The 56,503-nt window shown below is 68.0% G+C and carries 52 protein-coding genes and 1 tRNA gene (2 of these 53 only partly in view); 29 read left to right on the top strand and 24 right to left on the bottom strand.

Annotation, left to right across the window (positions count from 1 at the left end; all coding sequences use genetic code 11):
- Positions 1–617, bottom strand: the 5' portion of a protein-coding gene (locus ACZ6Z4_RS04050) for an alpha/beta hydrolase (protein WP_465557904.1). It extends 79 nt beyond the left edge of the window; the window shows 617 of its 696 coding nt (coding positions 1–617); it begins with the start codon at positions 615–617; its stop codon lies beyond the left edge, outside the window.
- Positions 618–728: 111 nt separating this feature from the next.
- Between ACZ6Z4_RS04050 and ACZ6Z4_RS04045 the strand changes: the two genes are divergently transcribed.
- Entirely contained in the window at positions 729–1,010 is a 282-nt protein-coding gene (locus tag ACZ6Z4_RS04045) for a helix-turn-helix domain-containing protein (protein WP_363666825.1), read from the top strand.
- A gap of 118 nt (positions 1,011–1,128) precedes the next feature.
- Entirely contained in the window at positions 1,129–1,512 is a 384-nt protein-coding gene (locus tag ACZ6Z4_RS04040) for a hypothetical protein (RefSeq protein WP_465557902.1), read from the top strand.
- A 29-nt stretch (positions 1,513–1,541) separates the two neighbouring features.
- Here ACZ6Z4_RS04040 and ACZ6Z4_RS04035 read toward each other — a convergent pair whose 3' ends face one another.
- Positions 1,542–2,384 (bottom strand): phosphotransferase enzyme family protein, encoded by an 843-nt coding sequence (locus tag ACZ6Z4_RS04035; protein ID WP_465557900.1) that lies wholly within the window; start codon positions 2,382–2,384, stop codon positions 1,542–1,544.
- 75 nt (positions 2,385–2,459) lie between these two features.
- On the opposite strand from ACZ6Z4_RS04035, the gene lexA reads away from it, so the two are divergent.
- The 3 genes from lexA to ACZ6Z4_RS04020 are packed head-to-tail and all read left to right on the top strand — an operon-like array spanning position 2,460 to position 5,202.
- Positions 2,460–3,119 carry a transcriptional repressor LexA gene (gene lexA / locus ACZ6Z4_RS04030; protein ID WP_465557898.1) on the top strand — a complete coding sequence of 220 codons (660 nt, stop codon included), beginning with the start codon at positions 2,460–2,462 and terminating at the stop codon, positions 3,117–3,119.
- Positions 3,120–3,121: 2 nt separating this feature from the next.
- Positions 3,122–4,198, top strand: a complete 1,077-nt coding sequence (locus ACZ6Z4_RS04025; protein ID WP_465557896.1) for a DNA glycosylase AlkZ-like family protein — start codon at positions 3,122–3,124, stop codon at positions 4,196–4,198.
- Positions 4,195–5,202: a proline racemase family protein gene (locus tag ACZ6Z4_RS04020; RefSeq protein ID WP_465557894.1), complete on the top strand. Its 1,008-nt coding sequence runs from the start codon at positions 4,195–4,197 to the stop codon at positions 5,200–5,202. The genes ACZ6Z4_RS04025 and ACZ6Z4_RS04020 overlap by 4 nt, the downstream gene beginning before the upstream one ends.
- Here ACZ6Z4_RS04020 and ACZ6Z4_RS04015 read toward each other — a convergent pair.
- The 3 genes from ACZ6Z4_RS04015 to ACZ6Z4_RS04005 all read right to left on the bottom strand — a co-directional run bounded on the left by ACZ6Z4_RS04015 (position 5,189) and on the right by ACZ6Z4_RS04005 (position 8,022).
- Complete coding sequence (locus ACZ6Z4_RS04015; protein WP_465557892.1) at positions 5,189–6,565, bottom strand: FAD-dependent oxidoreductase; 1,377 nt, start codon at positions 6,563–6,565, stop codon at positions 5,189–5,191. The two genes, ACZ6Z4_RS04020 and ACZ6Z4_RS04015, sit on opposite strands and share 14 nt — an antisense overlap.
- A gap of 87 nt (positions 6,566–6,652) precedes the next feature.
- Entirely contained in the window at positions 6,653–7,312 is a 660-nt protein-coding gene (locus ACZ6Z4_RS04010) for a trimeric intracellular cation channel family protein (RefSeq protein ID WP_465557891.1), read from the bottom strand.
- A 2-nt stretch (positions 7,313–7,314) separates the two neighbouring features.
- On the bottom strand, positions 7,315–8,022 hold the full coding sequence (locus ACZ6Z4_RS04005; RefSeq protein WP_465557890.1) for an alpha/beta fold hydrolase: 708 nt from the start codon (positions 8,020–8,022) through the stop codon (positions 7,315–7,317).
- Positions 8,023–8,148: 126 nt separating this feature from the next.
- Between ACZ6Z4_RS04005 and ACZ6Z4_RS04000 the strand changes: the two genes are divergently transcribed.
- On the top strand, positions 8,149–8,799 hold the full coding sequence (locus ACZ6Z4_RS04000; protein ID WP_465557888.1) for a GntR family transcriptional regulator: 651 nt from the start codon (positions 8,149–8,151) through the stop codon (positions 8,797–8,799).
- A gap of 22 nt (positions 8,800–8,821) precedes the next feature.
- Here ACZ6Z4_RS04000 and ACZ6Z4_RS03995 read toward each other — a convergent pair whose 3' ends face one another.
- The 3 genes from ACZ6Z4_RS03995 to ACZ6Z4_RS03985 form a co-directional block, all read right to left on the bottom strand.
- Positions 8,822–9,832: a chymotrypsin family serine protease gene (locus ACZ6Z4_RS03995; protein WP_465557886.1), complete on the bottom strand. Its 1,011-nt coding sequence runs from the start codon at positions 9,830–9,832 to the stop codon at positions 8,822–8,824.
- A gap of 167 nt (positions 9,833–9,999) precedes the next feature.
- Positions 10,000–11,427, bottom strand: coding sequence for an alpha/beta hydrolase (locus tag ACZ6Z4_RS03990; RefSeq protein WP_465557884.1), 1,428 nt, complete (start codon positions 11,425–11,427; stop codon positions 10,000–10,002).
- A gap of 16 nt (positions 11,428–11,443) precedes the next feature.
- A complete protein-coding gene (locus ACZ6Z4_RS03985; protein ID WP_465557882.1) occupies positions 11,444–12,127 on the bottom strand; it encodes a GOLPH3/VPS74 family protein in 684 nt (227 codons plus the stop codon).
- A gap of 73 nt (positions 12,128–12,200) precedes the next feature.
- Here ACZ6Z4_RS03985 and ACZ6Z4_RS03980 point away from each other — a divergent pair, with 73 nt between their 5' ends.
- A complete protein-coding gene (locus tag ACZ6Z4_RS03980; protein WP_465557880.1) occupies positions 12,201–12,827 on the top strand; it encodes a TetR/AcrR family transcriptional regulator in 627 nt (208 codons plus the stop codon).
- A gap of 223 nt (positions 12,828–13,050) precedes the next feature.
- Here ACZ6Z4_RS03980 and ACZ6Z4_RS03975 read toward each other — a convergent pair whose 3' ends face one another.
- Entirely contained in the window at positions 13,051–13,695 is a 645-nt protein-coding gene (locus ACZ6Z4_RS03975) for a hypothetical protein (protein WP_465557878.1), read from the bottom strand.
- Positions 13,696–13,803: 108 nt separating this feature from the next.
- Here ACZ6Z4_RS03975 and ACZ6Z4_RS03970 point away from each other — a divergent pair, with 108 nt between their 5' ends.
- The 3 genes from ACZ6Z4_RS03970 to ACZ6Z4_RS03960 are packed head-to-tail and all read left to right on the top strand — an operon-like array spanning position 13,804 to position 17,738.
- Complete coding sequence (locus ACZ6Z4_RS03970) at positions 13,804–15,894, top strand: MMPL family transporter (RefSeq protein WP_465557876.1); 2,091 nt, start codon at positions 13,804–13,806, stop codon at positions 15,892–15,894.
- 27 nt (positions 15,895–15,921) lie between these two features.
- The gene (locus tag ACZ6Z4_RS03965) at positions 15,922–17,097 is read left to right on the top strand and encodes a sensor histidine kinase (RefSeq protein WP_465557874.1); all 1,176 of its coding nucleotides are present in this window, start codon (positions 15,922–15,924) and stop codon (positions 17,095–17,097) included.
- Complete coding sequence (locus tag ACZ6Z4_RS03960) at positions 17,094–17,738, top strand: response regulator (protein WP_465557872.1); 645 nt, start codon at positions 17,094–17,096, stop codon at positions 17,736–17,738. Before ACZ6Z4_RS03965 ends, ACZ6Z4_RS03960 begins: the two co-directional genes overlap by 4 nt.
- Before the next feature lie 7 nt (positions 17,739–17,745).
- Here ACZ6Z4_RS03960 and ACZ6Z4_RS03955 read toward each other — a convergent pair whose 3' ends face one another.
- On the bottom strand, positions 17,746–17,943 hold the full coding sequence (locus ACZ6Z4_RS03955; protein ID WP_465557870.1) for a hypothetical protein: 198 nt from the start codon (positions 17,941–17,943) through the stop codon (positions 17,746–17,748).
- Between the two features lie 168 nt (positions 17,944–18,111).
- Here ACZ6Z4_RS03955 and ACZ6Z4_RS03950 point away from each other — a divergent pair, with 168 nt between their 5' ends.
- The 3 genes from ACZ6Z4_RS03950 to ACZ6Z4_RS03940 all read left to right on the top strand — a co-directional run bounded on the left by ACZ6Z4_RS03950 (position 18,112) and on the right by ACZ6Z4_RS03940 (position 21,854).
- Positions 18,112–18,507, top strand: coding sequence for a hypothetical protein (locus tag ACZ6Z4_RS03950; RefSeq protein ID WP_465557868.1), 396 nt, complete (start codon positions 18,112–18,114; stop codon positions 18,505–18,507).
- Positions 18,508–18,551: 44 nt separating this feature from the next.
- A complete protein-coding gene (locus ACZ6Z4_RS03945; protein ID WP_465557866.1) occupies positions 18,552–20,960 on the top strand; it encodes a DUF4132 domain-containing protein in 2,409 nt (802 codons plus the stop codon).
- Between the two features lie 87 nt (positions 20,961–21,047).
- Positions 21,048–21,854, top strand: a complete 807-nt coding sequence (locus tag ACZ6Z4_RS03940) for a GNAT family N-acetyltransferase (RefSeq protein WP_465557864.1) — start codon at positions 21,048–21,050, stop codon at positions 21,852–21,854.
- 7 nt (positions 21,855–21,861) lie between these two features.
- Here the strand turns inward: ACZ6Z4_RS03940 and ACZ6Z4_RS03935 are convergent, their stop codons facing one another.
- The gene (locus ACZ6Z4_RS03935; RefSeq protein ID WP_465557862.1) at positions 21,862–22,389 is read right to left on the bottom strand and encodes a DUF6404 family protein; all 528 of its coding nucleotides are present in this window, start codon (positions 22,387–22,389) and stop codon (positions 21,862–21,864) included.
- Positions 22,390–22,486: 97 nt separating this feature from the next.
- Between ACZ6Z4_RS03935 and ACZ6Z4_RS03930 the strand changes: the two genes are divergently transcribed.
- Positions 22,487–23,116 carry a hypothetical protein gene (locus ACZ6Z4_RS03930; protein WP_465557860.1) on the top strand — a complete coding sequence of 210 codons (630 nt, stop codon included), beginning with the start codon at positions 22,487–22,489 and terminating at the stop codon, positions 23,114–23,116.
- A complete protein-coding gene (locus ACZ6Z4_RS03925; RefSeq protein ID WP_465557858.1) occupies positions 23,113–24,273 on the top strand; it encodes a PrsW family intramembrane metalloprotease in 1,161 nt (386 codons plus the stop codon). Before ACZ6Z4_RS03930 ends, ACZ6Z4_RS03925 begins: the two co-directional genes overlap by 4 nt.
- A 28-nt stretch (positions 24,274–24,301) precedes the next feature.
- On the opposite strand, the gene ACZ6Z4_RS03920 is transcribed toward ACZ6Z4_RS03925, so the two are convergent.
- Complete coding sequence (locus ACZ6Z4_RS03920; RefSeq protein WP_465557856.1) at positions 24,302–26,083, bottom strand: redoxin domain-containing protein; 1,782 nt, start codon at positions 26,081–26,083, stop codon at positions 24,302–24,304.
- Between the two features lie 214 nt (positions 26,084–26,297).
- Between ACZ6Z4_RS03920 and ACZ6Z4_RS03915 the strand changes: the two genes are divergently transcribed.
- From ACZ6Z4_RS03915 to ACZ6Z4_RS03890, 6 genes are all read left to right on the top strand, one after another.
- Entirely contained in the window at positions 26,298–27,218 is a 921-nt protein-coding gene (locus tag ACZ6Z4_RS03915; RefSeq protein WP_465557854.1) for an alpha/beta fold hydrolase, read from the top strand.
- Between the two features lie 741 nt (positions 27,219–27,959).
- Entirely contained in the window at positions 27,960–30,116 is a 2,157-nt protein-coding gene (locus tag ACZ6Z4_RS03910) for a GmrSD restriction endonuclease domain-containing protein (RefSeq protein WP_465557852.1), read from the top strand.
- Positions 30,117–30,456: 340 nt separating this feature from the next.
- Positions 30,457–32,460 carry a type I restriction-modification system subunit M gene (locus ACZ6Z4_RS03905; RefSeq protein WP_465557850.1) on the top strand — a complete coding sequence of 668 codons (2,004 nt, stop codon included), beginning with the start codon at positions 30,457–30,459 and terminating at the stop codon, positions 32,458–32,460.
- Entirely contained in the window at positions 32,457–33,674 is a 1,218-nt protein-coding gene (locus tag ACZ6Z4_RS03900) for a restriction endonuclease subunit S (protein ID WP_465557848.1), read from the top strand. The genes ACZ6Z4_RS03905 and ACZ6Z4_RS03900 overlap by 4 nt, the downstream gene beginning before the upstream one ends.
- On the top strand, positions 33,671–37,111 hold the full coding sequence (locus ACZ6Z4_RS03895) for an RNA-binding domain-containing protein (protein ID WP_465557846.1): 3,441 nt from the start codon (positions 33,671–33,673) through the stop codon (positions 37,109–37,111). The genes ACZ6Z4_RS03900 and ACZ6Z4_RS03895 overlap by 4 nt, the downstream gene beginning before the upstream one ends.
- Positions 37,112–37,572: 461 nt before the next feature.
- On the top strand, positions 37,573–37,893 hold the full coding sequence (locus ACZ6Z4_RS03890) for a hypothetical protein (RefSeq protein WP_465557844.1): 321 nt from the start codon (positions 37,573–37,575) through the stop codon (positions 37,891–37,893).
- Between the two features lie 96 nt (positions 37,894–37,989).
- Here the strand turns inward: ACZ6Z4_RS03890 and ACZ6Z4_RS03885 are convergent.
- From ACZ6Z4_RS03885 to ACZ6Z4_RS03870, 4 genes are all read right to left on the bottom strand, one after another.
- Positions 37,990–38,062: transfer RNA gene (locus tag ACZ6Z4_RS03885), tRNA-Thr, on the bottom strand.
- Positions 38,063–38,089: 27 nt separating this feature from the next.
- Positions 38,090–39,235 (bottom strand): MFS transporter, encoded by a 1,146-nt coding sequence (locus ACZ6Z4_RS03880; protein WP_465557842.1) that lies wholly within the window; start codon positions 39,233–39,235, stop codon positions 38,090–38,092.
- Positions 39,235–42,186, bottom strand: coding sequence for an AfsR/SARP family transcriptional regulator (locus ACZ6Z4_RS03875; protein WP_465557840.1), 2,952 nt, complete (start codon positions 42,184–42,186; stop codon positions 39,235–39,237). The genes ACZ6Z4_RS03880 and ACZ6Z4_RS03875 overlap by 1 nt, the downstream gene beginning before the upstream one ends.
- A gap of 42 nt (positions 42,187–42,228) precedes the next feature.
- On the bottom strand, positions 42,229–43,545 hold the full coding sequence (locus tag ACZ6Z4_RS03870; protein ID WP_465557838.1) for a hypothetical protein: 1,317 nt from the start codon (positions 43,543–43,545) through the stop codon (positions 42,229–42,231).
- A gap of 129 nt (positions 43,546–43,674) precedes the next feature.
- Here ACZ6Z4_RS03870 and ACZ6Z4_RS03865 point away from each other — a divergent pair, with 129 nt between their 5' ends.
- The 3 genes from ACZ6Z4_RS03865 (at position 43,675) to ACZ6Z4_RS03855 (ending at position 46,868) form a co-directional block, all read left to right on the top strand.
- A complete protein-coding gene (locus tag ACZ6Z4_RS03865; protein ID WP_465557836.1) occupies positions 43,675–44,466 on the top strand; it encodes an alpha/beta fold hydrolase in 792 nt (263 codons plus the stop codon).
- 67 nt (positions 44,467–44,533) lie between these two features.
- On the top strand, positions 44,534–45,247 hold the full coding sequence (locus ACZ6Z4_RS03860; RefSeq protein ID WP_465557834.1) for a class I SAM-dependent methyltransferase: 714 nt from the start codon (positions 44,534–44,536) through the stop codon (positions 45,245–45,247).
- 196 nt (positions 45,248–45,443) lie between these two features.
- A complete protein-coding gene (locus ACZ6Z4_RS03855) occupies positions 45,444–46,868 on the top strand; it encodes a glycosyl hydrolase family 18 protein (protein ID WP_465557832.1) in 1,425 nt (474 codons plus the stop codon).
- A 62-nt stretch (positions 46,869–46,930) separates the two neighbouring features.
- Here the strand turns inward: ACZ6Z4_RS03855 and ACZ6Z4_RS03850 are convergent, their stop codons facing one another.
- A complete protein-coding gene (locus ACZ6Z4_RS03850; RefSeq protein ID WP_465557830.1) occupies positions 46,931–47,575 on the bottom strand; it encodes a TetR/AcrR family transcriptional regulator in 645 nt (214 codons plus the stop codon).
- A 90-nt stretch (positions 47,576–47,665) separates the two neighbouring features.
- Between ACZ6Z4_RS03850 and ACZ6Z4_RS03845 the strand changes: the two genes are divergently transcribed.
- Positions 47,666–48,433 (top strand): oxidoreductase, encoded by a 768-nt coding sequence (locus tag ACZ6Z4_RS03845; protein ID WP_465557828.1) that lies wholly within the window; start codon positions 47,666–47,668, stop codon positions 48,431–48,433.
- A gap of 8 nt (positions 48,434–48,441) precedes the next feature.
- Here the strand turns inward: ACZ6Z4_RS03845 and ACZ6Z4_RS03840 are convergent, their stop codons facing one another.
- The 4 genes from ACZ6Z4_RS03840 to ACZ6Z4_RS03825 all read right to left on the bottom strand — a co-directional run bounded on the left by ACZ6Z4_RS03840 (position 48,442) and on the right by ACZ6Z4_RS03825 (position 51,643).
- On the bottom strand, positions 48,442–48,927 hold the full coding sequence (locus ACZ6Z4_RS03840; RefSeq protein WP_465557826.1) for a GNAT family N-acetyltransferase: 486 nt from the start codon (positions 48,925–48,927) through the stop codon (positions 48,442–48,444).
- A gap of 61 nt (positions 48,928–48,988) precedes the next feature.
- Positions 48,989–49,933, bottom strand: a complete 945-nt coding sequence (locus ACZ6Z4_RS03835; protein WP_465557824.1) for an AfsR/SARP family transcriptional regulator — start codon at positions 49,931–49,933, stop codon at positions 48,989–48,991.
- Between the two features lie 3 nt (positions 49,934–49,936).
- Positions 49,937–50,641, bottom strand: a complete 705-nt coding sequence (locus ACZ6Z4_RS03830; protein ID WP_465557822.1) for a TetR/AcrR family transcriptional regulator — start codon at positions 50,639–50,641, stop codon at positions 49,937–49,939.
- A gap of 69 nt (positions 50,642–50,710) precedes the next feature.
- Complete coding sequence (locus ACZ6Z4_RS03825) at positions 50,711–51,643, bottom strand: patatin-like phospholipase family protein (RefSeq protein WP_465557820.1); 933 nt, start codon at positions 51,641–51,643, stop codon at positions 50,711–50,713.
- Between ACZ6Z4_RS03825 and ACZ6Z4_RS03820 the strand changes: the two genes are divergently transcribed.
- The 4 genes from ACZ6Z4_RS03820 to ACZ6Z4_RS03805 all read left to right on the top strand — a co-directional run bounded on the left by ACZ6Z4_RS03820 (position 51,626) and on the right by ACZ6Z4_RS03805 (position 53,869).
- Entirely contained in the window at positions 51,626–52,102 is a 477-nt protein-coding gene (locus ACZ6Z4_RS03820) for a hypothetical protein (protein ID WP_465557818.1), read from the top strand. The two genes, ACZ6Z4_RS03825 and ACZ6Z4_RS03820, sit on opposite strands and share 18 nt — an antisense overlap.
- A gap of 37 nt (positions 52,103–52,139) precedes the next feature.
- Positions 52,140–52,868, top strand: a complete 729-nt coding sequence (locus ACZ6Z4_RS03815; protein WP_465557816.1) for an AfsR/SARP family transcriptional regulator — start codon at positions 52,140–52,142, stop codon at positions 52,866–52,868.
- Between the two features lie 62 nt (positions 52,869–52,930).
- Positions 52,931–53,365, top strand: a complete 435-nt coding sequence (locus ACZ6Z4_RS03810) for a TIGR03618 family F420-dependent PPOX class oxidoreductase (protein ID WP_465557814.1) — start codon at positions 52,931–52,933, stop codon at positions 53,363–53,365.
- 75 nt (positions 53,366–53,440) lie between these two features.
- Positions 53,441–53,869 carry an SRPBCC family protein gene (locus ACZ6Z4_RS03805; RefSeq protein ID WP_465557812.1) on the top strand — a complete coding sequence of 143 codons (429 nt, stop codon included), beginning with the start codon at positions 53,441–53,443 and terminating at the stop codon, positions 53,867–53,869.
- On the opposite strand, the gene ACZ6Z4_RS03800 is transcribed toward ACZ6Z4_RS03805, so the two are convergent.
- The 3 genes from ACZ6Z4_RS03800 to ACZ6Z4_RS03790 form a co-directional block, all read right to left on the bottom strand.
- Positions 53,870–54,898: a CapA family protein gene (locus tag ACZ6Z4_RS03800; protein WP_465557810.1), complete on the bottom strand. Its 1,029-nt coding sequence runs from the start codon at positions 54,896–54,898 to the stop codon at positions 53,870–53,872.
- Positions 54,895–55,956, bottom strand: a complete 1,062-nt coding sequence (locus ACZ6Z4_RS03795) for an acyltransferase family protein (protein WP_465557808.1) — start codon at positions 55,954–55,956, stop codon at positions 54,895–54,897. Before ACZ6Z4_RS03795 ends, ACZ6Z4_RS03800 begins: the two co-directional genes overlap by 4 nt.
- 126 nt (positions 55,957–56,082) lie before the next feature.
- Positions 56,083–56,503: the end of a hypothetical protein gene (locus tag ACZ6Z4_RS03790; RefSeq protein ID WP_465557806.1), read on the bottom strand. Its footprint extends 887 nt past the window's final position; the window shows 421 of its 1,308 coding nt (coding positions 888–1,308); its start codon lies off the right edge, out of view; the stop codon is at positions 56,083–56,085.

The following is a 56,503-nucleotide window of genomic DNA, read 5'->3' as shown; positions in this document are numbered from 1 at the left end:
GCCGAGTAGAACGGCGACACCCCGCCCGGCACCCTGCGGACCTCGGTGGCCCGGGCCACCGACCGCTGGACCAGGTCCTCGGACAGGCTCCGGTCGGTGTCACCCAGCACCAGCGTCGACGGGATGTCCCGCCAGGCCGCCCGGGTCAGCAGCTCGGTGAACGCCCTCAGGCTGTGCGGCCGCAGCCGGGCCACCGCCCGGACCACCTCGTCCGGCGCCAGGTCGCCGTACATCACCTGGGCCGCGTCCTCCGGCGGCATCACCAGCCGGCCGTCTCCCAGCGGTACGGCGCAGCGGGCCTCGCCCTCGCCGAGCAGCGGCGACGCCGCGTAGACCAGGTGCACCACGTTCGGCGCCCCGGCCAGTCCCTCGGTCACCGGCAGCCCGCCGTACCCGTGGGCCACCACGACGACCGGGCGGTCCACGGCGTCGACAGCGGCCCGCACCGCGCGGGCGTCGGCGTACAGGCCCTGCTCGGCGTCACCCGTGCTCGGCAGGGCGACCACCATGGTGTCCACCCCGAGCATCCGCAGCTCGGGGCGTACCTCTTCCCAGCACCAGGCACCGTGCCAGGCTCCGTGCACCAGCAGAACGGCTGGCTCGTGGGGCATCGTCATCTGTTCCACTCCGTCGCTCGATCTGGCACCAGCCTGCGCCTGCCGCGTAGACGCCCGATAGACGACCAGACGTCTATCGGCTGTCTATTCGCGACCAGGAGTCTTGGAAACGTGGAGACCGCTTACGACAACGAACTGCGCGAAGAACAGCGCCAACTGCTGCGCCTGATGGCCCAAGGCTTCCCGGACACCACGATCGCCCGACGGCTGTCGCTGGGTCCGCGAACTCTCGCCCGCCGCATCTCGGACCTGTACTCCGTCCTGGGAGTCGAAACCCGCTTCCAGGCCGGGGCCGCCGCCGAGCGGCTGGGCCTGCTCACCCCGACCCGACGAATGCCACCCCCACGGCACCTGACCCTGACGCCCGGCACGGCCCGGCAGAAGGTCAGCTGACTCCAGCTCTACGCCGTACGACGTACCGCCGGTGCCTCCTCCAGGGCGATGCCCCCACCCGGCGGCCTCCGCGCTCGGCGCCACCGACCGCGGCGACCTGCGCACACTGATCGCGCAGATGAGCGACGCCTGGCACTCCTCGGAGGTCGAGGACGTGTTCCGGTACCTGCGGCGCTACAACGCGACGCACCGGAGCAAGGTCCGCTTCGCCGGCGTCGAGCACTTCTCGACACGACACCTCGCCGTACATCCGCAACGCTCGCGCTGTGCTGGCGCTGCTCACCGGGCTGCGGCACAGCGGTCGCTCGTACGCCGTGGTGCTGCACCACGCGCGGCAGATCGTGTCGTTCTACGAGGCGTTCAGCCTCGAGGACAACTCGCGTACCGGGACGCGCGCGCCGCCGAGAACCTGCGGTGGTGGCACCGGTTCAGCGGCACGCTCGCCGAGTGGCACGACGTACTGATCCACACCCAGCAGGTCAGCCCGATCCACCCGTTGTGAAACAGCGTTTCAGGTCCTGATCGAGTGTTTCAGAAGCCCGCGGTGCGGTCGTGCCAGGCGACGAGGGCGTCGTACACGCCGGCCTCGGCCGCGGTCAGCGGGCGGACCGACTCGTAGCCGTCGCGAAGCGTTCGCCGTACGGCGTCGGTGGTCGGGCCCCAGTTGGTGAAGCGGGTTGCGAGGTAGACCGAGGCATGCGCCAGGTCCTCGACGCGGTGGCCCCAGGTCATCTCGTCGAAGTCGAGCACGCCGACGACCTTCGAGCCCTGGGTCAGCACGTTGGCGGCCCGGAAGTCGTTGTGCACGAGCTGCTTCGCGTCACCGGGCGGCAGCAGCTCGGCCGGGACGTTCTTGCGGGTGTCGCTGGTCGGGAGGCGGTCGTCGTCGTACCCGGTGAGGGCGACGTGCAGCTGGGCGAGCGCCGCACCGGACGCCCGTACGGCGTCCTCGTCGTCGACGTCGAGCCAGTCGCCGTCGACCTCGGGCAGCACCGCGACCGACAGCTTCCGCAGCGGCCCGTCGGTCGCGACCCGTTCACGACCGTCCAGCGCCGGGATCGGCGCCGCCACCGGAACCCCGCGCTCGTCGAGAACGCGCAGCAACCGCGCCGTCGCGTCCAGCCGCTCGAACAAGGGCTCGGCCAGCGACCACTTCACCACCAGGGGCCCGCGGTCGCCGTCCACCCAGACGATCGCGTTGTGGCTGCTGATCACCAGCCGGCTGGTCACCGCGCTCTCGATCCCCCAGACCTCGCGCAGCACGCGGGCGACCCACGCCGCCGCGTCGTCGAGCCCCTCGAACCCGAACCGCTCGCGCAGCGCCTGCTCCGGTTCGTCCCGCTCCCACAACATCGACAATCCCATCGGCAACATGCACCGCACCCTACGAGCCCGGGCGGGTCGAGCCGCTCGCCGGTTTTGGGGGTGGGGCACTCTAGGGTTGCGCAGGTGAGTACATACGACGCCGACCCGTTCGACCATCTGGCCCCCGACCTGCTGCCGCAGCGCCAGCAGCAGATCCTCGTGGTGATCCGGGACTGGGTGAACCGGCACGGCTACTCACCGAGCAGCCGGCAGATCGGCGACGCCGTCGGCCTGCGCTCGACCTCCTCGGTCGGCAAGCACCTGGCCGCCCTCGAGGACAAGGGCTTCCTCCAGCGCGGCGCCTCCGTGACCCGCCCGATCGACGTCCGGCTGTTCCTGCAGAACGACGCGACCGCGGCGACCTCCGACAACTCGGTGTCGGTCCCGGTCGTCGGCGACATCGCCGCCGGTACGCCGATCTCCGCGATCGAGCACGTCGACGAGCAGCTCAGCCTCCCCCGCGACCTGACCGGCCGCGGCACGGTCTTCGCGCTGCGCGTCCGCGGTGAGTCGATGGTCGACGCGGCGATCTGCGACGGCGACATGGTCGTCGTCCGCCAGCAGTCCGAGGCGCACTCCGGCCAGATCGTCGCCGCGATGATCGACGAGGAGGCGACGGTCAAGGTCTACCGGCGCCGCAACGGCCATGTGTACCTGGAGCCCCGAAACCCGGCGTACGAGGTCATCGACGGCGACAACGCCACCATCCTCGGAGTGGTCGTGTCGGTGCTGCGTACGGTCTAGTCATGGGACTTCGTCGGCTGACTCGCGAGCAGGCCCGCCGGATCGCCGTCCGGGCGCAACTGCTGGACGCCCCGCGCCCGACCGACCTGGTGCAGACGGTCGAGCAGTTGACGCTGCTCCAGATCGACCCGACCGCTGCCGTCGCGCCGAGCGCGGACCTGGTCGCCTGGAGCCGCCTCGGACCGTCGTACCGGCCGGAGCAGCTGAAGCAGGCGGTCGAGCAGGACCGGACGTTGTTCGAGTTCAACGCGCTGATCCGGCCGATGGCGGATGTCGGGCTCTACCTGGCCGACCCCGACCTGCACCCGACGCTGCAGGACTGGATGACGGCGAACGCGTCCTTCCAGAATGACATTCTCGCGGTACTCCGGGACCGCGGCCCGGTGATCTCCCGCGAGATCCCGGACACCTGCCCGGTCCCGTGGAAGTCGACCGGCTGGACCAACAACCGCAACACCACCCGGATGCTCGAGCTGCTGGTCGCGACCGGCCAGGTCGCGATCGCCGGCCGTACCGGGCGCGAACGCATCTGGGACCTCGCCGAGAACGTCTACCCGTCCGACCTCGACGTCCCGAGCCCCGCCGAGGCGACCCGCCGCAAGGACGAGCGGCGCCTCCGCTCGCTCGGCATCGCCCGCGCGAAGGGCACCGCCGTACCGGTGGAACCGGCGATCGTCGGCGAGACCGGCGAGCCGGTGGAGATCGAGGACACCCCGGGCATCTGGCAGCTCGACTCCGCGGCGACGGACGAGATCGACGGTCGCACCGCGCTGCTGTCGCCGTTCGACCGCCTGATCCACAACCGCACCCGCGCCGTCGAGCTGTGGGACTTCGAGTACACGCTCGAGATGTACAAGCCCGCGGCCCAGCGCCGCTGGGGATACTTCGCGCTCCCGATCCTGCACGGTGCCGACCTGGTCGGTAAGGCCGACCTGAAGGCGGACCACAAGGCCGGCGTACTCCGGGTCCTCGCGCTGCACCCGGACACCCGGTTCACCCGCCCGATCACGAAGGCGATCACCGCCGAACTGCACGACCTCGCGGCCTGGCTGGCCCTCCCGGAAATCGAGCACCCATGAAGATCAGCACGGTCGACTACCACACCGCCGGCGAGCCCTTCCGGATCGCGCTCAGCGGCGTCCCCGACATCCCCGGCGCCACCGTCCTGGACCGGCGCGCGTTCGCGCAGCAGTCCCCCGAGGTCGATGCCGTGCGCAAGTTCCTGGTCAACGAGCCGCGCGGTCACGCCGACATGTACGGCGGGTTCCTGGTCCCGCCGAACGACGACGGCGCGCACTTCGGCGTGCTGTTCTGGCACAAGGACGGCTACTCGACCGCGTGCGGGCACGGCACCATCGCGCTCGGGACCTGGGCCGTTCAAACCGGGCGGGTCGAGGCTGCTGCCGACGGCGAGACCGACGTCGTCATCGACGTCCCGTCCGGCCGGGTGACCGCCCGCGTCAGCACCGTCGCCGGCCAGGTCACGAACGTTGCCTTTCGCAACGTTCCGTCGTACGTGCTGGCCCGGAAGATCCCCGTCCACACCTCGCGCGGCGACACCCATGCCGACCTCACCTACAGCGGCGCACTCTACGCCTCGGTCAGCGCGGCGTCCCTCGACCTCGCGGTCACGCCCACGCACTACTCGGCGCTGCTCGCGATCGGCCGCGAGATCAAGTGGCTGCTCAACGAGAGCGAGTGGTCGCACCACCCCAGCGAACCGCGCCTGAACGGCATCTACGGCACGATCCTGTACGACGACCTCGGCCAGTCCGCCGAGGGCCCGCACCAGCGCAACCTGACGATCTTCGCCGACGGCGAGGCCGACCGCTCCCCGTGCGGCTCGGGCACGTCGGCCCGAGCCGCCCTGCTGGCCGCGGACAGCCGCCTCACCGCTGAGCAGGTCCTGCAGCACGACTCGATCATCGACACCAGGTTCCAGGCCCGCGTCGTCGCCGAGGTCGAGTCCGACGGCCACCCGGCGGTCGTCACCGAGGTCGAGGGCACCGCCTACGAAACCGGTACGTCGACCTTCACCCTCGACCCGCAGGACCCGCTCGGCACCGGCTTCACCTTGCGCTAGCCGCCTGCAGCACCTCGTTGAACGCCTCGGTCGAGGACGGGTGCGTGTAGATCGCGTCCCGCAACTCGCTCGCCGTCACCTGGTGCCGCATCGCCAGCGCCACGGTGTTGATCAGCTCCTGCGAGTCGATGCTCAGCAGGGCCGCGCCGAGCACCTGGTCCGTCGTCCGGTCAACGACAAACTTCATCATCCCGCGCGTCTCGCCGACGATCTTCGGCCGCGGCATCACGGCGATGTTCGCGACCGCCTTCTGGTACACGGCGATGTCGAGACCGCGCTCCCGCGCCTCCCGCTCGGTGATCCCCACCCGCGACAGCGCCGGGCTGACGAACACCGTGTACGGCACGAACCGGCGGTCCGCCGTCGACCTCTTGCCGGCACCGATCAGCTGGTCGCCGACGATCCGGCCGTCGTCGAGCGAGATGTAGGTGAACTGCGGCCCGCCGTTCACGTCCCCGATCGCGAAGATGTGCGGCTGGCTGCTCCGGAGGTACTCGTCCACCTCGACCGCACCCGAGGCCGTGGTCCGGACGCCGGCCTGCTCCAGCCCGAGCCCCTCGGTCGCGGCCTTGCGCCCGGTCGCGACGAGAATCTTGTCGGCGGCAACGGTCTGCGTCACCCCGTCGCGCTCGTACTCGACCTCGATGCCGTCGGCAACATCACGGACCCGGACGACCCTGCTCTCCAGCACGAACTCGACCCCGGCGCCACCCAGGATCCCGGCGACCGCGTCGGCGACGTCGGCGTCCTCGCGGGCCACGATCCGCGGCGCGGCGTCGAGCACGGTGACCGCACTGCCGAACTGCGCGTACATCGACGCGAACTCCGCCCCGACGTACCCGCCCCCGAGGATCACCAGCCGCTCCGGCAGGTGGTCGATCGCGATCAGGTCCGTACTGGTGAGCACGTGCGCGCTCTCACTCAGCCCCGGCACGTCCGGGATCACCGGCAGCGCACCGGTGTTGATCACGATCGTGTCCGCGGACACGTCCAGCACGTCGTCCCCCGCGGTGATCCGCACGGTCTTCGGGTCGAGGAACGCCGCCCGGCCCGTGATCACCGTGACGGTGTCGATCGTGTCCAGCATCGCGAAGTTCACGTCCCGCAACCGCGTGGTGAGCACCCGGGTCGCCTCGATCGCCTGCCGGTGATGCTCCCCGGCCGCCTTCCCCTCCGGCCGGTTCTCCGCATGGTGCACCAGCGACTTGGTCGGCACGCACCCGATGTTGATACAGGTCCCGCCGTACATCTCCGCGGACTGCTCGACCATCGCCACCCGCCGGCCCATCCGCCCCAACGTCGCGGCCAGTGTCTTGCCGCCCTTACCGAATCCGATGACCACCAGATCGAAATGTTTGTCCACCCCACCACCTTGCCGCTCCGCCGGCCCGCGCGACCACCTCTCCCCGGCTCGGTTCTCCCCGGGTTCGGTTCAACACTCGTCCGCGGATCAGACCGGCGGCGGCGTCTTCGGGCGGAGTACGGCGAACTGCTCCGGGAACGTCCAGCCGAAGCGGACGGCGGCCAGGCGGATCAGGGTGGTGATCGCGACACAGACGAGGCCGGCGACGGCGATCGGCGTACCGAACGCGGCGAGCAGGAGCAGCACGGCGATGCCGGCGCCCGCTGCGACGGCGTACAGGGTTCCGACCTGGAGGAAGGAGAACGGCAGGCTCAGCATGACGTCGCGCAGCATGCCGCCGCCGATGGCCGCGAGCACGCCGACCACCAGCGCCCCGGCCGGGCCCACCCCGAGCGACAGCGCCTTCGAGGCCCCGATCGCGCCGAACAGGCCCATCACCACGGCGTCGAGCACGGTGATCAGCCCGCCGACGCGCGCCAGCACGTGCTGCAGCACCATGCCGACGACCGCCGAGGCGCCGGCGACGATCAGGTACCCGTTGCTCCAGACAACGACCGGCGGCTGGTCGAGGACGACGTCCCGCAGCAGGCTGCCGCCGAGCGAGACGGCCAGCCCGATCACCATCACGCCGAGTACGTCGATCCGGCGCGATCTGATCCCGGCCGCGAAGAGGGCGCCTTGCAGGCCGCCGAGTCCGGCGGCCAGGAGCTCGATCCAGAGCGTCACCTGGAACGGCGTGACCGACATGCCTACCGCTCGGTGCGCGAGGCGCCCTTCGCGGCCTCGTCGATGACCTCCGCGACGACACCGGCCTGTGTGATGAACAGCGCGTGGCTCGCCTCGACGGTGGTGATCTTCGCCCCGGCCCGCGTCGCCATGTGCAGCAGCATCGCCTGGTCGAACGACTTGTCCTCGGTCGCGATGACGGCCCAGGTCGGCTTGTCGCGCCAGGCCGCGTTCTGCACCGGTACGGCGAACGCCGCCATGTTGATCGGGATCTGGGTGTCGCGCAGGAAGGCGGCCTCGGCGTCGCTCGCGTCCGCGGCGAAGCCGGCCTTGAACTTGCCGGGGTTGAGGAACCCGAACCCGTCCTCGGCGACGTCGATCACGAACTCGGGTGTCGCCGCGAAGCCCTCGTACTGCTGCGCTGTCGTCTGGCCGGCGTCGGGCGCGAGCGCGGAGACGTAGACCAGCCCGGCGACGTTCGGGTGCACGCCGGCTTCGGTGATGACGGTGCCGCCCCAGGAGTGCCCGACCAGGACCGCCGGGCCGTCCTGGCGGTCGAGCACGCGGGTGGTCGCCGCGACGTCGTCCTCCAGCGAGGTGAGCGGGTTCTGCACGATCGTCACCCGGTAGCCGCGCGCGGTGAGGTCGTCGTACACGCCGCGCCAGCCCGAACCGTCCGCGAACGCGCCGTGCACCAGCACGACGTTCTTGATCTCCTGATCGATGCCCATGATCCGGTCCTCTCCTCGGTGAGACTGAACTGATATGCAATATATTGCAGTGCACGGAGTCGCACAAGACCCTCCGAGAGCACGCTCAAGTGCGTTCGGAGCGGATTTTGGGTGCAGTATGTTGCCATGCCGATCCCCGCGGACGCCCCTCCCGTAGACCGCATCCTGCTCCGCGACGACGTATACCGGCGCCTCCGCGACGCGATCGTCGACGGCACCTTCCACCCCGGCGAACAACTCCGCGACGGAGACCTCGCCGAGTGGCTCGGCGTCAGCCGCACCCCGGTCCGCGAGGCCCTCCTCCGCCTCGGCGCGAGCGGCCTGGTCGTCGCCCTCCCCGGCCGCTCCACCACTGTCAGCACCATCGACATCCAGGTCGTCCGCGACGCGAAGGACGTCGTCGCCGCGATGCACGAACTGGCGGTCCGCCAGGTCACCAGCCGCCTCACCAAGGACCACGTCGCTCAAATGCGCGAAGCCAACCGCCGCTTCGCCGCAGCCGTCACCTCCGGCGACGTCACCGCCGCCCTCGCCGCCGACGAGGACCTCCACCGAGTCCCCGTCACCGCCCTCGGCAACCAGGCCCTCGAAGCAGTCCTGGAACGCTTCGACCCCCTCATCCGCCGAGCCGAACGCCTCCGCTTCGGCGTCGACGGCCCCACCTCCGTCACCCGCCACACCCAACTCATCGACCTCATCGAAGCCGGCGACGCCACCGCCGCCGCCTCCCTGGCCTTCGACACCTGGCACAGCCTCCCAGCCGACGAGCCCAGCTAGGGGCTCGCCGGCCGGCGGCGGACTACGGCGTGTAGATCGAGGCCTTCAGGTTGCTCGAGGTGTACGCGGCGTCGATGTAGACCAGACCGGTCACCGGCTCACCGGCGTCGTACTCGTCGTTGCCGTTGGAATCCTTGAAGGTCAGCGCGGAGACGGTGCCACGAGCATCGACCGTCCCGTTGGAGTTCGTCCGGTAGACCGGGCCACCGGAGTCGCCCTGCCGGACCTGCGTCGCGTTCGCCCAGATCACCCCGGTCTGACCGTTCCAAGCGGTCGACTGGATCGTCCCGATGCCACCGCCCGATGTCCGCCCGTAGAACGCGACGGTGTCACCGACCTTGTTCGGCGTCGCCGTGGTCACCGTGCGCTCCGCGACACCACCGCCGGACAACCACACCCAGGTGCTGGCACTGAACGACGTGTTGGGCGCGGGGCGGATGAGCAGCACGTCGTTGTTCGCCGTACCGGCCTGTGTCCTGGTGCCGACGTGACGGCCGTCGTGGAACCACTCCTTGAAAGGATTGGGGTCCTGGTAGCAGTGCCGCGCGGTGCTACCGAGCACAGCCCCGGTCGCCCAGCTCTTCCAGGCGAACCCCTGGGTACAGAGGCCCGTTACACCCACGGCGTTGGTCGATTGGATGTGGTTACCAGCGGTCCAGCCACCTCGGTCACTGGACGGTGACCCCGCAACCTGCGCCACCCCGCCCCGAACCACGGACACGTACGACCGCAGCCCACTCGGCACCCGAGCGTGGATCTCGTCGACGTGGTCCTTCACCAGCACCATCACCTGCCCGCCGTCCGGGTGGATCGCGGCGATGTCACCGGCGTACGAGCCGGCCCACTGCTCCTTGGACCGCCACAGATCAGCGACCTGCGTCGCCGCGGCCTGCACCCCCAGCGCCTGCCGCGCCACCGCGGGACGTTCGAAGGACTCGCCCGGCTGGGCGTTCCCGCTACCGGTCGCCGCGATCGTTGCCGCTGCCACCACAGCGATTCCGGCCACGGCCTTCAAGCCCACGCTTCTTCTCACGGGTCTCCCTCAGTGCACTCGGTCCAGCGCAGCGAGTTGCTGCCTCACGGACCGCAAGCCTCGACGGGCAACGCCGTCAGGGCAAGGCTTTCCGGCGACCTTGCAGCAACCTGCAGGCCGCCGGGCAGCCGGTGCCCACAGCAACCAAATGCTCCTGAGGTGCCGGCTCAGCTCGCCGGGCAGAACTTGTCGGTCGGCGGGCGGTGGCCGTTGACGAGGAAGTCGGTGACCGTGGCGTTGCCGCACTTGTTCGCCGCGAAGATGTAGGCGCCGTGGCCGCCCTGGTCGACGGTGACGAGCTTCGCGCGCTGGCCGAAGGCGGCCCGCAGGCGTGCGGCGAGCGGTAGCGGCGTGGCTGGGTCGCGGAGGTTGTGGATCATCAACACGTTCGCCGGCCCGTGATCGGTGATCCGGACCTTCGGCTCGATCGGCGCGGGCCAGTAGGCGCAGGCGCGGATGTTGGCCGCGAACGCGCCGTACAGCGGGTACCGGATCCGGTCGATCGCGACGTTGAGCTGGTACGTGCGGACCGAGCGCGGCCAGGCGGAGTCGCCGCAGATCACGCCGTAGTAGCTCGCCTGGAAGTTGTCGGCGGCGGCTTGTGCCGTCCGGGCCGGTGCTTGTCCGGTGTCGAGCTGGTGCCAGAGGGCGGCGAGCTCCGGGAGCAGCGGATCCGAGCGCAGGAACGCCGACGTGATCGCGCGGAACGTCGTACCGTCGTACTCGCCGACCGGTTTCCTGTCGAGGCGTTCGGCGAGCTGGAAGTACTTCGCGGTCACCGCCGCCGGGGTCGCTCCGAGGCCGTACTTCGCCGGGTCGGCCGCGGCGACCTTCGCGAAGTCGGGGAACCGGAGCTGGAAGCCCTGGGCCTGGCTGCGCAGCGCGTTGACGTCGTACCCCTCGGGCCCGAGATTGCTGTCCAGGACGATGCGATCGCTGCGCTCGGGAAAGAGCGTCGCGTAGACCGCGCCGAGGTAGGTGCCGTACGAGACGCCGTAGTACGAGATCTTGGGAGCGCCGAGCGCGGCACGGATGCGGTCCATGTCGCGGGCGGTGTTCGCCGTGGTGATGTACGGGAGCAGCGGCCCGGTCTTCGAGTCGGCGCACTGCTGGGCGACCGTGCGCGCGGTCTTGGCCGCTGCCAGTACGTCGGACAGCTTCGACGGGTTGGGCGGGTTCACGCTCGGCGACAGCTGCGCCGGTGTGAGATCGCACGTCAGCGGTGTGCTGCCGCCGACGCCCCGCGGGTCGAAGCCGATCAGGTCGTAGCTGTCCCGCACCTCCTGCGGCAGGCCGGCCTTCACGAACGCGTCGGCGAAGGTCAGCCCGCCCAGGCCGGGACCGCCTTGGTTGAGCAGCAGTACGCCGCGACGCTGGTCCGGCTTGGCGCTCGACAACCGCGACACCGCGATGTCGATCTGCTGACCGTCCGGACGCCGGTAGTCGAGCGGCACCTCGAGCGTCGAGCACTGGAGTGCGGCAGCGCCCGGGCACGGCGCCCACTGCAGCGACGGCTTCGGCGCGCCGGCGTACGAGACGCCGGTCGTGGCGACCAGCGCCAGCGCGATGGTTGCTACGGGCAATGTTTTGCGCATCGGGACCTTCCTCGGTTCAGGTGTTGGTCGTGACGACCGAGATCGCCACCGCGGCGCTGGACGCGGCGATCGCGGCCGCGGTCCGGGTCACCGCCGTACTGACCGCTGACGCGGCCCAGTCGCCTTGCTGGATCTGCTGCGCGCGCTTGGCCACCTCGCCCGACCAGGCCAGCGGCGGGCGGAGGACCGGCAGCGCACCGCTCGCGGAGAGCAACGCGATCAGCGCCGCGATCCGGGCGTCCGGGGTCGCGTTGTCCTCCAGCACCGCGCGGAGTTGCTGCCGGAGGACGCTCTCGTGCTCGGCGGACGTGGCGGGAAGTTGCGTCATCCGGAACAGGCCGAGCACCTTCTTGCGCTCGCGCCGAATCAGCCCGCGCTCGATCAGCCGCTCGACCAAGGGCTTCCACAGCCCGGCGCCGACATCCAGCAGCAGCGGCTGGATGCGTCGAGGCTTCGCGAGGATCTTCTCGTACGCCGCCTGCAGCAACGGATCCGACTGCGGCTTGCCGTCGACAGCGGTGATCTTGGCGCCGTTGAGCGCCCGGCTCTCGTCGGACTCGATCGCTCCGCGCAGCGCCAGCTCGACCAGCACCGCGCCGCCGAGCGTGTAGTGCAGCGTGCCCGCGCCGGCCGGCGTACCGGTCTCGTCGTCGAGCAGCAGCAACAGCAGGTCCTCGACGATCAGTGTCTCGGTGTCCACGTCGTTCCCCAGTCCTCGGCGTATGATGACACTTAGTGCCACCGTAGCATCAAGTGTCAGAAAGGACCGTGAGATGCAGCAGGACAAGACCCGCCTGGCGATCTCGCGAGCGGCCACGCAGCTGTTCTGGGAGCAAGGCGTGGCCGCCACGACCGGCGATCAGATCGCGGCCGCCGCCGGCGTCTCCGTACGGACCGTCTGGCGGCACTTCCGCACCAAGGAGAGCTGCGCCGAACCGATCGTCGACCACAGCTGGTCCTGGTTCCTGGCCACCTGGCGAAGCTGGCCCGACGACCTCTCCCTCGAAGAACACGTCGCCGCCGAGGAGAAGCGCCGGCGGCCGAGCCCCCAGCAGCAGGCCGACGACCGGGCCGCCGCGCAGATGATCGTGCTCAGCCGCACCGAACCCGCCATCCGCACCGCGTTCCTGATGTCCTCCGACCTGGCCGAACGCGAGCTCGCCCCGATCGTCGCCCACCGCCTGGGCCGAGACCCGGACGACCTCGACGTCCTCGCCCACACCGCGGCGATCAACGCGGTCGTCCGCGTGATCAGCGAGGAGATCATCGTCGGCGTGGTCACCCGCGACGAGCGCTCACCCCTCGCCGACTCCAACGCCCGAATCATCAACGCCGTCCGCACCGCGACCAGCAACCTGATCGGCGACCCACTTGCCCTGAGGTCCCCACGTTTGAAGTGAGCACCGGCAGGCAACCTCCCTGCGGTGAGTGTTCTCCGACGACTCGTCACCTCGTTGACCAGCCCCCGCCCCAGCCGCGTCGCAGGCATCGGAACCCAGCTGTCAGCTGATCACCGCCCCTGCGTGGTGTCAGGCGCCCACTACCGCCATCGCCGACAACGCTGACCCTGCGACGCTAGTAAAGCGAGTTGGCGACGCTGATGTCGTCCTGGGTAGTACGAACTCAGAGCTCGTCCAACGCGGCCAGGGCGCGATCGCGCCCGCTGCGGACCCGCGCGAGGTCCGGCTCGCCGTACCGGGCGCTGATCCGTGTCAGCCGTTCGTAGCGGGTGACTGCCAGCTCGGCGTGCTTGCGGACCCAGGCCTGCTCCTGGATGTCGGCTGGGCTCAGCGGCTGGCCGCCGATCGGCTGGTAGTGACCGGAGGTCTGGCTGTACTCGTCGGCCAGTCGCCGCGACTGCAGGAGCCGCATCGCTCTGAGCCGGGCAAGCCTCACCAACGCGTCCGCTGCATGCGCCACGGCCTGCTCGCCCTCGGCCCCAAGACCGCGATCCACCTTCATCAGATCACCACCGGTCGGGTCGAGCCGGTCGTACAGCTCCCAGGCTTTCTCCGCCTGATCGACCGCGGCGTACAGGTGACCGCCGACGCTGTGGATCTCGGTCAGGTCGTAGTGCAACGACGCCAGCACCTGCTCGTCCTTCGTCGTCAGCTCCGACGCCGCGGCGGCACGCCCGATCGCCATCTGCGCCCGCTGGTTGGCGACCGTCGCGCCCCGCCAGTTCCGCGCCGCGACGGCGGCCTCGCTACGCCGCAGCTGCTTCTGCGCCACCCGCCGCCAGGCATCGGCCGATCGCCAGATCGTCATGCCCCGACGCTATCGGCTCTGCGGGCGACGTCGTACTCCGCACGGAGTACGGCGAAGTGTCTGCCGTGGCCGGACGTTTCAGCCGCGCCGGCTTGACAGCGTGATGGCATGACTTCTGACCTACGGGCGCCCGCCGAGTCCGGCGCCGAGACCAGACCGAAGAGATCACGGACCAAGACCGTGCTGCCGTGGTTCATGCTGGCGGTGTGGATCGGGCTGCTGGTCGGTGGCCTCTCCCTCGCCGGGAAGCTCGACTCGGTGACCCGCGACGGCCAGGCCGACTACCTGCCGGCCAGCGCCCAGTCGACCAAGGTGCTCGCGGCCGAGGCCTCGCTGCCCGGGGGTGAGAACGGCCTGCTCGTGGTTGTGCACGAACGACCCGGTGGCCTCCGGCCGGGCGACCGGGAGGCCGTCGTACGCGGGCACGCTGAGCTGGCGGAGCGGTTCGGCGCCGACACCACCGCACCGGCCGAGATCATCGATTCCGCCGACGGCACGGCTCTGATGTACGCGCTGCCGCTCGACCAGAAGGCGATCAACGAGGAGGCTCGCGCGACCACGGATGCGCGTGCCCTCCTCGCCGACCAGCCGGACGGCCTGAACACCTATGTCACCGGTCCGACCGCGCTGGGGGCCGACATGGACGAGGTGTTCGACGCCGTCGACGCCACGTTGATGCTCGCGACCGCGGTCGTGGTGGCGATCCTGCTGATCCTGACGTACCGCAGTCCGCTGCTGTGGCTGGTCCCGCTCGCGTCGGTCGGGGTCGCGGCGGTGATGTCGATGGGTGTCGTCTACGCACTCACCCAGATCTTCGACCTCACCGTGACGAGCATGAGTTCGGCGCTGCTGATCGTCCTGGTCTTCGGCGCGGGCACCGACTACGCCCTGCTGCTCGTGTCTCGCTACCGCGAGGAACTGCATCACCACGAGCGGCCCGTCGACGCGATGCTGGCGGCGCTGCGTGGGGCCGGACCGGCGATCCTCGCTTCGGCGGCAACGGTGGCGGCCGGCCTGCTGTGCCTGTTGGCCGCGGATCTCAACAGCACCAGCGGTCTGGGCCCGGTGGGTGCCGCAGGCATCGGATCCTCGCTGCTCGTCATGTTGACGCTCTTCCCGGCGCTGCTGGTGGTGCTCGGGCGCCGGATCTTCTGGCCGTTCGTACCGCGAGTCGGGGTTGAGGCACACGCGACTGGTTCTCGGTGGGCTCGGCTCGGCGAGCTGGTTTCGCGCCGCCGCGTCGTCAGCTGGGCGGTGCCGCTGGTGATCCTGGGCGGTCTCGCGCTCGGCACAGTGGGGGCCGGCGGCTCGCTTCCGCAGCTGGACCAGTTCGCCCGATCGACACCGGAGTCGGTGGCAGGGGCGAAGCTGATCGAGGCGCGGTACCCCGACCAGAGCGGTCAGCCGCTCACCGTGATGAGTCGGCCGGGCCAGAGCCGTGAGGTCCTGGCCGCCGTCGAGAGTACGCCGGGGATCGCCGAGGCCGAGGTCGGCCGGACCAGTGACGACTGGGTGGAGATCTCCGCGATGCCGGTCGACGCGCCGGACAGCGCGGGTGAGACGGCAACGATCAATCGGCTGCGGGAGCGTGTGCACGAGATCGCCGGCGACGCCGTACTGGTTGGTGGGCCGAGTGCCGAGAGGCTCGACGAGGCCGAGACCAACAAGAGCGACCGCACTCTGGTGATGCCACTGATCCTGCTGGTGGTGCTCACGATCCTCGGGCTGCTGCTGCGGGCCATCGTGGCCCCGCTGGTCCTGGTCGCCACCGTCGTGGTGTCGTTCTTCGGAGCCCTCGGACTGTGCAACCTGTTGTTCGAGCAGGTGCTCGGCTTCGCCGGGCTGGAACCGTCGGTGCCCCTGATCGCGTTCCTCTTCCTGGTCGCGCTCGGGGTCGACTACAACATCTTCCTGATGACCCGGGTCCGGGAGGAAACCGCGCGGCACGGCACGGTCGAGGGCACGAAACGCGGCCTCGCGGTGACCGGTGGCGTGATCACCTCGGCCGGCGTCGTGCTCGCGGCGACGTTCGCGGTGCTGGCCTCGCTGCCGCTCGTGATGCTGGTCGAGATTGGGATACTGGTTGCCGTCGGCGTGCTCATCGACACCTTGCTGGTGCGGTCCATCGTGGTTCCCGCACTGACGATGTCGCTGGGCTCGCGGATCTGGTGGCCCAGCAAGCTCTGGCGCGTGGGATAGGACTGTGTCGATGACCCTGTCGGAACGATGATTGCGCTCCGTCCGTCAGCAGCCGATCGGCTGCTGGCGGCGGCGGCGTTCGTGCTCGGCGTCCTGGTCGCGATCGTGCTCGAGGCGATCGACTTCGAGGGCGAGCGCGGCGTGGACCTGTGGGCGATCGTGCTCCTGGGCGCGATGTCGGCGCCGTTGCTGGCCCGCCGGGCCCGGCCGATTCTCGTCGTCGTCGCGATCCTCGCGGTGTCGACGCCGTACCACGTGCTCGACTATCCCCACGAGGCCACGCTGCCGGCCTCACTGGTCGCGGCGTTCGCGGCGGCGCGCTACAGCGCCCCACCGCGGCGGGCCCCAGCCGTCCTGCTGGCGGTGGCCGCGGTGACCGTGCCGGTCCTGGCCGACGAGGCGTCGGGAGCACCTTCCGATGCTCTCCTCGGCGTCGGCTGGCTGTTCATGGCCTTCTTCGCCGGACTGGCGGTCCGCTTCCGCGAGAACTGGAAGGCCGCCGTCACCGCGCGGGTCGAGCAGGAGCGTGCCGACGAGATCGAGCGGCGGGTCGCCGAGGAGCGGGTCCTGATCGCTGCCGAGCTGCACGACGTACTGGCGCACGGCCTCGCGGTCGCGAACGTGCAGGCATCCGTCGCCGCGCACCTGATCGACCAGCTGCCGGGGCGCGGGGATGCGTCGCTGCAGGAGCTGTCCAGCACGCTGCACAACCTGTCGGACACGAGCCGGGCCACCCTCCGTGAGCTGCGTGCCGTTCTCGACGTACTGCATGGTGGCGAAGCCGAACCGACCGAGCCGGCGCCCCACCTCGGTGAGCTGCATCGTCTGGTCGAGATGGCCGACGCGGCTGATGTCCGGGTCGACGTGGAGGCCGACGGGCTCCCGGAGGAGCTACCGTCGACGGTGTCGGTCGTGGCCTACCGGATCATCCAGGAGTCGCTCACCAATGTCATTCGGCACTCGACGGCCAAGCACGCGACCGTCCGGCTCGACCAGGACAGCCATCGGCTGCGGATCGCGGTCGTCGATCCCGGGCCCGCACGACCGAGCTCGACCGTGACACCGGCCGGTTTCGGGATCGCCGGAATGACCGGACGAGCACAGGCCGTCGGCGGCGAACTGTCCGCCGGCCCGAGCGCGTCCGGAGGGTTCGAGGTACGGGCGAGCCTGCCGCTGCCGGAGATCTGGCGGGTGCGGTCGTGATCCGGGTCCTGCTCGCCGACGACCAGACGTTGGTACGCGGCGCGTTCGCGCTGCTGGTCAACTCCGCCGCCGACATGGAGGTCGTCGGCGAGGCCGGCACCGGCGACGAGGCGGTAACGCTGACCCGGGAGCTGCACCCCGACGTCGTCCTGATGGACATCAGGATGCCGAGCACCGACGGCATCGAGGCGACCCGGCAGATCATCGCCGACGATCGCTCGAGCAGCAGCAAGGTGCTGATCCTGACCACGTTCGAGACCGACACCAACGTACTGCGCGGCCTGCGCGCGGGGGCCTGCGGATTCCTGCCCAAGGACACGCGTCCAGACGCGCTGCTGGACGCCATCCGCACCGTCGCCGCGGGAGAGGCCCTGCTGTCGCCCGGCGCGACCAGGGCCGTCATCACCCGTGCACTGAGCCGCCCGGACGCTCCCACGCCCGAACGGCTGGCCAGCCTGACGGCGCGCGAACACGAAGTGCTCCGACTGGTCGCCGCGGGCCGAAGCAACCAGGAGATCGCAGCCGAACTGGTCGTCAGCCCACTGACCGCCAAGACCCACGTGGCCCGCATCCTCGCGAAGCTGGGTGCGCGCGACCGCGTCCACCTCGTGATCGCGGCGTACGAGGCCGGGCTCTCCTGAGTAGCAGCTATCGCGTTGGCCGGCTCTTGCGGTAGTTCAGCAGGCAGCTGAGCGAGGTCGCCAGCAGAGCAGCGGTTCTCAGCCAGTTCTGCCATCCGGGATCGAGGATCGCGACCACCAGCGAGACAACAGTCAGCACGACCGCGGTGGTGCCGACGATCAACAGCAGCCGCATCCTGCGTCGCTCACGATCTTCGGTGGACATTCACCGAATCTACCGAGGTGTTGGGTCAGCTCCCGTCGTCTTGTCCGATGCCGTGCGCGGCGGACAAGACCGACGGCACGAAGGTCGCGTGAGCAACCCGTTTGCAGCAAGTTGCAACTGCTGAGTTCACCGGCGCGGAGTGAGCGGGTGGGTGAATATGCTGCCGCGATGTCGATCACCGTGAAGATCATCGATGTGTCGGGGGCGGGGCGGGTCGGTGCGACGACGCTCCTGGAAGGTGTGGCCAGCGGCATCACGCTTCGCGACCTGGTGCGAACGCGCGTACGGGACGAGGTGGCGCGCTTCAACGCCGTACCGCAGGAAGTGTTCCAGGGACTGGTGATGCCCGAAGGCGCGCTGCCGACCGCGGCGGGGTTCCGGTTGCCGAAGCAGCGGCGCCTCGACTGGGAGCAGCAGGCCGATCGTGCGGTGGATGCGTTCGGGCGCAACGGTTTCTTCGTGCTGATCGACGACCGGCAGGTGACCGATCTCGACGAGGAGCTCGCGTTGACCGCCGACACCGACATCCGTTTCGTCCGGCTCGTGCAGCTGGTCGGGGGCTGATCGTGGACCAGGCAAGTGACACCGCGCCAGACCGAAGCGACGACGTGGCGTCGCTGCTGGACGCGGCGATGCGCGCGCTGCAGGGCCGATCCTGGATCGGGGACCCCGACGCGCGGACGTTCCCGCAGCTTCGGGCCATCACCCAGGCCCCGGACGCCGTACGCCGTGAGTGCATCCTGAAGGCCTCCGAGCGGGTCGACAGCCACCACTGGGTCGCCTTGATCTCGATCATCGCGCGCAAACGCGTCACGTTCTCGGCGGACGACCTCGACCGGCTGCTGACGCTGCGTCTGGGCGTCTCCGATCGCGTCCACTCCTGGTGGAGCAGCGAGGCGCTGCGTGCCGTCAGCCGCCAGATCGAGCACACCTTCCCCACCTTGACCGCCGCGGAGCAGGCACGACTCGAGCCTCTCCTCCGGCAAGCGGTCGACAGGGCGCAGGACGCGGCCACCGCCACCAGGCTTCGGCTGCTCATCAGCACCGCCGACGGCCTCCGGCTCGATCTGATCGACGCCGGCGATGCCATCGGGCCGCGACTGCGTACCGCGTTCGAGCAGGCGGACGAGCAGGTCGACCTGCTCGCGAGAACGCTCGACCTCCTGGCGGCGTACCCGACCAAAGGCCGGCCTTCGAAGAAGTGGCTCACCGAGACCGAACAGATCATCGGCCGGCTGTCGCGCCCCGCGGAGCTGATTGGCGCTCTCCTCGACGCGGCCCTCGACGCCGAGGACAGCGAGGCGTCGTACAGCCACAACAACCGCACCCACACCTACTTGCGCTACATCACCAGCAGCAACGAAGGATTCCTCGGCGGCACCGCCGCGGCCGCCGGACTCCTGCACGACCCGGCGCTGCTGCCGCGGCTGCGCCGCCTCGCGGTCAAGACCGTGACGGTGATCGGTGGGCAGTTCGGCAACCCACGCAGCCTGCGGCTGGCCAACCTGTCGACGCAGGCGATGGCCGACATCGGCGCCCCGGCGTCGATCACCGAGTTGCTCGCGCTCGAGCGGTCGGTCCGGCACGGGACGTTGCTGAAGCAGGTCCGCAAGGCCATCGACGCGCTGGCCTCCGCGCAGGGCATGACGCGGGACCAGTTGCTGGAGCGCGCGGTCGAGACGCACGACCTCGACCCGGACGGCACCCGTACGTACCCGCTGTCGAGGGGATCCGCCCGGATCGTCGTGGACGGACGAGCCGCGGTCCTGCTGTACGTCGACGAGAAGGGCACGGCACGCAAGTCCGTCCCCGCTGACGTGAAGCAGTCCGACGCCGACGTACTCGGTGCGGTCCGCAACGACCTCAAAGCCGTCCGGAAGACGATCGCCGGCGAGCGGGTCCGGCTGGACGGTTTGATGTCTCTCGAGCGCAGCTGGCCGCTCGACGAGTGGCGCACCTGGTACCTCGACCACCCGCTCACCGGCCGACTGGCACGGACTCTCGTGTGGGTCTTCGAAACCGAGGACGCGCCGGTGGTGGTCGGCCTCGCACTGGACAGCAAGACCGCGATCACGGCTTCCGGGCAGCATGTCGGGATTCCCCCGGAGGCGCGGGCGCGGCTGTGGCATCCCGTCCACGCGACCGGCGACGAGGTCCGGGCCTGGCGGCAGTACCTGCTCGACCAGCAGATCGTTCAGCCTTTCAAGCAGGCGTTCCGCGAGATCTACCTGCTCACACCGGCCGAGGAACAGACCCGGGAGTACTCGAACCGGTTCGCCGGCCACGTCTTCGGGCAGGTCCAGGCCCGCGCCCTGATGAAGGGGCGCGGCTGGGCACCGGTCGCCCTCGCGTGGTGGGACGACGGCGTCTACCAGGGCGTCGCCCGGCGAACGTTCGACCCGGCCGGGATCCGCGCCGAGTTCTACTACGACCCGATTCTCGAGCAGGAACCAACGGCCAGCGATCTCTACCCGTACTGCACCAGCGACCAGCTCCGGTTCGTTGACGCCACCAGCGACGAGACGATCGCGCTGGCCGACGTACCGCCGCTCGTCCTCACCGAGGCCCTGCGCGATGTTGACCTGTTCATCGGAGTCACCTCGATCGGCGCGGACCCGGAGTGGCTCGACCGCGGCACCCAGCGCCAGTTCGACACCTACTGGCACACGTACGGCTTCGGCGAACTGTCCGCGGCCGGACAGATCCGCCGCGACATCCTCTCGCAACTCGTCCCACGCCTGGCCATCGCCGACCGGTGCGAGCTCGACGACCGCTACCTCACGGTGCGCGGGGATCTGCGCACCTACCGCATCCACCTCGGCAGCGGCAACATCCTGATGTCACCCAACGACCAGTACCTGTGCATCGTCGCCGCCCGCAACGGACAGTCCCAGAAGCTCTTCCTGCCGTTCGACGACGACCCGGTGCTCAGCCTCATCCTCAGCAAGGCGTTCCTGCTCGCCGCCGACACCGCCATCAAGGATCCGACGATCATTGCCCAGATCAACCGTCGCTGAGTCTGCCCGAGGGTCAGGTCCTTGTTCATCTGGAGGGAGCGTCCGGGTGCACCTTGGGAGGAGTGGCGGCTCCGGCATGATGGCGGTGTGGAGCTGACCGAGCGGATCGAACGGGCCGAGACCGAGCTGGTCTGGAGTTTCGGCGACATCCCCGGCCCCGGCCCGGCCTTACTGGGGCTCACGCGCCGCCGGTTCGGGTCGGTCGTTGCGCTCGCAGCACCACGGGACACCTTGTCGTTCTGGTCCCAGGCGATCGGGTTCGGACTCGACCGCCCGGTGACCTCGGCGGTGATCGGCGAGGTCCTGGACCACTTGAAGGCCGACGGCTGTACGACGGCCGCGCTGAGCATCATGCCGAGCGCGCTGCCGCCGGACTGGGACGCCGTCGCCACGTCGTACGGAATCACCCCCGGCCAGACCACCGTCCAGGTCGCGCGGGTGGCCGGGCCGGTCGAGCAGGCACCATCCGAATTCCGCGTCGAGCCCATCGGTTCGCAGCACGCCGAGGCCTGGGCGCAGCTGCAGGTGGACGCGTACGGGATGCCCGACGCCGGATTCCGCGCCATGCTCACGGCGTACCCCCAGTGGCCCGGTGCCACGGCGTACGCCGCCTGGGACGGCGACACGATGGTCGCCACCGGCTCCCTGCACGTCGTGAACGGCGTCGGCCGGCTGCGCAGCGGCGCGACCCACCCGGCGTACCGGGGAAGAGGCGCGCAGTCGGCGCTGCTCACCCGCCGTACCGCTGACGCGTTCGCACAAGGCTGCGACCTGGTCACCACCGGCTCGTACAAGCCCGAGCCCGGCAAGCACAACCCGTCGCTGGCCAATATGCTCCGCCTCGGCTTCGAACCCCTGGCAGAGCGCACCCCCCAGATCTGGCGACTCTCCTGACCGATTTTCAGCTGTCCGTCAGTGCCTCAAGGCGCCGACGCAATCTCCGCGGGTAGACCAAGAACGACCCGAACACGACGGCCCCGCACGCAGTCAGCAGCGTCCGCGGCCAGCTGTCGCCGTCGATGATGCGCAGCACTGTGCTCAGCAGCTCGACGACAAGCAGCAAGACCGCGGACAGCCGAAACCACCTGGTGTCCATCCGTTCGAGCTGCACTCGCACGAGCTGAATCGCCGCCTCCCGAACCGCCGGATCCGAAGGAACCGGCCCACGCCAGGAAGCCTTCTGCGCTGCCCGCAGCTGCCCCTTCGCCAGGTTCGTGAAGTCTGTTTGGTTGAGAAGACGCCGCTCCCGGCGATGGATGAGAGCCGTGCACAGACCGAACGCAGGTCCGGTGAAGGCGGCGGCCACCAGCGTGGAGGTCCAGGTCCCGCCCTCGAATATCCGAAGCCCGACGCCGAAAAGGACTCCGAACAGAACGCCGCTGACTAGTGCGACCTGCCAGGTGCGTGCGTCACGAAGGGAGGTTTTCACAGCAGTACAAGTGACCCGAGCGAGCGCATCTCACACGGCCCCCGGCCGACTTTGCAGCTTCTCCCCAAGGCTGCCAGGCGGCGTAGAGTGGATGGCCGTGGAAGCGAAGGCCATGCCGCGAGGGTGGGTCCCGGTCGAGCACCGTCTGTTCGGGCTCGACCGTCGTACGTTCAAGCCCGCGCTGATCGTGCTGGCGATCGCGCTGGTGCTGATCTACGGGCTGCCCGCGCTCAACTCGGCGATCCCGTGGCACAACGAGATCAAGGCCGGGCAGGTGCTCGAGCTGGGCGATGGCGCAACCGCCGTACCGCCGGTCGGGTGGCAGCTCGAGAGCGGGACACTGACCGGCGGGAGCGCGACGAGCCTGCAGGTCACACTGGCCAGCGGTGGTGCGACGATCGAGCTGAACGGTACGTCGTACGACGGAACTGCGGACGCGTTCCTCGACCAGGTCGAGCGGGCCGACGGCGACCGGCCGGGGATGAGCGGCGATCGCGGGACCCTGACGACCGGCGCGGGACTCGTCGGAGTCGTGCAGACCAGGACGACGGCCAGCGGCGACGACGAGGTGGACGCCGCGTTCAAGATGGCGGTCGGCAGCGCCGAAGCGGTCGCGGCGGCACCGGCCCTGCTCGTCCGGATCCGGACGGCGGCCGGCCAGTTCGAGCACTACCAGGACGAGGTCGCGGCCCTCCTGCGCAGCATCACGCCGGGAGCGGCCCGATGAGCGCCACGACCGTTTCCGACGCCCGGACCGAGCAGCTCGCGGCGATCGAGGAATCGGGCTGGGGGCAACCGTTCCGGTTCCTGCAGCCGCACAACCTGGCCTTCTGGGTCTATCTGCTCGGCGTCGGCGGCGGCGCTCTCACGATGCTCAAGTACTTCGGTGCCGGGGGCTCCTTCTACTCGCGCGCGTTGGCCGGTGGCGTCCTGCTGTTCGGGTTGTACCTGATCCCGTGGCTGCTGCTGCTTCGCCACCACAACCGCTTCACCGCGCAGCCCGCCGGGCTCCTCGCGACCGGCTTCGCCTGGGGCGGGATCGCCGCGACGTTCTGGATCGCCCTCCCTGCCAACGGTGCGCTCATCGAGATCTGGACCAAGATCGGCGGCCCAGCGTTCGCCGCGGACTGGGCCGCCGGGCTCACCGCCCCGATCAACGAGGAGTGGGGCAAGGCGCTCGGCCTCGTGCTGCTGATCGGCCTCGCACCGCGTCTCGTACGGAGCGCGTACGACGGGTTCATCATCGGCGCGTTCATCGGCCTGGGCTTCCAGGTGTTCGAGGACGTGCTGTACGTCTACAACGGCGCCGCGCAGCAGTACGGCGTCGACCAGTTCGGGACCTCGCTGCAGGTGTTCCTGGTCCGCGGCGCCGCGGGGATCGTCTCGCACGCGTTGTTCAGCGCGATCTTCTGCGCCGGCCTGATGTGGGTCCTCGGCCGCGCCCGCGGCGAGCGCAACGTGGTCCGCGGCGTACTGAGCATGCTCACCGCGATGGTCTTTCACTTCGCCTGGGACGACATGGGTGGTCTCAGCGGTGGCACGTGGGCGGCCGGCGTACTCCCGTTCGTGATCGCGATCGTCGAACTGGCCACGCTCTTCTACGTACTACGGCACGCCGCCCGAACGGAACGAGTCTGGACACGGGCCCTGCTCACACCCGAGCTCGAAACCGGCGCGATCGACCCACCACTGCTCGACGCCGTCAGCGGACTGCACAAGGACCGCAAGGCGTACCGCAAGCACGTGCGCAGCCGCAAAACCGCACGCCACCTGCAGGAAGCCGCCTCGGACCTGTCGCGCGAACTGGCCCTTTCGGGCGGCAACGACTCGGCCGCCGTCACCCACGCCCGCAACGAACTGCTCCGCCTGCGCAGGACGGACTGACGTCGGCCAGGACGCAGGCCGGCGTGGATCAGCCGAAGCTGAACGTGAAGGCCGAGACTCCCGGGCCGTAGGTCAGCGTCATGGTCTTCCGCTCGGCGGCGGGCTTGTCGACGAGTTGGTAGGCGTTCGGCGTACCGGAGACCTGGATGGTCTTGTCGGGCTCGCCCGGGATCGAGACAGTGACAGTGCCCGCACCCGACAGGACGTGGTAGACCTTGGCTGCTTGGAAGTTCAGGCGGGCCTGGGATCCCTTGGTCGAGGTGACGTCCTGGGGGCCGACGAGCCAGTTGCCGCCGAGGCTGTAGGTGTCGTCGGGCTGGGCCGGGTTGAGGCCGAAGGCGGTGGGTGTCTTGCGGGGCACGAGTTTGCCGGTGCCCTGGAAGTTGGTGGAGCGAGCGTAGGCCAGGTAGGTCTCCGGAGTCGTGCCGTCGCCACCTGGTGCATCGGCGTTCACGCTGCCGTCGACCGGCGCGGGGAGCTTGACGTCGGGGTTCGCCGCGGTGAGCAGCTCGCGGATCTGGTTCTCGGTCTGGTCGTACGAACCCTCGCCGAACTTGATCGAGCGAACGGTACCCTCGGCATCGATCAGGTACTTCGCCGGCCAGTACTGATTGCGGTACGCCGTCCAGGTGGCGAGGTTGTTGTCCTGGACAACGGGGTAGGTGATCTTCTCCTTGCGGATCGCGGACTGCACGTTGCCGGCGGCCTTCTCGAACGCGAACTCCGGCGAGTGCACGCCGACGATCTCGAGCCCGAGCGACTTGTAGGCGGCGTTCCAGGCGAGCAGGTGCGGCGTGGCGCGCTGGCAGTTGATGCAGGAGTAGGCCCAGAAGTCGACCAGGACGACCTTGCCCTTCAAGCTCGACAGCGCGATCGGCGCGCTGTTGAACCACTGCTGCGTACCGCGGAACTCAGGCGCCGTACCGCACGAAGCCAGCTCGGCGGCGCCCGGCTTGCACTTCGCCAGCTCCTCGCCGCCTTCGCCGATCGCGGGGGCCAGCGCGCCCTGCACGGTCTCGTTCTCGGCGACCTTCTTCTCCAGCCCGCTGGTGTAGCTGGGCAGCGATCGCTGGATGACGTCGGTGATGTTGAAGGCCAGGGCGACGGCGAGCAGGATCATCACGATGCCGCCACCGATGCGGAAGCCGCGCGCGTGGTCGCGGTAGGCCTTGACCCGCTGCGAGATCCGCGATCCGGCGGAGGCGAAGATCAGCAGCGGCAGCGCGGCACCAATGGCGAACGCCACGGTCAGCACGATGGTGCGCCAGCCCACGTTGCCGGTGGCACCGGCGACGGTGATCGCCGCGAGCACCGGGCCGGCGCAGGGCACGTACAGGGTGCCGAGTCCGAGACCCAGGACGAACGGGCCGCTGTTGTTCTTGGTGACCTTCGGCAGCCGGTAGAACGGCTTCTCGATCCAGTGCCCGAGGGCGGGGAAGATCAGGCCGAGACCGACTAGCGTCAAGATGGTCAGACCGCCCCAGCGCAGGAAATCGTCCGGCAGCCCGAGCGCGGACAAAATGACCGAGCCGGCCAGGGTGAAGACGGTGAAGCTCACCACGATCCCGGCGATGATCTTCAGCGGCCGGAAGTCCCGCGGTGGCTTGCCGAGCTCGATCTCCTCGACCAGCACGTCGCCGTCCGACGTACCCTCCTTCGACGTCGAGCGACCCCGCTTCGAACCAGCACCGCCGTCCACAGGTTTACCCGCGGTTCCGGCGAAGAAGATGATCGGCAACATCGGCAGCACACACGGCGAGACGCCGGTGATCAGCCCGCCCAGCAATCCGATCAGAGCAAGCGTGAGCATCGGGATCTCCATCCATCCGGCACAGCGGTCCCCCGTACTTCGGCGCCACGCCGTCCCGAGGATGGGCCGCGCGGACATTACGCCCCGCGAACGCGGCTCGATCCATCAGCCCCAGCTCCGCATTCGCGGACCTCGGCGACACCGACCTCAGCACTGAGCTCGTCCGGCCGTATTCCGGAAGTCGATCGTCCGGAGTGTCGGGTAGGCAGTGCACATGGCTGTTCCTGACGAGGTCGTTGCGCCGGTGATGTTCGAGGTCCGCCCGGGGCATCAGCTGGCCGTACGCCGGCGTGGCGACGGTGGCGCACCGCTGCTGCTGGTCCACGGATTCCCTTGTACGAGCCGCATCTGGTCGCACAATCTCGCCCCGCTGTCCGACGCGGGGTTCGACGTCGTCGCGCCGGACCTGCGCGGCTACGGCGACTCCGACTTCGCGCCGGACGACTTCTACGACCTCAACGCGTTCACCACCGACCTCATCGGCCTGCTCGACCGGCTCGGCTGGAACCGCGCGGTCGTCGCCGCGCACGACCTGGGCGCGGCGGTCGCCATCGACATGGCCAACCGCCATCCCGACCGGGTCGACCGCCTGGTGATCCTGGACGACTCGATGCCCGACCTGACCGAAGCATTCACCGCGGCAGGTATCCCGCCGACCCGCCCCAAGCCCGCCGTCTACGACCACCAGCGCCGCCAAGGCCACCACGCCGACGCCTTGGTCGCCGAACTGGCGACCCCCGAGCAGCGGCGACGCTACATCGCAGAGTTCTACGGCCACCGCATGTGGTGCCCACCCGACGCCTTCACCGAAGACGACCTGGCATACCTGACCGAACCGTACGCCGACGCAGCCCGACTGCGCGCCGCCTTCGCCGACTACGAGATCGTGATGGGCACCCGGCCACTGTCCGCCCCGGAAATGCTCGACCGCCCGGTCCAACAGCCGACCCTGATCCTGATCGGCACCGACCAAGTCACCCTCACCGACCACATCGACCAGCGCTGCCCACTCGCCTTCCCCCAAGCAACCGGCCCCTTCTGGCTCAAGAACGCCGGCCACTTCCTCCCGTGGGAACAACCCGAAACGGTCAACCGCGCCATCCGCTTCCTCTGCAGCGACTTGCTGTCGTCCTGAACCCGATGAGATGAAACTCGACTGCGGAAAACAAATAACGTTCAGTAAGCGTTCAGTCGGACGCCGTCGGAAATTCCCAACGGCCCGCAGACACCGAACCATAGAGCCGTCGAGGGGACTCGAACCCCTAACCACAGCTTTCCCAGCGGTGGATTTTCGACATGTCGCAACATCTGCCGAGCATGACGATGAACTGCGAGAATGCCGATTTTAGTTGGCATTGCCTTGTGACGTAGGCCGCTGTTTGCCGTTCAAGCGGTCAGTAAAGAGGCCGGCGACATGCGCCTCTCGCTACCGCCGCGACCCGCAATCACGAATCAGCCCCGCCGTCGGCGAAACCATCCCGCGACACTTGTGGCACGACGCATGCTCCAAGGCGAACTGGGTTGCGCCGAACCGCGAGTCGCCGTGGCATGTCGCTGATTGTCGCATTGGAGGACCGAACAATCCTGGTCAACGTGTTCCTCGATAAACATCTCCAGCACCACAGTGAGCTTGATTCGGCAACGGGAGAAGACTTCGACGGCGGGCACCCGGGGAGACCGTGTCAACCCCCGCGCACCACCTCCTGTTGGCACCGCCGTCGAGATCCGAATCTGCGTTGGTCTGACTCAGTTCCTGCCATACGGCAGGCCCACGGCGGCCGCTGAACCGCGAGAGAGACACGCAGCTCCGTGCACAAGCAGAAGGACGGGGCGGCTACGTTATGGGTTGCCAGATGTACCGGTTAGGGGAGGCGGCATGCAGCAGAACATGATCCAGGGCAGGGCGATGACGATCGAGGAGGTCTTCACCGGGCGCCGGTATCAGCTGGACAGCTACCAGCGTGACTATACCTGGGCTCGCGAAGACATCCGCCGCCTGATCGATGACCTTCAGAAGAAGTTCATGGCGAGTTGGAGCTTGGAGCACGACCGGGAGGATGTCGCCCGCTACCAGCCGTACTTCCTAGGGCCGTACGTCTATCACGCGGAGGCCCACATCACATTCCTCGTGGACGGGCAGCAGCGGATCACGACCCTCCACCTGATGCTGATCTACTTGCGCGAGCTCCTCAAAGAGCAGGACCTCGAGGCTGAGGCCGCGCATCTCAGCAGCTTGATCCAGTCGGGCAAGTTCGGCAAGCCGGTGTATACCCTCGACATACCGGACCGCGCTCAGTTTCTCTCGGAGGTTTTCCGGATCCCGGACTACACCTTGCCGGACAATGCGGCCGGGGATCTTCGTCGGCTCTGGGAGGGGGCACGGGTCCTCCAGGAGGAGTTCCCGGATGACCTCCGTAGCGACGCGCTGCCTTACTTCGTGGACTGGCTTCTCGATGGTGTCTGCATGGTGGGCATCCAGGCCGCGACATCTGAGCAGGGCTGGGAGATCTACGAGTCGATGAACGACCGGGGCGTGCGCCTTGGCCCGATCGACCTGCTGAAGAGCTTCCTCCTGTCACGGGTCGGGGACGAGAAGGGTGGAATGGACAAGATGTGGCGGCAAATGGTCTCTGACTTGGCGGGTATAGATGTAAATGCGCCCAGCCAGTTCATCAAGACGTTCTTGATCGGTCGTCATGCGGACGTCGGCATGGAATCAGGTGACGACCCGACGGACGTCGAGCGCATCAATAGGCAGTTCCATACGTGGGTCAAGGACAACGCCGACCGTCTCGGCCTGAAGCGCTCGTCGGACTTCCGCGAGCTCATCAAGGATCTCGTCGAGTACGCCGAGCGTTACCGCACCCTTGCGGCAGCGGCCAATGCCTACGAGCGCGAACTCCAGAGCGTCTTCTTCAACGAGTACAACGGCATCAGAAACCAAGCCGCACCGATCCTGGCCGCTGTCGACCCGAAGGACGACTCTGGGACGTTTAAGGTGAAGTCGAGACTGATTGCCGACTATCTCGACCTTCTATTTGCCCGCCACGCGGTTAACGACGAGCCCTCATCGGGCATCGACAATGCTGCAGTCCAGCTGGTCGAACGGCTGCGCGGCGGTACCAGTGTGGAGGGATTGCGCAGCATTCTCGCCGAGGAGATCGCGGTTCTCGAATCCGACTTCACGAGCATGAAGGCCTATGGATTGCGCTCGAACAACAGCCGCGCGATCCGCTACCTGCTGGCTCGCCTCACCGGCTTCGTTGAGACCGGCTGCGGAAAGAGTGACGACATGGCTGCCTACCTGGACGGCGGCCGCCCGTTCGAGATCGAGCATATCTGGGCCAACCACTTCGAGCGGTATCAGCCGGAGACCCCCACGCGTATCGAATTCGACGCCTATCGCAACCGTCTCGGCGCATTGCTGCTCCTGCGGAAATCGGACAATGCTAGCTACCAGGACCTTCCCTATGAGAAGAAGGTCATGTATTACCAACGGCAGAACCAGCTCGCCAGCTCCCTGAACCCCAGCCACCGCGAGCGGAATCCCGGATTCAATAACTTCGCCAAGCAGCACAAGCTGGAGAAATCGCTCCGTGCATTTGCAAAGTTCGACAAGAAGGCGATCGAAGAGCGGCAGATTCTGTACCAACGCCTTTGTGAACTCGTCTGGGACCCAGCGGTGTTCGGAACTCTCCCTGCGGCCGCCGCTCGACGCCCAGACCCGTCACGTACTCGGACCCGAGCACGTTACAACGTCACGGTCATTGACCTTATAGCCAAGGGCTTCCTGCCAAGCAGCGCCAAGCTGATAGGCCAACGCCGGGGCCGGCAATTCCACGCCGAGGTCCTATCCGACGGCCGCATCCGAGTAGCCTCCGGCGAGATCTTTCGCTCACTGTCCGGAGCCGGCGAGTTCGTCCTCCAGGCCAAGGCATGCCAGGGCTGGCACTTCTGGCAAGCCAACTATAATGGCACTCTCGTCCGCCTGATCGACATCCGCCGTGATGCTCTGGAACGTGGCCTTGTCTGACGGATGTACAACCCTCACGTCGAGCAGCGAGGCCCGTACGACCGTTCCCACGTGGCGCGATGGACCAGGTGGAGAGTCGACTCTCACACCAAGACGCTCCTTGCTCTAGTCGGAGTCGTCCTCTGAGCGCCCGGATCCAGACCGACCTCGATGGGGTTGGGGGCTCGGGCACGTTCCGCTGCGCAAGCTGGCTGCTCTTCGCGAGACATCTGATTCCCACGCTCGACTGTCTGCGAGGATGAACCGGACGCCACGCCCTCCGGCATGCTGGAATCGGGCCGCACCTAGCGTCGTGCCAGGATGAAAGTCTCAAAGTGCAGAACGTACGAAGGTCGGGCGAATGACGGAACCAAGTCAGACAATCAAGAATCATGCAGCGTTCATCTGGTCGGTGGCAGACAAGCTGCGGGGGCTATACAAGCAGTCAGACTACGGCACAGTGATTCTACCGTTGACCGTGCTCCGTCGGCTCGACTGTGTGCTTGAGCCGACCAAGGCCAAGGTTCTCGCTGCGCACAAGCAATACGGCGACAGGGCAGAGTTTCTCCGCTCCGCGGCCGGGGTGCCGTTCTACAACACCTCGGAGCTCACCATGACGCGGCTGCTTGACACGCCGGATGAGCTGGCTGACAAACTCAAGATCTACCTGGCCGCCTTCTCGGACGATGCGCGGGACGTGCTGGAGAAGTTTGAGTTGGACAAGCAGATCACCAAGCTGGGCCGGTCGAATCTGCTGTACCTGGTGGTGTCGCTGTTCTGCGAGATCGACCTGCATCCGGACACGGTATCCAACATCGAGATGGGCTACCTGTACGAGGAGCTGATCCGCAGGTTCTCCGAGTTGTCTAACGAGACGGCCGGCGAGCACTTCACGCCACGCGAGGTCATCCGCCTCATGGTGGACTTGTTGCTCACCGACGAGCCGGACTTGGCCAAGCCAGGCATTGTGAAAACCATCCTCGACCCAGCCTGCGGCACCGGCGGCATGCTCTATACCGCCGAGCACCGGCTGCGCGAACTGAACCCGCACGCCACCCTCCGCGTCTCTGGCCAGGAGCTCAATGAGGAGACCTACGCGATCTGCCGCTCTGACTTCATGGTGAAGGGCGAGGATGCCGAGATCGCGTTCGGGAACTCATTCAGCCAAGATGCGTTCGATGGTAAGCGGTTCGACTACCTGCTGGCCAATCCACCGTTCGGTGTCGAGTGGAAGATGGTCGCCGATCAGATCAAGCAGGAACACGCCGATCAGGGTTTTGACGGTCGTTTTGGCGCTGGCCTGCCCCGCATCAATGACGGCTCCTTCCTGTTCCTCCAACACATGATCTCGAAGATGCGCCGGCCGAGCCGAGGTGGCGGCCGCCTAGCGATAGTTTTCAATGGCTCGCCGCTGTTCACAGGCGGGGCGGGCTCAGGCGAGTCCGAGATCCGCCGTTGGATCATCGAGAACGACTGGCTGGAGGCCGTGGTCGCACTCCCGGACCAACTCTTCTACAATACCGGCATCTCAACATATTTCTGGATCGTCACTAACCGCAAGGCCAAGGTTCGCCAGGGTAAGGTCCAGCTTATCGATGCCCGCGACCATTTCATCAAGATGCGTAAAAGCCTTGGCGACAAGCGCAAGGAAATATCGCCGGAACAGATCGACGAGATAGTACGCCTGCACAACAACTTCGTCGAGGGCGACAAGGTCAAGATCTTCCCGAACGAGTCTCTCGGTTTCTTGCGCATCACAGTAGAACGACCGCTACGTCTCCGCTGGGAGGTGACCGAGGAGACCCGTGCCAAATTCGCTTCTGACAAGAAGATCGCCAAACTCTCGACAGCCGCCCGCGAGGCCCTGCTGTCCGGTCTGGCCAGCTGGGGCGGCGAGGTCATCAGCGAGAAACCCCTGGCTCGCAAGAAAGTCATCGAGCTAATGGCCAGCTCCGGCCAACGAGGCAAGCCTCTCCAAGATGCTCTCCTGGATGCGCTCTCCGTTCGCGACCCAGCAGCTCCACCCGTCCTCGACGAAAAGGGTTCACAGGTTCCCGACCCCGACCTCCGCGAGTACGAAAACGTCCCACTTCCATCCGTCGAAGTTGACTTCGAGGCGGACATTAAGGGCCGGCTAGCCACAGTGGAGTATGAGGCGGCGGTCAACGAATACCTAGCCGCCGAAGTTGTGCCGCACGTTCCTGATGCGTGGATTGATTACGACAAAACTAAGATCGGCTATGAAGTTCCACTGACTAGGTATTTTTACAACTACGTCCCGCCGCGTCCACTTGGTGAAATCGACGCCGATATCGAGCAACTAGAAAAGGAAATTAAGAAGCTCCTCGCCGAGGTGGTCGAATGACTTCATTGCGGCAAGGATGGCATCGCACGCGGGTGGATCGGGTTGCATCTGTGCATGCCAGGATTGGCTGGAAGGCGCTGACTGCCGAAGAGTATCAACCAGATGGATACGCCTTTCTATCGACGCCGAACATCAAGACCAGTGTCATCGACTTTGAGAACGTGAACTATATTTCTGGGTACCGATATCACGAATCTCCGGAGTTGAAGCTCATCGCTGGCGACGTGCTGCTTGTCAAGGATGGCAATACACTGGGGATTACTAACGTTGTGAAAGAGCTACCTAAAGCGGCCACGGTAAATGGATCTATTGCGATAATTCGTCCATTTGACATGGAAAGTCGGTTTCTGAGGTATTCGCTAGCAAGCAGGCGAACGCAGTCTCAGATCAACTCACTCCGTGCCGGCATGGGCGTTCCCCATCTCTTTCAATGGGATATAAAACGGTTGCCGATCGAGGCCCCCCCTCTGGTCGATCAGAGGAAGGTGGCAGATTTTCTCGATCGCGAGACCACCCGTATCGATTCGCTCGTAACTAACAAGGCCAAGCTGGTTGGGCTGTTAGAGGAGAAGGTCGAGAGCCGTATTCGTCAGCGGATAGCGGACAGTGGGCTCGCCGACGGCACGAGAGCTGAAGGCGTTTCGACAATACGAAAGGTACTGGAAAAGCTGGATCGCCCGCCTTTGAAAGTTGATGAGACCGTGACAGCATTCAGGGATGGTCAAGTAACTGCTCGATCCCGGCGTAGATTGGATGGTTATACGGAATCGTGGACCGAAAACTCTCGTACGCAAGGCGTGCGTGAAGGCGATGTTGTGATTCACGGCCTCGACGGCTTTGCTGGCGCTATTGGGACTTCAGAGACCGACGGGGTTTGCAGTCCCGCTTACCACGTTTGCGCACCCAAAGATGGTGGCGATGCTGTCTATCTTGGTCGGATGCTGCACGTTCTAGCTACAGATGGTTATCTTGGTCTTTTTTCGTCCAGCACTAGAGAGCGAGCCGTCGATTTCCGTAACTGGGACCTTTTCGGGCGGATCCCAGTTCCTCAAGTGCCGTTATCTGAGCAGCGAAGTATCGCCGAAATGATCAAGAAGATCACGCCTCTCAAGTGGGCCGTGGCACGTTCAGCCGACCTCGCGCGTGAGAGGAAGGATGCGCTGATCACTGCAGTCGTCACTGGGCAAATGAACGTAGCGGGAGTTTTTCGATGAAACCAGACGAAGCCACGTTTCAGGCCGAAATCGTTGCCTGGCTAGTTGGCTCGGGGGGATATAAGCGGTCCGGTGACCATGACATCGACCGACACAACGGGCTTGACTTTGGCGCGACACTGCAATTCATCGGCGCCACGCAGGTCGATCAGTGGAACGATCTGGTCGCGAAGTATGGCGAAGTCGGAGCCGCCCAGCGGGGTTTCAAGGGGCGGCTGGTGAGAGAGTTGGATGCGCGGGGGACAGTGGATGTGCTCCGGCGCGGAGTGGTTGACCGGGGCGTGACGATCCAACTGGCCTACTTCAAGCCGGTCGGTGCTGCAACGCCGGAACTTGTCGCGCGGTTTGAGAAGAATCTGCTCGCCGTCATCTCGGAGTTCCGGTATGACCCCCACAGCGACAGACGGGTCGACCTTGCGTTGGTGGTCAACGGGCTGCCGGTGGCGACGGCAGAGTTGAAAAACGCGTTGACCGGGCAGGGTATTGACGATGCCAAGGCGCAGTACCGTAGCGACCGCGATCCGAACAACGTCATGCTCGCTCGGCGATGCGTTGTTCACTTCGCGGTAGATACCGAGCGGGTAGCGATGACCACCAGGCTGGCCGGGACGAAGACGCGATTCCTTCCGTTCGACCAAGGACACGACAAGGCCGCCGGGAACCCCCCTAACCCGAACGGGCATCGCACTGCCTATCTGTGGGAGCAGGTTTGGGAACGCGACGCCTGGCTGGATCTGCTGCAACGGTTCGTACACGTGGAGAAGCTGCCGAAGGGCAGCAAGCGCGTCCGGAACATGATCTTCCCGCGGTTTCACCAGTGGGACGCGGTGCGCAAACTCGAAGCGGCTGCCAAGGTGGAGGGACCGGGGCACGACTACCTGATCCAGCACTCTGCCGGGTCGGGGAAGTCCAACACGATCGGCTGGCTCGCGCACCGACTATCGACGGTGCACGGTGCGAATGACCGGCCGGTGTTCGACAAGGTCGTGGTCATCACCGACCGGCGGGTGCTCGACAAGCAGCTGCAAGACACCATTTATCAGTTCGAGCATCAATTCGGGCTCGTCGAGAAGATCGACACCGACTCGGCGCAGCTTGGGGCCGCACTCACCGGGCAGCGAGCCCGGATAATCATCACCACGCTGCAGAAGTTCCCCGTCGTGGTCGAGCAGGGTCTCCAGCTGCCCGACCGAAGCTATGCGGTTATCGTGGACGAGGCGCACTCGTCACAGACTGGTGAGTCGGCCACCAAACTCAAGGCGCTGCTCGGCGCTGGGGAATCGGAGCGCACTGACGATCCGGTCGGAGACGCGCTCGCTGCGATGGCAAAGGCGCGCGGAAGGCAACCAAACATCTCCTTCTTCGCATTCACCGCAACGCCAAAAGCCCGCACGCTCGAGATGTTCGGTAGGCGCAACCTAGTGACCGACCGACACGAGGCGTTCCACCTGTACTCGATGAGGCAGGCGATTGAGGAGAAATTCATCCTCGATGTGCTAGCCAACTACGTCACCTATCAGACCTACTGGAACATCGAGAAGAAGGTCCGCGACGACCCGGCGTACGACCCAAAGATGGCCGGCGCCGCCATCGCGCGGTTCATCAGCTTGCACGAATCGAACTTGGCGCAGAAGGCCGAGGTCATCATCGAACACTTCCGCCTGCATGTTAAGCACAAGATCGGCGGCAGAGGTAAGGCGATGGTGGTCACCTCCTCCCGCGAGCAGGCCGTCCGCTATACCAAAGTACTGCGGAAGTACTGCGACGACCATGGCTACAGGATCGGTGTGCTCGGCGCATTCTCCGGCACCGTCGAGGTCGACAAAGTCGACAACACGGAAAGTTCGATGAACGGCTTTCCAGAATCGCAGACCACTAAGGAATTCGCCAGCGAGGAGTGGCATGTGTTGGTAGTCGCGGAGAAATACCAGACCGGCTTCGACCAGCCATTGCTCTACGCCATGTACGTGGACAAAATTCTGTCCGACCTGGCGGCCGTACAGACCCTATCGCGGCTGAATCGCTTCGCCGACGGGAAGGACGGCACGTTCGTCCTCGATTTCCGCAACAAGACTGAGGACATCCAAAAATCATTTGCCGAGTGGTACACCAGCACTGTCGCGCAACCCACCGACCCAAACATGGTCTACGATACTCGCCACCAACTAGACCCATACGGTGTGATCTGGCCGGATGAGGTGGAGACAACTGTCGTGCTGCTCATCGGCATCGGCAAGAACCATGGCCTGGTGCACGCAAGGCTTGCACCGGCGATAGACCGGTTCCATGCCCTCGATGAAGACGAGCAGGACTCGTTCAGAGACGCTCTCGCCAGGTTCTTGCGGACGTATTCGTTCCTTTCGCAGATCGTAGAGTTCACGGATAGCAAGCTGGAGGCTGATTTCCTCTATGGCAAGGCGCTCTCCTCGTTCATTCGGCCGACCGGCGAAACCGGGCTCGATCTCGGCGCCGAGGTTGAGTTGACCTATTTACGTACCGAGAAGACGTTCGCCGGGTCCATCGAACTATCCAACGAGGGCGGCGAGGTCAGCACGATGCTCTCTCGAACAGGAGGGCAGGCTAAGGCTGAGGAGGAACTGCTTTCCGCCATCATCGCTAAGTTAAACGATCGGTTCAACACTGACTTCTCCGACGGTGACCGGGTGCATCTGGACGCCATCGTCGCGAACGTGATTGAGCGGCCGGAGGTGCAACGCGCCGCTGCAGCCAACACAGAGGATAACTTCCGCCTGTTCCTCGCCAAGGTCTTCACCGAGGAGATCGTCAACCACGTCAACGTGTCTCAGGAGTTGAGCCTCACGCTCATTGACAACCCGGACGCGCAGTCGATGGTGCTGGACACCTACCTGAAAATGGTGCAAGGCAGGGCGAAGGTGGCTTACCAGGAATACTGCCCGATCAGTGATCTGCTGGGCTCCGACCTAGAGAGCGAGCACCTGGAATATAAGGCCTCGTTGTCGGTCACCGAGGAGGGCGTGCGCTATAAGCCGCTCGAGACCGCCAGCCTTAAGACGATCGCGGCGTTCGCCAACAGCCGCGACGGCGGCACGCTGCTCATCGGCATCCACGACAGCGGCGTGCCGGTTGGGCTGGAGCCGGATTTTGCGAACCTTCGCCGGTCGGGCAAGGACGACGCCGATCTATTCGGGCTGCACCTCAACAACCTCATCGTCGAGGCGATGGGCGCCGCGCTCGCCGCCAACGTCGGCCGGCAGATGCACGTTATCGACGGCAAGCCCATCTGCCGGATACACGTCCACCCGTCCGGCTTCCCGGTCGATGCCCGTATCAGCGTCGAAAAGAGCGGCCAGCAACGCAAAGAGACCAAGTTTTACGTTCGCACAGGAAACTCGACTCGTGCCCTCGATGAGTCCGAGAAAGCCAAATTCATCCTTTCCCGCTGGCCAAGCAGCTAGCAGCACGGCCAACGGATTGGTAACGCTTCCTGACGCGATCCTTCGCGTTGTGATGGGTTCACTCAGGTCGGGGCCGCTGCATCGAGGCGTGGCGGCCGAGTCTTCACGGTATCGCCAAGCATCAACGGCGCTGCGCGATTTGTAGACCTGAGTCGGGTCAAGTCAGTGCGCGCGGCTTGGTCAGGTGATCTGGACGAGGACGTCGACTGATGGCGTGGTGGCAGTGCTGTAGCGACCCGACGCTAGGGGTCAAGACAGCGCCTCGGTGGGCAAACGGGGAGGCACGTCGATCGGTCGGTAGTCGGCGTCGGGCCGAACTGCGAAGAGCTTGAAGACCTTCCGGCGATCGGCCGGGAAGACGCAGAACGAAGTCGTGGCAGAGCTGGGATGGCTGAAGAATCGCATGAGCCTGATCGAGACGGGCCGGGTTCAAGATTCAGCCCGACGAGGTCTCCGCGTTGGTGAAGCTGTACGGCGTGTCCAGAGCTGATCGAGCGGCGTTGTTCGAAGCGGTCGAACTGGCCGGTCGTCCGTCGCTCGCGGACGATCTCGCGTGGGTGACCTCGCACAAGTTCCGGAAGACGACCGCCACGATTCTTGACGACGGCGGACAGTCGGCGCGCCAGATCGCGGATCAGCTCGGGCAGGCCGATACGACCACGACGCTCAACGCGTACGTCGGTCGAAAGGTCCTCAATCCGGATGCAGCACGGATCCTCAACGAGGCGCTGAAGTCGATCGATGACCAAGACCAACCAGGGCCGGCAGGACCTGAGCCGTGACGACCAAACTCGACCCTCGACGGACCAAAGCGGTCAGTTTCCGGTCAGTTGAGGCTACTTCTTCCATAGCCGCCACGGTATAAGCCCAGTTCAGAGAGCCGACGAGGGGACTCGAACCCCTAACCACCGCTTTACAAGAGCGGTGCGCTACCAATTGCGCCACGTCGGCGGGTGCTGGTCGATTGTAGTGGATGGGTCAGAGGGAGTGGCGGAGGGCTCGGGCGCCGGGGGTGGCGATGAGGGCTATGGCTGCCATGAGGAGGAAGGCGGGGGTGGGGTGGTTGACCAGGAGGCCTACTGCGGTGGCTACCAGGAGGCCGCCTAGGTTGCCGGACATCCAGATGAGGCCGGCTGCGGTGCCTTCGGCTTCGCCTGTTTGGCGTTCGACTATTTCCAGGACGACCGGGAGGGCTGGGAGTAGGAGTACGCCGATTGTGGTGATGGCCAGGTAGCCGACGACGGGGCCGGGGAAGAGGGCTAGGCACACGCAGGCTGTGGCGGTGGCGGTGAGGCTGAGGGTTAGTTGGGCTGAGGCGGCTTGGTGGCGGGAGACCAGGATGGGGATGGTGGCGCTGCCGAGGACGCCGGCGATGACGTTGACGAGGAGGATCGTGCTGGCGGTGCTGGCGGAGACGCCGGATGGTTCGAGGAGGGCCTGGGCGAAGGTGGTGAGGGCTACGAAGACGCCGAAGGGGAACATCGCGAGGAGGCAGAGGCGGCGGATGAGGGGGTCGCTCCAGGCTGTGCGGAGGGCGTTGCGGTCGGGGCGGGGAGAGGCAGAGGTGTGCAAGGCAGGGAGGCGGAGGGCCACCAGCAGCAGGACCGCGGCGATGACGGAGAAGATGGCTGAGATGACCAGGACGACGGGGATTTGGTTGCTGGAGGCAAAGATTGCGGAGAGGACGAAGGCGATGACCATGCCGGCGAAGATGCTGGCGGTGCCGGCTGCGATGCCGGTGGGGCGGTCTTTCGGAGACAGGTAGCGGCCGGTGATGCCGGTGACGGCATTGAGGACGAGGGGTTGGGCTACCGAGGCGACCAGTTGGCCGGTCAAGAGCCAGGGGTAGGTGTCGCCTAGGCGGAGTAGGGCGCCCAGGGCGGTCAGGAGGGCGCCGATGAGGAGGGACGGGCGGAACCAGCGGTCCAGGAGCAGGCCCGCGGGGATGGCCAGTACGACGTACAGCAGGGGGAAGACCTGGGCCAGCCAGCCGATGGCGTTCTCGGAGACGTCGTAGCGGGTGGCGGCGACCGTGGTGATGCCGGCGAAGTTGAGCCAGACCAGCTGGGTGGCGGCGCCGACCAGGGAGTACGCGACGATCGGCGTCCAGCGGCTGCGGGGCATTACCGAACAGTAAGGCCTTCCCCGGCCAGTCGGCGAGCCTCCAGGGACTCCATTTGCTCGTAGAGGGCGAGGGCTTGGCGGCGGTAGGCGGCGGCCTGCTCGGGGGAGCTCAACCGCAGGCAGTCCGACAGGCCGTCGAGGGCTCGGGCCTGGTCGAAAGCGGTGCCGCTCTCGGCAACCAGATCGAAAGCGCGCTGGAACTCCTCGGCGGCCCGGCGGTGGTTGCCGGCCGCCCGCAAGGTGGAGCCGAGCCGCAGCCTGACCTCCGCCTCGCCGTCGGCGTTGCCGGTCAGCGCGGCCTGCTCCAGCGCGCGGTGGTGGGAGTCGAGCGCGCCGTCGAGGTCGCCGAGTTGCTCGAGCGCGCTCCCCCGGATCGTCAGGATCTCGGTGCTGAACCGTGGCGTCGTCGGCCCGCCCAGATCTGCCGTACGCCGGATCGTCGCGAGCGCCTCGGCCGGCTGCTTCAGGTCGACCTGGCAGCAGGCCAGGAAGCTGAGCAGCCGCGCCATCCGGAGCCGGAACCCGCCCTTCTCCGCCGCCGCGTACGCCGCCCGTACGGCGTCCGCCGCCTCGGCGTACCGGGACTGGCTCCAGAAGCTGATCGCCAGCGTGTGGTGGTACATCGTCGCGGTCCGCGGCGACAGCTCCCCCGACAGCGACAGCGCGCGGGTCAGCTCCGCGATCGCCCGCGCCGGGCGGCCGATCCGGAGCGACGCCCGTCCCAGCTGGGCAGCGGCGTACGCCTGGAGCTGTACGTCGCCGAGCCGGTCGGCGAGCGTGATCGCGTGGTCGAGCAGCCGCAGCCCGGTCTCGCGGTCGTGCAGCGAGAGCTCCAGCCAGCCCGACTGGACCAGGAAGTAGACCTCGCTCGGCCGGTCGCCCACTCGCCGGGCGGCGGCGATCGCGGACGCCAGGAGCTTGCTGCCGAGGTCGTTGCGGTCGGCGGTGAACACGAACGGGTAGATCCCGAGCGTCAGCGCGACGGTCTCGGCGGGCCGGTCGTGCGCGACCGTCCAGGCGACGGCGTCGAGCACGTTCTCGGCGTCACGCGCGAGCCACGCCTCGGCCTCGTCGGCGGTGGCGAGCGCGGGCAGCACCACACCTGTCGGCTGAGCGAACGGCGGATCACCCAGCAGATGTACGCCGGTCGCCCGCGCCGCCGCCGTGTAGTACGCGAGCAGCGGCTCCAGCGAAGCGCCGTCCGAGGGCAACCCGGCCGCGAACTCGCGGATCAGGTCGTGCAGCCGGTAGCGCCCAGGACCGTTGTCCAGCAACATGTTCGCGTCCACCAACGCGTCGAGCGCGTCCTCGGCTGACTCCGGCGAGAGCCCGGCCAGCGCGCCCGCGCCGTACCGGTCGAAGTCGCGACCGGGGACCAGGGCAACGAGTCGCAGCAGTCGTTGCTGCGGCGCCGGAAGTTGCTCGTACGAGACCATGAACGCCGCCGTCACGCTGCGCCCGTCGATGCTCAGCTCGACCAGCCGGTTCGCGTCCATCCGATCGTTGAGGTGGGCAACGGTCCAGCTCTGCCGGTGCCGCAGTTTCGAGCCCGCGATCGACAGCGCCAGCGGGATCCGGCCGCAGCGCTCGACCAGGCCGGTCAGGCCCGGATCGGTTCTCGGACGGCCTGACACCGAGGCAACCAGTTCGGCCGCGTCGTCGTTGCTCAACGCACCCAACGGAAGGCGGTCCGAGACGTCCAAGGACAGCTGCGAACGACTGGTGACGATCACCGCGCAACCAGGGGCTCCGGGCAACAACGGCTGCACGGCGGCGGTGTCCGGTGCGTTGTCGAGGACAACCAAGACGCGACGACCGGCGGTCTCCGCACGCCACAATGCTGCGGCCGCGCCGAGGTCCGCGGGGATCCGGTCGGCGGTCACGCCGACAGCCCGGAGCAGATGGTTGATCGCCGCGGCCGCGGTCATCGGCGTCCGGCCGGGGGTGTGGCCGTGCAGGTCGACGAAGAGCCGGCCGTCCGGGAACGCGTCCGCGACAGCTCGCGCGGCGTGGATCGCGAGGGTGGTCTTGCCGATGCCGGCCATGCCGTCGATGCAGACCAGCGGCATCACGCCCGGCTGGGTCAGCGTCGAGGTCACCGAGCGCAGATCCGCAGCACGGCCGACGAACGTCGAGCCCGCGTAGGGAAGCTCGTCGCGACCAGCAGGCCCGAACGAACCATCGACCCCAGACAGACCGGCGCCCGCAGACAGACCACCAGAGTCCGCATTGGCGAGCACCGCCCGATGCGCCGCCCGCAGACTCGGGCCGGGCTCCACCCCCAGCTGCGAGATCAATGCCGACCGCGCCCGCGCGTACGCGTCGAGCGCATCAGCCTGCCGCCCAGCCCGGTACAGCGCGGTCATCAGCTGCGCGGTCGCCTGCTCGTCGAGCGGATCGTCCTCCACCCGAGCTGTCAGCTCGGCGATCACCTCCGCGTGCCGCCCGAGGTGGAGCGCGAGATCGATCTGCTCGGCCTGCGCCTTGCGACGCAGCTCGTGCAGTCGATGCCGCTCGGACGCGAGGTAGCGGCCCGGCAGCCCGGCGAGTGGTTCGCCGACGAAGAGACCGAGCGCCGCCGCGAAGAGATCAGCCGCCGCGCACTTGTCCTCGGTACGCCGGGCTTCCGCGACAGCAGCCTCGAAGGCGCTGACATCAAGCTGGTCAGGCGCCAGGTCGAGGACATAGCCATGCCGCGTCCGGCGCAGCACCTCACCGTCAGGCAGCGCCTGCCGCACCCGATAGACGTACGGCGCCACGACCTTCGCCCCACTCGCCGGCGCCGCGTCACCCCACGCCGCCCCCAGCAGCTCCTCCGCCGTCAGCACCCGGTTCGCGTTCAGCGCCAGCACCGCGAGCACCGCCTGCTGCCGCACCGGCCCGAGATCGAACGCCGTCGCCCCGGCGAACCCCCGCGGCACCCCCAGCAGTTCGAGCCGCAGCCTGTCCATACCTCAGTCTCCACGACGCGAGGCTCGACCAGGCCGGAAATCTCACCGTTTGACGGCTGCCACCAGGCCCGCGTCGGTCAGTTTGAAGTGTTTCAGCAGCGCCCGGTCGCGGGCGGTGGGGTCTTCGGGGGTCCTGGCGAGCTCGGCGTAGAAGGCGTTCACGCGCGGCAGACCGTACGTCGTGACGAGGTGCTCGACGATCAGCCAGCTGACGCCGTAGCTCTGCTCGTCGTAGTCGCCGTGGAAGACTCCGTCGATCGGGAGCACCTTCAGCTTCGGCAAGCCCTCGCGGCGGATCGTGCGGCGGTGGTCGGCGAGCCACTCGGTGAGGCCCTCGTCGGCGGTCAGCTTCATCTCGACGTACTCCGCGAAGCCCTCGACGAGCCAGGTCGGCGCACCGTGGCCGAGCGGGGACAGCGCCGCGTGCGTGAACTCGTGGGCCAGCAGGTAGCGGTCGGCGTCCGCGCGCTGGCCGGGGTGGATCACGATTCTGCTGCCGGTCACCTTGAACTGGGTCGCCTCGGCGTCGATCGGCGTGTAGTTGCGGACGGCGATCGCCGCCGCGGGATGGCCGCCGGTCTGCCACTCGGCGTCGAAGGACCGATTGTCGCTCAGGGCAACGACCAGGATGCCTGCCTGAGACCGCCGGGTGGCCGCGCGCACAGCCGGTACGGCGACCCGCGCCTCGCGGACCAGCCGGCGCCCGTTCGCCTTCTCCGCCGGCGGGACGACCACCAGGACGCCGGGCCCGCGGACCACCTCGAGCGGGCCGAGATCCCACGGCTCATGGGTCTTGCCGCGGTCGGACTCGGCGGCCAGGTCGTCGTCGTCCACGAGCAGCCAGCGGCCGTTGCGTTCGGCAAACGTGTAGCCGAGCGGGACGTAGCGCGGCGTGGTGTCGATGCCGTTCACCTGGACCAGCATCATGACCCGGAAGGCGTACGCGTTCGCGCCGTGCTGCTGCTGCGGCTCCGGCACCCAGCCGCCCTCGCGCCGGTAGGTCAGCGAGCGCAGCCCGATCTTGCGCAGGTTCGCGAACTGCTGCTGCTGACGCGCCCGCAGCTTGGCGTTGGCCGGGTCGAGCTGCCCGAGGAACGCCGGCAACCGGCCGCCGAGCAGCGCCGCCGCGCGCGCCTTCAGCACGGCGTCCACCTGCGCCTCGAGCTCCGAGACTTCCGAAGCCTCCGAGGCCTCCGAGGCCGAAGGCGCCGACGACGTCACAGGCGTCGGCGTACCGACACCAGACGGCGCCGCACCAGGCCGCGCGACGGCCCAACTCACCGCCGCGGCACCCACCGCCAGGACGGCGGCACCCGCCGTCCACAGCGCCCGTCGCCGGGCCCTGAAATCCCCACCCATGTGTTTGTCTCCCCAACCCACCCCACCCAGTGCGGCAAGGCTACAGGTGGCGTGAACTCGTCATCGGGGTGACATCGGCGCCCTGCCCCACGTTGCATTCAGTTCTACGACCACGAAGGGGAAACGAAGATGCGGAGCAAGCGGACCATCGGTCTGATCGGCGTACTGGTGCTGGCCCTGCTCGGGCTGGCGGGAGTGAGCTCGCAGGCGATCGCCAAGCCGGACCGGCCGACCGTCGTCCTGGTGCACGGTGCCTTCGCCGACTCGTCGAGCTGGAACGGCGTGATCAAGCGGCTGAAGAAGGGCGGCTACCCGGTCGTCACGGTCGCGCTGCCGCTGCGCAGCGTCGACGGCGACGCGGCGTACGTGAAGAGCCAGCTGGCAGCGGTCGAGGGACCGATCGTGCTGGTCGGCCACTCCTGGGGCGGCGAGGTGATGACCCCGGCCGCGACCGGCAACAAGAACATCGAGGCGCTCGTGTACGTCGCGGGCTACGCGCCGGCCAAGGGTGAGAGCGCGGCGGACCTGTCCGGCAAGTACCCGGGCGGCACGCTCGGTGACACCCTGCAGAGCGTCCCGCTGGGCAACGGCGTCAACGACGTGACGATTCAGCAGGACAAGTTCCGCGGTCAGTTCGCGGCCGACGTCCCGGCCAAGCAGGCGGCCCTGATGGCGGTCACGCAGCGGCCGATCACCGACGCCGCGCTGAACCAGGGCCCGACCGGTGCGCCGGCCTGGACTGGCATCCCGTCGTACTTCCTGATCCCGACGCTGGACCGGAACATCCCGGCCGCGTCGCAGCGCTTCATGGCCGAGCGCGCGCACGCCAGGAAGGTCGTCGAGGTGAAGGGCGCGTCGCACGCGGTCGCCGTGTCCCAGCCCGGCAAGGTCGCCGACCTGATCGAGCAAGCCGCTCGCTGACCCCGGAGCCCGCCTCGGTTCCCTGATGACCGAGGCGGGCTTTGGCCTCTTCGGGTTGAATCGGTCCATGACCGACGTGACCAGCCTGTACGACGAGACCGCCGACGCCTACCACGCCACCATCGACCCCGACGGCGGTGGCCTGACCGACCCGACCTTCGACGAGCTCGTCGGCGACCTGCACGGCCAGCGGGTCGCGGCGGTCGCCTGCGGCCAGGGCCGCGACGCCCGGCACCTGGCCGATCTCGGCGCGAGCGTGGTCGCGGTCGACGCCTCCGAGGGGCTGCTGACCCACGCGCGCCGGCTCGAGCAGGAGCAGCCGCGCGGGATCGAGTACCTGCACGGCGACGCGCAGCGGCTCGACGTACTGGATGACGGCTCGTACGACGGTGTCGTCTGCTACATGGCGCTGATGGACATCCCCGACCTGGAGCCGACGCTGCGCTCGGTCGCCCGGGTGCTGAAGCCGGGCGGCTGGTTCGTCGCCGCGATCGTGCACCCGTGCACCAAGCCGCCGGCGCACGGCGAGCTGATCGACCACACCGCCGGGACCGCGCGCCGCGTGACCGGCCGGTACTTCGAGGAGGGCCCGTACGACAGCGCGACCCGGTGGGCGATCCTGCCGAACGTCTCGTACCACCGCACGCTGTCGACGTACGTGAACACGCTGGTCGCGGCCGGCCTGGCGGTCGAGCGCATGGCCGAGCCGATCGGCGAGAGCCCGGTCTGGCGCGAAGCCGCGCAGCTGCTCTACCTGCGCTGCCGCCGCATCGATTCTTAACGCGGTGAACTCTTGACGCCACGGAGCGAAACGCGATTCACTGATCGCGACTTCGGTCAGATCTTTCCTTAAGTACACCTTCGTACGACCGCCCCCGGAAGGTGTCACCTGAAGGACGTCCCGGTACCGGAACGTCCGGCGTCTGTTGGCCTTTCGGGGGCCGCCCCAGGACCCGTCCGAAAGGAACCCCGCCCCCATGAAGGCTTTTTCTTCACCTTGGATCAAGCTTCGAACCCGATGGGCCGTCGCCGGCCTGGCGGTGGCCACGGCCGCTGCCGGTGCCGTCGTCGCCCCCACGGCCGGAGCCGCCACCCAGTCCGAGGCCGCCGTCGCCGCCCCGAGCGCCGCGGCCGCCCTGCCGAGCGGGTTCCGCAGCGTCGGCTACATGCCCTCGTGGGCCGGCGACGTGAACGCCATCCAGTACTCGAAGCTGACGCACATCAACTACGCGTTCGCGCTGCCGAACTCCAACGGCACCCTGCAGGGCATCGAGAACACCTCGAAGCTGTCCCAGCTGGTCAGCCGCGGGCACGCCGCCGGCGTCAAGGTCTCGCTGGCGATCGGCGGCTGGAACGACGGCAACGACTCCGCCTTCGAGGCGCTGGCCGGCAACTCCGGCGCCCGGACCACGTTCGTGAACAGCGTGATGGGCGTGATCAACCAGTACGGCCTGGACGGCGTCGACATCGACTGGGAGTACCCGGACCCGGGCACCTCCGGCAACAACTACACGGCGCTGATGCAGCAGCTCAGCAACACCCTGCACGCCAACGGCAAGCTGCTCACCGCGGCCGTCGTCTCCGAGGGTGGCACCGCGAACGGTGTCCAGCCGGCCGTCTTCGGCTACGTCGACTGGCTGAACATCATGGCCTACGACGGCGGCAGCCCGCACGCCGGTTACGACTGGTCGATCAACGCGGCGAACTTCTGGAAGAACCGCGGTCTGCCGAAGAACAAGACCGTGCTCGGGGTGCCGTTCTACAGCCGCCCGAACTACACGCAGTACAAGGACATCGTGGCGATGAACCCGAACAACGCCAACGTCGACTGCGTGAACATCAACGGGGCGCAGAACTGCTACAACGGCATCCCGACCATCAAGCGCAAGACCCAGTGGGCGGTCGCGAACGCGGGCGGCATCATGAACTGGGAGCTGTCCCAGGACGCCACCGGCAGCGCCTCGCTGGTGAGCGCGATCTTCGACGCCGCCGGCGGCACCACCCCGCCGCCGACCGGTGGCAAGACCGGCCCGATCAAGGGCATCGGCGGCAAGTGCGTCGACGTCGCCGGGGCCAACCCCGCCAACGGCACCGCGGTCCAGCTCTGGACCTGCAACGGCTCGACCGCCCAGACCTGGACCGTCGAGAACGGCACGATCCGGGCCCTCGGCAAGTGCCTCGACGTCGCTGCCGCCGGTACGACGAACGGCACCCAGGTGCAGCTGTACGACTGCAACGGCACCGGCGCCCAGGGCTGGCAGGCCCAGTCCAACGGTACGATCCTGAACCCGTCGTCCGGCCGCTGCCTGGACGCCACCGGCCAGAGCTCGGCCGACGGCACCCGGCTGCAGATCTGGGACTGCGCCCGCTCGGCCAACCAGCTGTGGACCGTCCCGGCCTGATCACCTGAGGTGCGAACGCCCCGTCCACGGATCCCCGTGGGCGGGGCGTTCGCCGTCGACGGCTACTCGAGCAGTTCGTGGCGCAGGGCCCGGGTCAGCCAGGCCTGGAACTCCTCGCGCGTCCAGTTGCTCTCGGCAACAAGCTGCCGATGCAGCCCGGGGTCGTTGTAGACCGTGATCACGTCCGCCGCCCGTTCCGGCGTGAGCCGTGCCGCGAGGGCCCCCGCCGACACCAGGACGGCGACGATCTGCCGCGCCCCGTCGCGGCGCTGCCGGCCGATCTCGGCCCACAACCGCGCCACCTCCGCGTCGGTGTCGGCCGCGATCCGGATCACGTCGTACAGGGCCGACGCACCGGCCATGATCCGGGTCAGCAACTCGGCGTACAGCGCGAGGATCTCGGCGCCGTCGTCCAGCGCTCGCAACTGCCGCGCCTCGGGGCGATCGGCCAGCGGGACCGGCAGGTCGTCGCCGATCAGCGCCTCGTCGTACGCCGTCTTGAGCAGCCACGGCTTGCCACCGGCCGCCGTGAACACGGTCGACCGCCCGACCCCGGCCGCCTCGGCGATCGCATCGATCGAGGTCCCGGCGTACCCGCGCGTGGTGAACAGGTCGGTCGCCGCGCTCAGCACGGCCGCTCGGGTCGCCTCGGCACTGCGGGCCCGCGCACTCGAACGGTAGGCGCGTTTGGCCGGTGGCGTGCTCACCGGGCGAGCTTAACCGGGGGCCGACTTTGATTTCATCATACTCTGAGTATGATGAAATCAAGTTCAGCAGATCCAGGAGGAACCATCACCATGCCTGTCCTTCACGACTACGTCCCGGTCACGCCGATTCCCGGTGAGTTCGAGGGTCGGCGGGCGCTCGTCACCGGTGGCTCGCGCGGTATCGGCGCGGCCGTGGCCCAGCGACTCGTCGACGGCGGCGCGAGCGTGGTCACCACCGCGCGCGGCCGGACCGAGGACACCCCGAAGGGGAGCACGTTCATCAGCGCCGACCTCCGGACCGCCGACGGCGCCAACCGGATGGTCGCCGCGGCGCTCGAGACTCTCGGCGGGCTCGACCTGCTGGTGAACAACGCGGGCGCGGCCCGGGTGCACCTCGGCGGCGTTCCGGACCAGGAGTGGGAGGACTCGCTCGCGATCAACCTGCTCTCAGCGGTTCGCGTCACCTCCGCGGCACTGCCCGCGCTGCAGGCCGCCGACCGGGCGGCCGTCGTCAACGTGTCGACCGCCGTCAGCCACAACCCGCCCGCTCCCGTCCTGCACTACGGAGCAGCCAAGGCAGCGCTGGAGAGCTGGTCGAAGGGCCTGTCCACTCAGCTCAGCCCCTCCGGTATCCGGGTGAACACCGTCGTGCTCGGCATGGTCCGGACCGCCGGCGGCAGTGACGTCCTGGAGACGATGGTGGGCGCGATGGGGGCGACCGCCGACCAGGCGTACGGGGCGATCCCGCTCGGCCGCGGCGGCGATCCGCGCGACGTTGCCGAGGCGATCGCGTTCCTGCTGTCCACGCGGTCACAGTGGATCGCGGGTGCGTCGCTGCACCTCACCGGTGGCGCCTGAGCAGTGGGCTAGCGCGAGACGGCGACGGGGATCGTGAAGTTGACCAGCGAGCCGTTCCACTGTGCCGACGCGGTCGGCCAGTGCCGGCGGACCGTCCGCAGTACGGCGTCGTTGCCCGCGCCAACGATCAGCAGGAATTGCGTCGCGCCCGCCGCCGCGGCGCGTTCGGTGGCCGCGCGCAACAACCGCGCGCCCAGCCCGCGCTGTTGCTCGCCCTCGGCAACGATCACCGCCAGCTCCGCGGTCGGTCGGGCAACGTCACGGACCCACGCCCACATCGCGTGCCCCACGACCTGATCGCCCCGCGCGGCGACCCAGGCGTCGCCGTCCGGACAGACCAGGTGCTGCACGAACGCCGGCCGCGGCGGCCGCCTGATCGGGGTCTGGAACCGGTGGTACAGGGTCAGGTCGGACATCCCGGCCAGCATCTGGGCGACCGGCTCGCGGTCGGCCGCGACCGCTGGTCGTACGGTCAAGATCTCGTCGACTGTCACGCTTCCAGCGTCGGCCAGGCGCGCAGACGAACAGTCGACGATTGATAGCTGACCGTCCGGTTCAGGGCGAGCCGGTCGTCGACCCGAGCTCGACCACCAGGACCGGGCCGGCGACCATCGACAGCGCGTCCGCGAGGTCTGCCGCGGGATCGGTCAGCAGCCGCGCCCGCAGGCCGATCGCGCGAGCGTCGTCGCGAAGCCGGCGCAGCAGGGCCGACCTGTCGATGCCGACCTCCGCCCGGAGGATCTGCTCGTGCACTGCCTGCACCCCGGGCCCCGGCCTGATCCCCAGCTCCGTCGACAGCAGGTCGTACAGCATCCGGTAGACGTCGAGCGCCTCCGCCCGGCGGCCGCTCCGGTAGAGCGCGGTCAGGTAGATCTCGTACAGCGACTCCTCGAGCGGGTTGAGCTGGATCAGCAGCGGCACCTCCGCGACGACCTCGGCGTGCTGCCCGAGGTCGAGGCGGCACTCCAGCAACTCCTTGTCCGCCGAGAGTTTCAGCTGCTCGAGCCGGAAGCGTTCGCGCTCCGCCACCTCCCCCGGTACGCCGGCCAGCGCCGTACCGGTCCACAGCTCCAGCGCCGCCTCCAGCCGCTCGGCCGCTGCGGCGACGCGTCCCTCGGCGCGCTCGGTCCGCGCGGTCCGGATCAGCTCCGCGAACTCCGTCGCGTCGACGATCAGCTCCGCTCGTACTGCGTGGCGTTCGGCATCCGGCCGACGTGGATCCCCGCCGACGTGCAGGTCGAGCGCGTAGCTCCGCGACCGGAAGCTGATCGGCACCACCCGCCGCAGCCGCGACACGTAGGTCCGGATCACGGTGTCGCCGGTCGGCGGCGCATGCTCGCCCCAGAGCCCGTCGGCGAGCGCCGCGCTCGTCACGAAGCCGCCGTCCGCGGCGAGCAGCATCATCAGCACCGCCTGCTGCTGCGGCGATCCCAGGTCGAGCGCTTCGCCGTCGCGGTGCAGCTCCGGTGGCCCGAGCAGGGCGAGCCGATACCGGGCCACAGGTCAGCCGGCTCGTCCGGTACGCCGCCCGCCGGCAGCGCCGCCTTTGGAACGCGGCGGCCTGCTGGGCTTCGGGTCCAGGTAGATCGCGTTCACCCAGACCTGGGTGAGGATGTCGACCAGCTGGTCCGGCGGCAGCGACGGCTGCTCACCCATCGACCCGGCCTGCATGGCCCGCTCGTTCATCAGGCTCAGCGCGATCGCCAGCTCCCTTGCCGGTACGCCGTCCGGCGCGGCGCCGCGCTCCCGCTCGGCCTCGATCGCGGTGGTGATCCGGCGTACCCAACGCTCCATGATCGCCGCCCACAGCTCACGGATCTCCGGATTCGCCGCCCGCAACTGGGCGACCGCAGCGACCACCGCGCGATGCTCCTCCCAGGTCTGCACCGACGCTTGGATCGCGGCCCGCCACTGCTCGTACGGATCACCGCCGGCATCCTCGAAGCGCTCGTTGGTCGCCGCGAACGACGCCTCGGCCATCCGGTCGAGCAGCGCGAGCACCACCGCGGCCTTGGACGAGAAGTAGAAGTAGAACGCCGGCCGCGAGATCCCGACACTCTTCATCAGGTCGTCGATCGACACGTCCTGCAACGGCCGCTCACCGAGCAACTGCTGCGCGGCATCGAGAATCGCCCGCTCACGATCGTCCCCGGACACCCTCGGCGTACGGCGACTGCGGCTTCGAACAGGCTCGTACTCCGACGACATGCAACTGAGATTACATGCCGTCGATCACTTCAACAAGCCGTCATATGACCTGACACCACGTCAGATCGCTTACCGCGCGATCTCCGCCGCGCTCTCCAGCACCTCCAGCGCCGCATCCCGACCGGTCTCCGCGGCGATCCGCAGCGGCCCGGGACGACGCTCCGTCCGGCCGACCCGCGCACTGCCGAGCGGCGGTCGGATCTGCAGCGTCGCCGGGTGTTCGGCCAGCAACCTCTCCTCCTCGGCCCGCAGCTCCTTGCTGTGCAGCCACAACTCGTACGCCCCCGGCGCGTACCGCGCGAACCACCGCGCGACCAGCATCCGCTGCGCTCGCGACGGCGCCGTCGAGGTCTCGTCCGTACGCCGGGTCCGCAGCGCCACGACATGCGTCGCCTGCTGCGCGAGCGCCGTACGGACCGGGACTCCCTCGCTCAGCCCGGCATCGACGTACCCGCGGCCTCCGATCTCGACCGGCTCCCCCGCAAGGAACGGCATCGCCGTCGACGCCCGCAGCGCGGTCTGCAACGACGCCTGGTCGGCGATCCGGTCGTACAGGTCGACCGCGGCGCCGGTGAGCGCATCGGTTGCGATCGGGTGGAACTCGACCGGGTTGTCGAGCACCTCCTGGAAGCCCATCGGCATCACCTCGGTGTAGACCGTGTGGATCAGGTGCCGGGTGTCGATCACCGGCAGCCGGCGCAGGACGCGGCGCGGGTTGATCGTGGTCTCCATGATCGCCGGGGTCCACCACGCGTGCAGCGTGCTCTCCGCGCGACCGCACAGCAGCCAGGCGCCGTTCAGCGCGCCCGCCGAGCTGCCGTACACGGCGTCGAACATCGGCAGCAGCCCGAGCCGCTCGATCGCGACGGTCATCCCGGACGAGTAGGCGCCGCGCGAACTGCCGCCCTCGATCAGCAGCACCAGCCGCGCGTCGTCGGACCGGTCACCCGGCGTACTCCCCTGGCGTCTGCGATCGCTCAGCAGTTGAAGGACATCGGTCACCCGTCCTTTATAGGCCGGGGCCTGTCAACGATCGATAAATCAGGGCGGTCAGAAACGTACAAGCCGCGAGCCGCGATCCCGGCGTACCTCTGGAGCCTGCCCAAGTCGACGCCGTACGCCGACCTGCTCGTCACGATGATGCTGTTCGGGACCGCCTTCACCGGGTCCAAGGTCGTCGTCGGGCAGCTCCCGCACCAGGTCGCGGCGGTGCTGCGGTTCGGCGGCGGTGACCTGACCGGGTCGCGGGTGCTCGGCGAGCTCGCGTACCTGCTCGCGGCGGGCTGCTGGGCGGCGTACCGCATCGTGTCGGAGCGGGTGCTCGGCGGGATAGACCCGCTGCGGGCGACGACGTACGCGACCGGGGTCGGCGCGCTGGCGCTGCTGGCGATCCCGTCGCTGCCGTCGGCGACTGGTTGGGCCCGTACGGCGGCGCTCGTCGTCGACAAGTCGTCGAGCTGATTGACGGTCCATCAACCTTGCTGACACCATGTCAGACATGAGCGTGGGTTTCGGGTTGCTGGGCCCGGTCCGGGCGTGGCGGGACGGCGTCGAGCTGACGCTCGGCGCGCGACCGCAGCGCGCCGTACTCGCCGTGCTGCTGCTCGCCAAACGCCGCCAGGTCTCGACCGACGAGCTGATCGGCGCGGTCTGGGGATCGAGCCCACCCCGCAGCGCCCTGATGGCGACCCGCACGTACGTGAGCCGGCTGCGCGCACTTCTCGGCGACGTCGAGATCCGCACGATCGGCGGCGGCTACCAGCTGCTCGCCGACCCGGCCGCCGTCGACGTCTCGGTCTTCCACGAGACCAGGGCCGCCGCCCGCGCCGCCCGCGGCCGCGGCGACCTCCCGGAGGCATCCGGGCTCCTCCACGACGCCCTACGCCTCTGGCGAGGCCCAGCCCTAGAAGACCTGACCGGCCCATACTTCGCCACGCGCCGCCAATGGCTCCAGGAGCAACGCGCGACGACCCGCCAGGACAGCTGGTCACTGGCGATCGACCTCGGCCTGTACGCCGAAGCAATCGCCGACCTGACCCAGGCGACCACCGAAAACCCTTACCACGAACAACTCTGGGCGCTGCTCATCCAGGCCCAGACCCTCGCCGGTCTGACCGCAGACGCCGCGGCGACGTACGCGCGCATCACCCAGATCCTCGCCGAGGACCTGGGCCTGGAACCAGGCCCAGCCCTCCGCGCGCCCCTCAGCCACCGCTCAGCGGCGTGACCACCTCCACGTCCCCGGTCACGACGTCGTAGACCAGCCCGGCCGCGTGGTGTGATGGCGCCATGACCACACTGAGCGATTTCGCAGAGTTGGCCCGGGGCGAGCAGGGGCTGGCGGTGGTGGCGACCGTGCGGGCGGATCTGAGCATCCAGTCGTCGGTCGTGAACCTCGGGGTGATGGATCACCCGGTCGACGGCGAGCCGGTCGTCGCGTTCGTGACGTACGGGAAGGTGAAGCTCGCCAACCTGCGGGCGCGCAGTCAGGTCAACCTCGCGGTTCGCGCGGGCTGGCGCTGGGCGGCGGTCGAGGGCAGCGCCGAGATCGTCGGGCCGGACGACCCGCACCCGGAGGTTGATGCCGAGCGGCTGCGGTTGCTGCTGCGTGAGATCTTCACCGCTGCCGGCGGTACCCACGACGACTGGGACGAGTACGACCGGGTGATGGCCGCCGACCGGCGGGCCGCCGTCTTCGTCCGGCCGACCCGGATCTATGGGTAACCGGTTTGACAGGTGACGCAGGAGCGTCGATGCTAGTAACCGTTCTGACCGGTTACTAGCATCCAAGGGTTGATCATGGCCGTCGTACGGTTCCAGCTTGTCTCCACGCTCAGCGTCGCCGAAGTGATGACGGTGCTGACCGACTTCAGCCCGGCCCGGGCCGCGGCCTGGCCGTCGATCGACGCCGAGCACCTCCAGGTGCACGAGGCCGGCGACACCTGGGCCGAGGTGACCGAGGGGACCAGCGCGGCCTGGGAGCGGGCGCGCTACCAGTGGGACGTGGCGGGTCGGCGCGTCGACGTCACGACGCTGGACTCGAAGCTGTTCGGGCCCGGCGGAGGCTGGGTGTTCGAGTTGACGCCCGAGCACGACGGGACCCGGGTCGACGTCCAGCTGACCCGGGAGCCCAAGGCGTTCAAGGGAAAGTTGCTCGCGGCCCTGCTCCCCGTCGTCGGGCCGTCGTCGTTGCGCAAGTCCTTCAGCGGTCCACTGAAAGCCAAGTGATCAAGGGGTTGGCTGCAGCTCCGCGCAGTCGCGGAGGTTGTTGACCCGGGCCCGTTCCTTGTCGGCCTCGGACGCGGTGAACTCGGTCGGTTGCCGCGTCTCCGGGGACAGCGTCGTCGGCGTGAAGTTGCGCTCGACAACGGTCCGGCCGTGCAGCTTGAGCTGCAGTACGCCGCCGCGCCAGTCTTCCGGGGTCAGCAGGCCGGATCCCCAGAGCAGGTTCCCCATGCCGTAGGCAACGAATGTCTTGCCGAGATAACCCTGCCCCTGCAGGACATGCGCGTGCGCACCGACCACGACGTCGGCACCGGCCGCGGACAGGTCCTTGGCGAACGACTGCTGCTGGGGCGTTGGGCAACGATCATGCTCCGACCCCCAGTGCGGCGCGACGACGACCACGTCGCTCGTCTTCCGCGCGGCCCGTACGGCGGCCAGCGCCTGACGGCGGTCGATGGCCGCCACCGCGAGCCCGGGCTTGGTCTTCGTCGCGGTCCACTCCTCGGCCAGGTCGGTGACCTGGCTGAAAGCCAGCACCGAGACGCGGACGCCGCGGATCGTCGTACGGTACGGGGCGTAGGCCTGGGCGGCGTTGCGGCCGCCGCCGACGGTCGGCAGACCACCGTGCCAGGCCGCGGACATCGTGTCGAACAGGCCGTCCGGGCCGTAGTCGAGGGTGTGGTTGTTGGCCAGGCTGATCAGGTCGATCCCGGCCGCCTTGATCGCCGTCACCGCGCGCGGATCGGTGCGGAACAGGTAGCGCTTGTCCTGCGCGGCGCCGCGGGTGGTGATCGGGGTCTCCAGGTTCACGATCGCGAGGTCGGTGCCCTTCAGCTCGTCGGCGACCGGGCCGAACGCGGTCGCCGGATCGTTCTCCAGGAGCTCCTGCGTCTTGCCCTCGAAGTTGACGTCACCACCGAAGGCCAGCGTCAGCGTCGGCCCCTCGGCGTGCACCGGCGGGTCCGCCTTCAGCTCGCCGCCGGTGCACCCGGCCAGGACGAGCAGCAGCAGACTGATGCCCAGGGCCCTCATCCGAGCACCCGCTTCAGCCGCGGCGCGAGCGGCTTCTCGACGTACCGGTGAATCAGGTAGGCAGCGGCAACCATCACGAGACAGGTGACGCCGACGAGCACGTACTTGTTCACTGCGTTGCCCAGTCGCTCGAAGATGATGAAGCCGATGTGCGCGTGGATCAGGTACAGCGGGTAGGTGAGGGCGCCCAGGGCAACGAACCACGGGCGCGCCAGCCGCGTCGTCAGCCGCAGCGCCACCGCGATCATCACCGCGAAGACGAGCACGATCGCCGCGACCACGACCGGCAGCTGCAGCGCGGTCTGGAAGCGGTGCTCCACGTCCTCGGCGAACTGGATGCCGCGGTAGACCGCGTTGATCAGGCAGAGCCCGACCAGCACCAGCCACGACGGCCGCGGGCCGAAGCGGTAGACCATGCAGAGCGCCATGCCCGCGATGAAGTAGTGCGAGAACTGGGTGTTGAGGACGAGGTCCACGCTCGACGGCAGTACGCCGAGCTCGTACACGGCGGTGAGACCCAGCCAGGTCCACAGCACGATGCCGACCCGGCGCGTGGTGATCGTGAAGAACGTGAGCGCGAGGATGATCGCGTAGAAGCGCAGCTCGGCCCAGAGCGTCCAGTACACGACGTCGACGTTCTCGAGGTTCGCCAGCGAGTTGAACATCGTCAGGTTGCCGACGTACTGGAAGAAACCGATCGGGAACCGGCCGGCGCCGAACAGCACCGAGACCAGCGCGGTCAGCGACACCGCCACCCAGTACGCCGGGTACAGCCGCACCACGCGGGAAACGAGGAAGCTGCGCGGTGTCCGGTCCCATGCCGACAGCAGCACCACGAACCCGCTGATCATGAAGAACAGGTCGACGCCGAGGTACCCGTACCGGGCGATCAGGCTCGGCGCCTCGAAGCCGAGCGGCGAGACCACCTTGTAGTACCCGGCGAACAGGTAGTGGTAGAGCACCACCGAGACCGCCGCGAAGATCCGCAGCAGATCGATCTCGTACAACCGGCCGACATCCACCCGGGCAGCACGCTGCTCCCCCGCCAACAGACTCATGCCCTCAACCTATCCACCCGAACAGGGTGCGGGCGTCAGACCAAAGGCGTAACCGGGCGTCCTCCGAAAGGCGTAAAGACGCCAGTGCGTCCCCGCTGTTCGGTCAGCGGGGACGCACTGGTTCGATCAGCGAACGGTGAGGCTGAACGGGTGGGTGTAGCCGGCGTCGACCAGCAGGCCCGGGGCGGTCGTGAAGGGCCCGACCCACCACCGGAACTGGTGCGTCCCGCGCCGGTTGAAGGCGAACGGCCCGCTCTGCGCCGTGCCAGCGCTGGCCTCGCGGTACATCAGTCCTTGCCACTGGCCACTGCTGTTCTTGAACTGCAGCGCGACCTGCTGGATCCCGTACGGCGCGACCGAGACGGTCGCGTTCGGCTGCTGCCCGAGCGTGATGTCGGCGTCCAGGAACCGCGCGTCCAGCACCTGCGGAGTGGCGCGGATCGTCTTGACGGCGCTGTTCGCCTGGACGTTCACCGTGCCCAGCCCGTTGCCCGACTCGTTCAGGATCCCCCGGTACTGGCGCGCGCCGGTGTTGGTGATCACGAAC

The sequence above is a fragment of the Kribbella sp. NPDC104740 genome (assembly GCF_055583505.1).
This window is presented reverse-complemented; position numbering and strand designations above follow the sequence as displayed.

Excerpts from the sequence above, each read along its gene's own strand:
- ACZ6Z4_RS03975 (WP_465557878.1), bottom strand. The coding sequence starts at position 13,695 with ATGACGATCTGGCGATCGGCCGATGCCTGGCGGCGGGTGGCGCAGAAG.
- ACZ6Z4_RS03900 (WP_465557848.1), top strand. The coding sequence starts at position 32,457 with ATGACTTCATTGCGGCAAGGATGGCATCGCACGCGGGTGGATCGGGTT.
- ACZ6Z4_RS03980 (WP_465557880.1), top strand. The coding sequence starts at position 12,201 with ATGCAGCAGGACAAGACCCGCCTGGCGATCTCGCGAGCGGCCACGCAG.
- ACZ6Z4_RS03970 (WP_465557876.1), top strand. The coding sequence starts at position 13,804 with ATGACTTCTGACCTACGGGCGCCCGCCGAGTCCGGCGCCGAGACCAGA.
- ACZ6Z4_RS03955 (WP_465557870.1), bottom strand. The coding sequence starts at position 17,943 with ATGTCCACCGAAGATCGTGAGCGACGCAGGATGCGGCTGCTGTTGATC.
- ACZ6Z4_RS03880 (WP_465557842.1), bottom strand. The coding sequence starts at position 39,235 with ATGCCCCGCAGCCGCTGGACGCCGATCGTCGCGTACTCCCTGGTCGGC.
- ACZ6Z4_RS03910 (WP_465557852.1), top strand. The coding sequence starts at position 27,960 with ATGCAGCAGAACATGATCCAGGGCAGGGCGATGACGATCGAGGAGGTC.
- ACZ6Z4_RS03805 (WP_465557812.1), top strand. The coding sequence starts at position 53,441 with ATGGCCGTCGTACGGTTCCAGCTTGTCTCCACGCTCAGCGTCGCCGAA.
- ACZ6Z4_RS04005 (WP_465557890.1), bottom strand. The coding sequence starts at position 8,022 with ATGGGCATCGATCAGGAGATCAAGAACGTCGTGCTGGTGCACGGCGCG.
- ACZ6Z4_RS03855 (WP_465557832.1), top strand. The coding sequence starts at position 45,444 with ATGAAGGCTTTTTCTTCACCTTGGATCAAGCTTCGAACCCGATGGGCC.
- ACZ6Z4_RS04040 (WP_465557902.1), top strand. The coding sequence starts at position 1,129 with ATGAGCGACGCCTGGCACTCCTCGGAGGTCGAGGACGTGTTCCGGTAC.
- ACZ6Z4_RS03875 (WP_465557840.1), bottom strand. The coding sequence starts at position 42,186 with ATGGACAGGCTGCGGCTCGAACTGCTGGGGGTGCCGCGGGGGTTCGCC.
- ACZ6Z4_RS03905 (WP_465557850.1), top strand. The coding sequence starts at position 30,457 with ATGACGGAACCAAGTCAGACAATCAAGAATCATGCAGCGTTCATCTGG.
- ACZ6Z4_RS04025 (WP_465557896.1), top strand. The coding sequence starts at position 3,122 with ATGGGACTTCGTCGGCTGACTCGCGAGCAGGCCCGCCGGATCGCCGTC.
- ACZ6Z4_RS04020 (WP_465557894.1), top strand. The coding sequence starts at position 4,195 with ATGAAGATCAGCACGGTCGACTACCACACCGCCGGCGAGCCCTTCCGG.
- ACZ6Z4_RS03845 (WP_465557828.1), top strand. The coding sequence starts at position 47,666 with ATGCCTGTCCTTCACGACTACGTCCCGGTCACGCCGATTCCCGGTGAG.
- ACZ6Z4_RS03800 (WP_465557810.1), bottom strand. The coding sequence starts at position 54,898 with ATGAGGGCCCTGGGCATCAGTCTGCTGCTGCTCGTCCTGGCCGGGTGC.
- ACZ6Z4_RS04000 (WP_465557888.1), top strand. The coding sequence starts at position 8,149 with ATGCCGATCCCCGCGGACGCCCCTCCCGTAGACCGCATCCTGCTCCGC.
- ACZ6Z4_RS03860 (WP_465557834.1), top strand. The coding sequence starts at position 44,534 with ATGACCGACGTGACCAGCCTGTACGACGAGACCGCCGACGCCTACCAC.
- ACZ6Z4_RS03870 (WP_465557838.1), bottom strand. The coding sequence starts at position 43,545 with ATGGGTGGGGATTTCAGGGCCCGGCGACGGGCGCTGTGGACGGCGGGT.
- ACZ6Z4_RS04010 (WP_465557891.1), bottom strand. The coding sequence starts at position 7,312 with ATGTCGGTCACGCCGTTCCAGGTGACGCTCTGGATCGAGCTCCTGGCC.
- ACZ6Z4_RS03915 (WP_465557854.1), top strand. The coding sequence starts at position 26,298 with ATGGCTGTTCCTGACGAGGTCGTTGCGCCGGTGATGTTCGAGGTCCGC.
- ACZ6Z4_RS03990 (WP_465557884.1), bottom strand. The coding sequence starts at position 11,427 with ATGCGCAAAACATTGCCCGTAGCAACCATCGCGCTGGCGCTGGTCGCC.
- ACZ6Z4_RS03925 (WP_465557858.1), top strand. The coding sequence starts at position 23,113 with ATGAGCGCCACGACCGTTTCCGACGCCCGGACCGAGCAGCTCGCGGCG.
- ACZ6Z4_RS03810 (WP_465557814.1), top strand. The coding sequence starts at position 52,931 with ATGACCACACTGAGCGATTTCGCAGAGTTGGCCCGGGGCGAGCAGGGG.
- ACZ6Z4_RS03830 (WP_465557822.1), bottom strand. The coding sequence starts at position 50,641 with ATGTCGTCGGAGTACGAGCCTGTTCGAAGCCGCAGTCGCCGTACGCCG.
- ACZ6Z4_RS03965 (WP_465557874.1), top strand. The coding sequence starts at position 15,922 with ATGATTGCGCTCCGTCCGTCAGCAGCCGATCGGCTGCTGGCGGCGGCG.
- ACZ6Z4_RS03895 (WP_465557846.1), top strand. The coding sequence starts at position 33,671 with ATGAAACCAGACGAAGCCACGTTTCAGGCCGAAATCGTTGCCTGGCTA.
- ACZ6Z4_RS03950 (WP_465557868.1), top strand. The coding sequence starts at position 18,112 with ATGTCGATCACCGTGAAGATCATCGATGTGTCGGGGGCGGGGCGGGTC.
- ACZ6Z4_RS04035 (WP_465557900.1), bottom strand. The coding sequence starts at position 2,384 with ATGTTGCCGATGGGATTGTCGATGTTGTGGGAGCGGGACGAACCGGAG.
- ACZ6Z4_RS03815 (WP_465557816.1), top strand. The coding sequence starts at position 52,140 with ATGAGCGTGGGTTTCGGGTTGCTGGGCCCGGTCCGGGCGTGGCGGGAC.
- ACZ6Z4_RS03865 (WP_465557836.1), top strand. The coding sequence starts at position 43,675 with ATGCGGAGCAAGCGGACCATCGGTCTGATCGGCGTACTGGTGCTGGCC.
- ACZ6Z4_RS03920 (WP_465557856.1), bottom strand. The coding sequence starts at position 26,083 with ATGCTCACGCTTGCTCTGATCGGATTGCTGGGCGGGCTGATCACCGGC.
- ACZ6Z4_RS03795 (WP_465557808.1), bottom strand. The coding sequence starts at position 55,956 with ATGAGTCTGTTGGCGGGGGAGCAGCGTGCTGCCCGGGTGGATGTCGGC.